This is a genomic window from uncultured Bradyrhizobium sp. (assembly GCF_947648125.1).
Lineage (GTDB): Bacteria > Pseudomonadota > Alphaproteobacteria > Rhizobiales > Xanthobacteraceae > Bradyrhizobium.
Map to the genome: position 1 here is coordinate 1 of NZ_CANSMR010000030.1, position 52,459 is coordinate 52,459.

General features: G+C 64.7%; 65 protein-coding genes and 1 pseudogene (1 of these 66 cut by a window edge). 39 read left to right on the forward strand and 27 right to left on the reverse strand.

Features of this window, described 5'->3' with window-relative positions; all coding sequences use genetic code 11:
- Positions 1 to 312: 312 nt before the first annotated feature.
- Together flaF and Q0030_RS33410 are read left to right on the forward strand one after the other, a co-directional pair.
- Positions 313 to 678: a flagellar biosynthesis regulator FlaF gene (gene flaF, locus Q0030_RS33405; protein WP_050403500.1), complete on the forward strand. Its 366-nt coding sequence runs from the start codon at positions 313 to 315 to the stop codon at positions 676 to 678.
- A 28-nt stretch (positions 679 to 706) separates the two neighbouring features.
- Positions 707 to 1,069 carry a hypothetical protein gene (locus Q0030_RS33410; RefSeq protein ID WP_298377117.1) on the forward strand — a complete coding sequence of 121 codons (363 nt, stop codon included), beginning with the start codon at positions 707 to 709 and terminating at the stop codon, positions 1,067 to 1,069.
- Between the two features lie 17 nt (positions 1,070 to 1,086).
- Here Q0030_RS33410 and Q0030_RS33415 read toward each other — a convergent pair whose 3' ends face one another.
- From Q0030_RS33415 to Q0030_RS33430, 4 genes are all read right to left on the reverse strand, one after another.
- Entirely contained in the window at positions 1,087 to 1,473 is a 387-nt protein-coding gene (locus Q0030_RS33415; protein ID WP_298377120.1) for a hypothetical protein, read from the reverse strand.
- A 162-nt stretch (positions 1,474 to 1,635) separates the two neighbouring features.
- The gene (locus Q0030_RS33420; RefSeq protein WP_298377123.1) at positions 1,636 to 2,130 is read right to left on the reverse strand and encodes a hypothetical protein; all 495 of its coding nucleotides are present in this window, start codon (positions 2,128 to 2,130) and stop codon (positions 1,636 to 1,638) included.
- A gap of 23 nt (positions 2,131 to 2,153) precedes the next feature.
- A complete protein-coding gene (gene flgJ / locus Q0030_RS33425; RefSeq protein WP_223970345.1) occupies positions 2,154 to 2,477 on the reverse strand; it encodes a flagellar assembly peptidoglycan hydrolase FlgJ in 324 nt (107 codons plus the stop codon).
- A 32-nt stretch (positions 2,478 to 2,509) separates the two neighbouring features.
- Complete coding sequence (locus Q0030_RS33430; protein WP_298377126.1) at positions 2,510 to 3,634, reverse strand: flagellar basal body P-ring protein FlgI; 1,125 nt, start codon at positions 3,632 to 3,634, stop codon at positions 2,510 to 2,512.
- Between the two features lie 262 nt (positions 3,635 to 3,896).
- Here Q0030_RS33430 and Q0030_RS33435 point away from each other — a divergent pair, with 262 nt between their 5' ends.
- Positions 3,897 to 4,310: a flagellar assembly protein FliX gene (locus tag Q0030_RS33435; protein ID WP_298377128.1), complete on the forward strand. Its 414-nt coding sequence runs from the start codon at positions 3,897 to 3,899 to the stop codon at positions 4,308 to 4,310.
- 41 nt (positions 4,311 to 4,351) lie between these two features.
- On the opposite strand, the gene Q0030_RS33440 is transcribed toward Q0030_RS33435, so the two are convergent.
- Entirely contained in the window at positions 4,352 to 4,738 is a 387-nt protein-coding gene (locus Q0030_RS33440) for a helix-turn-helix domain-containing protein (RefSeq protein ID WP_074131694.1), read from the reverse strand.
- Between the two features lie 102 nt (positions 4,739 to 4,840).
- Here Q0030_RS33440 and Q0030_RS33445 point away from each other — a divergent pair, with 102 nt between their 5' ends.
- The 3 genes and pseudogenes from Q0030_RS33445 to Q0030_RS33455 form a co-directional block, all read left to right on the forward strand.
- On the forward strand, positions 4,841 to 5,452 hold the full coding sequence (locus Q0030_RS33445; RefSeq protein ID WP_298377133.1) for an NAD(P)-dependent oxidoreductase: 612 nt from the start codon (positions 4,841 to 4,843) through the stop codon (positions 5,450 to 5,452).
- A gap of 222 nt (positions 5,453 to 5,674) precedes the next feature.
- Entirely contained in the window at positions 5,675 to 6,040 is a 366-nt protein-coding gene (dksA, locus tag Q0030_RS33450) for an RNA polymerase-binding protein DksA (protein WP_021077973.1), read from the forward strand.
- A gap of 255 nt (positions 6,041 to 6,295) precedes the next feature.
- Positions 6,296 to 6,436: pseudogene (locus Q0030_RS33455) on the forward strand (phytanoyl-CoA dioxygenase); the annotation flags it as partial.
- A 101-nt stretch (positions 6,437 to 6,537) separates the two neighbouring features.
- Here the strand turns inward: Q0030_RS33455 and Q0030_RS33460 are convergent.
- Positions 6,538 to 6,948 carry a helix-turn-helix domain-containing protein gene (locus Q0030_RS33460; RefSeq protein WP_298377137.1) on the reverse strand — a complete coding sequence of 137 codons (411 nt, stop codon included), beginning with the start codon at positions 6,946 to 6,948 and terminating at the stop codon, positions 6,538 to 6,540.
- A 115-nt stretch (positions 6,949 to 7,063) separates the two neighbouring features.
- Between Q0030_RS33460 and Q0030_RS33465 the strand changes: the two genes are divergently transcribed.
- Complete coding sequence (locus Q0030_RS33465; RefSeq protein ID WP_298377139.1) at positions 7,064 to 8,092, forward strand: aldehyde reductase; 1,029 nt, start codon at positions 7,064 to 7,066, stop codon at positions 8,090 to 8,092.
- 108 nt (positions 8,093 to 8,200) lie between these two features.
- Positions 8,201 to 8,986: a fumarylacetoacetate hydrolase family protein gene (locus Q0030_RS33470; RefSeq protein WP_298377142.1), complete on the forward strand. Its 786-nt coding sequence runs from the start codon at positions 8,201 to 8,203 to the stop codon at positions 8,984 to 8,986.
- A 215-nt stretch (positions 8,987 to 9,201) separates the two neighbouring features.
- Here the strand turns inward: Q0030_RS33470 and Q0030_RS33475 are convergent, their stop codons facing one another.
- Positions 9,202 to 9,954, reverse strand: coding sequence for a carbonic anhydrase (locus tag Q0030_RS33475; RefSeq protein ID WP_298377145.1), 753 nt, complete (start codon positions 9,952 to 9,954; stop codon positions 9,202 to 9,204).
- A 639-nt stretch (positions 9,955 to 10,593) separates the two neighbouring features.
- Between Q0030_RS33475 and Q0030_RS33480 the strand changes: the two genes are divergently transcribed.
- The 6 genes from Q0030_RS33480 (at position 10,594) to Q0030_RS33505 (ending at position 13,920) form a co-directional block, all read left to right on the forward strand.
- On the forward strand, positions 10,594 to 10,917 hold the full coding sequence (locus Q0030_RS33480) for a metalloregulator ArsR/SmtB family transcription factor (RefSeq protein WP_050403489.1): 324 nt from the start codon (positions 10,594 to 10,596) through the stop codon (positions 10,915 to 10,917).
- Positions 10,914 to 11,345, forward strand: coding sequence for an SRPBCC domain-containing protein (locus Q0030_RS33485; RefSeq protein ID WP_298377149.1), 432 nt, complete (start codon positions 10,914 to 10,916; stop codon positions 11,343 to 11,345). Before Q0030_RS33480 ends, Q0030_RS33485 begins: the two co-directional genes overlap by 4 nt.
- Before the next feature lie 170 nt (positions 11,346 to 11,515).
- Positions 11,516 to 11,749, forward strand: coding sequence for a hypothetical protein (locus Q0030_RS33490; protein ID WP_298377152.1), 234 nt, complete (start codon positions 11,516 to 11,518; stop codon positions 11,747 to 11,749).
- A gap of 68 nt (positions 11,750 to 11,817) precedes the next feature.
- Complete coding sequence (locus tag Q0030_RS33495; RefSeq protein WP_298377155.1) at positions 11,818 to 12,264, forward strand: DUF1801 domain-containing protein; 447 nt, start codon at positions 11,818 to 11,820, stop codon at positions 12,262 to 12,264.
- Positions 12,265 to 12,298: 34 nt separating this feature from the next.
- Complete coding sequence (locus Q0030_RS33500) at positions 12,299 to 12,802, forward strand: N-acetyltransferase (protein WP_298377158.1); 504 nt, start codon at positions 12,299 to 12,301, stop codon at positions 12,800 to 12,802.
- Between the two features lie 206 nt (positions 12,803 to 13,008).
- Positions 13,009 to 13,920, forward strand: coding sequence for a dienelactone hydrolase family protein (locus Q0030_RS33505; RefSeq protein WP_298377163.1), 912 nt, complete (start codon positions 13,009 to 13,011; stop codon positions 13,918 to 13,920).
- A gap of 76 nt (positions 13,921 to 13,996) precedes the next feature.
- Here the strand turns inward: Q0030_RS33505 and Q0030_RS33510 are convergent, their stop codons facing one another.
- The 6 genes from Q0030_RS33510 to flgF form a co-directional block, all read right to left on the reverse strand.
- Positions 13,997 to 14,290: an antibiotic biosynthesis monooxygenase gene (locus Q0030_RS33510; protein WP_163154635.1), complete on the reverse strand. Its 294-nt coding sequence runs from the start codon at positions 14,288 to 14,290 to the stop codon at positions 13,997 to 13,999.
- 96 nt (positions 14,291 to 14,386) lie between these two features.
- Positions 14,387 to 14,821 (reverse strand): hypothetical protein, encoded by a 435-nt coding sequence (locus Q0030_RS33515; RefSeq protein WP_298377168.1) that lies wholly within the window; start codon positions 14,819 to 14,821, stop codon positions 14,387 to 14,389.
- A gap of 366 nt (positions 14,822 to 15,187) precedes the next feature.
- A complete protein-coding gene (gene flgH / locus Q0030_RS33520) occupies positions 15,188 to 15,940 on the reverse strand; it encodes a flagellar basal body L-ring protein FlgH (RefSeq protein ID WP_298377172.1) in 753 nt (250 codons plus the stop codon).
- Between the two features lie 5 nt (positions 15,941 to 15,945).
- On the reverse strand, positions 15,946 to 17,001 hold the full coding sequence (flgA, locus tag Q0030_RS33525) for a flagellar basal body P-ring formation chaperone FlgA (protein ID WP_298377174.1): 1,056 nt from the start codon (positions 16,999 to 17,001) through the stop codon (positions 15,946 to 15,948).
- Between the two features lie 2 nt (positions 17,002 to 17,003).
- Positions 17,004 to 17,792: a flagellar basal-body rod protein FlgG gene (gene flgG / locus Q0030_RS33530; RefSeq protein ID WP_298377176.1), complete on the reverse strand. Its 789-nt coding sequence runs from the start codon at positions 17,790 to 17,792 to the stop codon at positions 17,004 to 17,006.
- A 16-nt stretch (positions 17,793 to 17,808) separates the two neighbouring features.
- Positions 17,809 to 18,573 (reverse strand): flagellar basal-body rod protein FlgF, encoded by a 765-nt coding sequence (gene flgF / locus Q0030_RS33535; protein ID WP_298377179.1) that lies wholly within the window; start codon positions 18,571 to 18,573, stop codon positions 17,809 to 17,811.
- A 382-nt stretch (positions 18,574 to 18,955) separates the two neighbouring features.
- On the opposite strand from flgF, the gene fliL reads away from it, so the two are divergent.
- From fliL to Q0030_RS33555, 4 genes are read left to right on the forward strand one after another with little or no spacing between them, the layout of a single operon-like run.
- Positions 18,956 to 19,444, forward strand: a complete 489-nt coding sequence (fliL, locus tag Q0030_RS33540; protein WP_050403480.1) for a flagellar basal body-associated protein FliL — start codon at positions 18,956 to 18,958, stop codon at positions 19,442 to 19,444.
- An 18-nt stretch (positions 19,445 to 19,462) separates the two neighbouring features.
- Positions 19,463 to 20,665: a flagellar motor switch protein FliM gene (gene fliM, locus Q0030_RS33545; RefSeq protein ID WP_092115408.1), complete on the forward strand. Its 1,203-nt coding sequence runs from the start codon at positions 19,463 to 19,465 to the stop codon at positions 20,663 to 20,665.
- A complete protein-coding gene (locus Q0030_RS33550; protein WP_298377187.1) occupies positions 20,662 to 21,132 on the forward strand; it encodes a DUF6468 domain-containing protein in 471 nt (156 codons plus the stop codon). The genes fliM and Q0030_RS33550 overlap by 4 nt, the downstream gene beginning before the upstream one ends.
- Entirely contained in the window at positions 21,129 to 21,941 is an 813-nt protein-coding gene (locus Q0030_RS33555; RefSeq protein WP_298377190.1) for a flagellar protein FlbB, read from the forward strand. Before Q0030_RS33550 ends, Q0030_RS33555 begins: the two co-directional genes overlap by 4 nt.
- Positions 21,942 to 21,963: 22 nt before the next feature.
- Here Q0030_RS33555 and Q0030_RS33560 read toward each other — a convergent pair whose 3' ends face one another.
- Complete coding sequence (locus Q0030_RS33560; RefSeq protein ID WP_298377193.1) at positions 21,964 to 22,167, reverse strand: hypothetical protein; 204 nt, start codon at positions 22,165 to 22,167, stop codon at positions 21,964 to 21,966.
- A gap of 213 nt (positions 22,168 to 22,380) precedes the next feature.
- Here Q0030_RS33560 and Q0030_RS33565 point away from each other — a divergent pair, with 213 nt between their 5' ends.
- A complete protein-coding gene (locus tag Q0030_RS33565; protein WP_298377195.1) occupies positions 22,381 to 26,199 on the forward strand; it encodes a tetratricopeptide repeat protein in 3,819 nt (1,272 codons plus the stop codon).
- Positions 26,200 to 26,313: 114 nt separating this feature from the next.
- On the opposite strand, the gene Q0030_RS33570 is transcribed toward Q0030_RS33565, so the two are convergent.
- Positions 26,314 to 27,150: a glyoxalase superfamily protein gene (locus Q0030_RS33570; RefSeq protein ID WP_298377198.1), complete on the reverse strand. Its 837-nt coding sequence runs from the start codon at positions 27,148 to 27,150 to the stop codon at positions 26,314 to 26,316.
- Positions 27,151 to 27,420: 270 nt separating this feature from the next.
- Here Q0030_RS33570 and Q0030_RS33575 point away from each other — a divergent pair, with 270 nt between their 5' ends.
- From Q0030_RS33575 to Q0030_RS33600, 6 genes are all read left to right on the forward strand, one after another.
- A complete protein-coding gene (locus Q0030_RS33575; RefSeq protein ID WP_298377201.1) occupies positions 27,421 to 27,660 on the forward strand; it encodes a hypothetical protein in 240 nt (79 codons plus the stop codon).
- Between the two features lie 190 nt (positions 27,661 to 27,850).
- Entirely contained in the window at positions 27,851 to 28,414 is a 564-nt protein-coding gene (locus Q0030_RS33580) for a histidine phosphatase family protein (protein WP_298377204.1), read from the forward strand.
- Between the two features lie 48 nt (positions 28,415 to 28,462).
- Entirely contained in the window at positions 28,463 to 29,422 is a 960-nt protein-coding gene (locus Q0030_RS33585; protein ID WP_298377207.1) for a LysR family transcriptional regulator, read from the forward strand.
- 88 nt (positions 29,423 to 29,510) lie between these two features.
- Positions 29,511 to 30,221, forward strand: coding sequence for an SDR family oxidoreductase (locus Q0030_RS33590; RefSeq protein ID WP_298377210.1), 711 nt, complete (start codon positions 29,511 to 29,513; stop codon positions 30,219 to 30,221).
- 22 nt (positions 30,222 to 30,243) lie between these two features.
- Positions 30,244 to 30,483, forward strand: coding sequence for a 4-oxalocrotonate tautomerase family protein (locus Q0030_RS33595; RefSeq protein WP_298377212.1), 240 nt, complete (start codon positions 30,244 to 30,246; stop codon positions 30,481 to 30,483).
- Between the two features lie 214 nt (positions 30,484 to 30,697).
- A complete protein-coding gene (locus Q0030_RS33600) occupies positions 30,698 to 31,933 on the forward strand; it encodes a YbfB/YjiJ family MFS transporter (protein ID WP_298377214.1) in 1,236 nt (411 codons plus the stop codon).
- Here Q0030_RS33600 and Q0030_RS33605 read toward each other — a convergent pair.
- From Q0030_RS33605 to Q0030_RS33620, 4 genes are all read right to left on the reverse strand, one after another.
- A complete protein-coding gene (locus tag Q0030_RS33605) occupies positions 31,930 to 33,081 on the reverse strand; it encodes an aminotransferase class V-fold PLP-dependent enzyme (RefSeq protein ID WP_298377215.1) in 1,152 nt (383 codons plus the stop codon). The two genes, Q0030_RS33600 and Q0030_RS33605, sit on opposite strands and share 4 nt — an antisense overlap.
- A 53-nt stretch (positions 33,082 to 33,134) precedes the next feature.
- Entirely contained in the window at positions 33,135 to 34,022 is an 888-nt protein-coding gene (locus tag Q0030_RS33610) for a hypothetical protein (protein ID WP_298377217.1), read from the reverse strand.
- 88 nt (positions 34,023 to 34,110) lie between these two features.
- Positions 34,111 to 34,863, reverse strand: coding sequence for a flagellar type III secretion system pore protein FliP (gene fliP, locus Q0030_RS33615; protein WP_050403467.1), 753 nt, complete (start codon positions 34,861 to 34,863; stop codon positions 34,111 to 34,113).
- Positions 34,860 to 35,795, reverse strand: a complete 936-nt coding sequence (locus Q0030_RS33620) for a flagellar biosynthetic protein FliO (RefSeq protein ID WP_298377223.1) — start codon at positions 35,793 to 35,795, stop codon at positions 34,860 to 34,862. Before Q0030_RS33620 ends, fliP begins: the two co-directional genes overlap by 4 nt.
- A gap of 370 nt (positions 35,796 to 36,165) precedes the next feature.
- Here Q0030_RS33620 and flgB point away from each other — a divergent pair, with 370 nt between their 5' ends.
- The 9 genes from flgB to Q0030_RS33665 all read left to right on the forward strand — a co-directional run bounded on the left by flgB (position 36,166) and on the right by Q0030_RS33665 (position 44,418).
- Complete coding sequence (flgB, locus tag Q0030_RS33625; protein WP_298377225.1) at positions 36,166 to 36,576, forward strand: flagellar basal body rod protein FlgB; 411 nt, start codon at positions 36,166 to 36,168, stop codon at positions 36,574 to 36,576.
- Positions 36,577 to 36,603: 27 nt separating this feature from the next.
- A complete protein-coding gene (flgC, locus tag Q0030_RS33630) occupies positions 36,604 to 37,029 on the forward strand; it encodes a flagellar basal body rod protein FlgC (protein WP_223970258.1) in 426 nt (141 codons plus the stop codon).
- A gap of 26 nt (positions 37,030 to 37,055) precedes the next feature.
- On the forward strand, positions 37,056 to 37,367 hold the full coding sequence (fliE, locus tag Q0030_RS33635; protein ID WP_024580946.1) for a flagellar hook-basal body complex protein FliE: 312 nt from the start codon (positions 37,056 to 37,058) through the stop codon (positions 37,365 to 37,367).
- A 61-nt stretch (positions 37,368 to 37,428) separates the two neighbouring features.
- The gene (fliQ, locus tag Q0030_RS33640; protein WP_050401183.1) at positions 37,429 to 37,692 is read left to right on the forward strand and encodes a flagellar biosynthesis protein FliQ; all 264 of its coding nucleotides are present in this window, start codon (positions 37,429 to 37,431) and stop codon (positions 37,690 to 37,692) included.
- Between the two features lie 18 nt (positions 37,693 to 37,710).
- A complete protein-coding gene (gene fliR, locus Q0030_RS33645; protein ID WP_298377230.1) occupies positions 37,711 to 38,481 on the forward strand; it encodes a flagellar biosynthetic protein FliR in 771 nt (256 codons plus the stop codon).
- Positions 38,482 to 38,593: 112 nt separating this feature from the next.
- Positions 38,594 to 39,667 carry a flagellar biosynthesis protein FlhB gene (flhB, locus tag Q0030_RS33650; protein WP_298377232.1) on the forward strand — a complete coding sequence of 358 codons (1,074 nt, stop codon included), beginning with the start codon at positions 38,594 to 38,596 and terminating at the stop codon, positions 39,665 to 39,667.
- Positions 39,668 to 39,808: 141 nt separating this feature from the next.
- A complete protein-coding gene (gene cckA, locus Q0030_RS33655) occupies positions 39,809 to 42,388 on the forward strand; it encodes a cell cycle histidine kinase CckA (protein WP_298377354.1) in 2,580 nt (859 codons plus the stop codon).
- Between the two features lie 245 nt (positions 42,389 to 42,633).
- Positions 42,634 to 43,593, forward strand: coding sequence for a Tim44-like domain-containing protein (locus Q0030_RS33660; RefSeq protein ID WP_298377234.1), 960 nt, complete (start codon positions 42,634 to 42,636; stop codon positions 43,591 to 43,593).
- A 198-nt stretch (positions 43,594 to 43,791) separates the two neighbouring features.
- Positions 43,792 to 44,418, forward strand: a complete 627-nt coding sequence (locus tag Q0030_RS33665) for a lectin (protein ID WP_298377356.1) — start codon at positions 43,792 to 43,794, stop codon at positions 44,416 to 44,418.
- 218 nt (positions 44,419 to 44,636) lie between these two features.
- Here the strand turns inward: Q0030_RS33665 and Q0030_RS33670 are convergent, their stop codons facing one another.
- Positions 44,637 to 45,041 (reverse strand): DUF3606 domain-containing protein, encoded by a 405-nt coding sequence (locus tag Q0030_RS33670; protein ID WP_298377359.1) that lies wholly within the window; start codon positions 45,039 to 45,041, stop codon positions 44,637 to 44,639.
- A 153-nt stretch (positions 45,042 to 45,194) separates the two neighbouring features.
- Between Q0030_RS33670 and Q0030_RS33675 the strand changes: the two genes are divergently transcribed.
- Positions 45,195 to 45,902 carry a glutathione S-transferase gene (locus Q0030_RS33675; RefSeq protein WP_298377238.1) on the forward strand — a complete coding sequence of 236 codons (708 nt, stop codon included), beginning with the start codon at positions 45,195 to 45,197 and terminating at the stop codon, positions 45,900 to 45,902.
- A 55-nt stretch (positions 45,903 to 45,957) separates the two neighbouring features.
- On the opposite strand, the gene Q0030_RS33680 is transcribed toward Q0030_RS33675, so the two are convergent.
- Both Q0030_RS33680 and Q0030_RS33685 read right to left on the reverse strand, forming a co-directional pair.
- On the reverse strand, positions 45,958 to 46,317 hold the full coding sequence (locus tag Q0030_RS33680; protein WP_298377242.1) for a GFA family protein: 360 nt from the start codon (positions 46,315 to 46,317) through the stop codon (positions 45,958 to 45,960).
- Positions 46,318 to 46,326: 9 nt separating this feature from the next.
- Positions 46,327 to 47,001, reverse strand: a complete 675-nt coding sequence (locus tag Q0030_RS33685; protein ID WP_298377244.1) for an isoprenylcysteine carboxylmethyltransferase family protein — start codon at positions 46,999 to 47,001, stop codon at positions 46,327 to 46,329.
- A 156-nt stretch (positions 47,002 to 47,157) separates the two neighbouring features.
- On the opposite strand from Q0030_RS33685, the gene Q0030_RS33690 reads away from it, so the two are divergent.
- Together Q0030_RS33690 and Q0030_RS33695 are read left to right on the forward strand one after the other, a co-directional pair.
- The gene (locus Q0030_RS33690) at positions 47,158 to 47,484 is read left to right on the forward strand and encodes a metalloregulator ArsR/SmtB family transcription factor (RefSeq protein ID WP_074130929.1); all 327 of its coding nucleotides are present in this window, start codon (positions 47,158 to 47,160) and stop codon (positions 47,482 to 47,484) included.
- Positions 47,484 to 47,924: an SRPBCC domain-containing protein gene (locus tag Q0030_RS33695; RefSeq protein ID WP_298377248.1), complete on the forward strand. Its 441-nt coding sequence runs from the start codon at positions 47,484 to 47,486 to the stop codon at positions 47,922 to 47,924. Before Q0030_RS33690 ends, Q0030_RS33695 begins: the two co-directional genes overlap by 1 nt.
- 4 nt (positions 47,925 to 47,928) lie before the next feature.
- Here the strand turns inward: Q0030_RS33695 and Q0030_RS33700 are convergent, their stop codons facing one another.
- Both Q0030_RS33700 and Q0030_RS33705 read right to left on the reverse strand, forming a co-directional pair.
- Positions 47,929 to 48,357, reverse strand: coding sequence for a hypothetical protein (locus tag Q0030_RS33700; protein WP_298377361.1), 429 nt, complete (start codon positions 48,355 to 48,357; stop codon positions 47,929 to 47,931).
- A gap of 138 nt (positions 48,358 to 48,495) precedes the next feature.
- Positions 48,496 to 48,813, reverse strand: a complete 318-nt coding sequence (locus Q0030_RS33705) for a Kazal-type serine protease inhibitor family protein (RefSeq protein WP_298377250.1) — start codon at positions 48,811 to 48,813, stop codon at positions 48,496 to 48,498.
- A 233-nt stretch (positions 48,814 to 49,046) separates the two neighbouring features.
- Here Q0030_RS33705 and Q0030_RS33710 point away from each other — a divergent pair, with 233 nt between their 5' ends.
- Entirely contained in the window at positions 49,047 to 50,699 is a 1,653-nt protein-coding gene (locus tag Q0030_RS33710; protein ID WP_298377254.1) for a fumarate hydratase, read from the forward strand.
- The gene (locus Q0030_RS33715; protein ID WP_298377256.1) at positions 50,696 to 51,370 is read left to right on the forward strand and encodes a DUF429 domain-containing protein; all 675 of its coding nucleotides are present in this window, start codon (positions 50,696 to 50,698) and stop codon (positions 51,368 to 51,370) included. The genes Q0030_RS33710 and Q0030_RS33715 overlap by 4 nt, the downstream gene beginning before the upstream one ends.
- 67 nt (positions 51,371 to 51,437) lie before the next feature.
- On the opposite strand, the gene Q0030_RS33720 is transcribed toward Q0030_RS33715, so the two are convergent.
- The 3 genes from Q0030_RS33720 to Q0030_RS33730 all read right to left on the reverse strand — a co-directional run.
- Positions 51,438 to 51,734 carry a hypothetical protein gene (locus Q0030_RS33720; protein ID WP_092115378.1) on the reverse strand — a complete coding sequence of 99 codons (297 nt, stop codon included), beginning with the start codon at positions 51,732 to 51,734 and terminating at the stop codon, positions 51,438 to 51,440.
- 79 nt (positions 51,735 to 51,813) lie between these two features.
- Complete coding sequence (locus Q0030_RS33725) at positions 51,814 to 52,368, reverse strand: septation protein IspZ (protein ID WP_298377260.1); 555 nt, start codon at positions 52,366 to 52,368, stop codon at positions 51,814 to 51,816.
- 58 nt (positions 52,369 to 52,426) lie between these two features.
- On the reverse strand, positions 52,427 to 52,459 hold the final stretch of the coding sequence (locus Q0030_RS33730) for a hypothetical protein (RefSeq protein ID WP_298377261.1). Its footprint extends 543 nt past the window's final position; the window shows 33 of its 576 coding nt (coding positions 544–576); the start codon falls outside the window, past its right edge — the gene reads right to left on this strand; it ends in the stop codon at positions 52,427 to 52,429.

Sequence of the window (52,459 nt, forward strand, 5' to 3'; positions counted from 1 at the left end):
GGAAGCGGCCAACAGCCAGGCGCTGTCGACCCGCCAGTCGATCGCGGTGTCCGCGTTGGCTCTGGCCAACCAGTCGCAGCAGAGCGTACTGCAGTTGCTCCGCTAAACGAGCCGATAAGCACTTCGACAACGGCGGGGGAAACCCCGCCGTTTTTCTTTGTCTCCGGGATATTACGGTATCTTTCCATGCCGTCAGAACGGCGCATTTCGTAACGTCTGCTAACCATATTTAAAGGCGCCGGATGCATAAATATCGAGCGCTAGAATTGCGTCTCCGCGGCCCCAGAAATCCGCATCCCATCGAGGTCATTAATGTCGAATGCAGCCCAGGCCTACGCCCGTACGTCAACGACGACGGCCTCCCCACGTGAAATCGAAGCGCAGGCGCTGTTGAAGGCCGCGCGGCAGCTGCAGGAAGTCCAAGCGAACTGGAACGGCCTCGACAAAGCGCTCGATCACGCATTGCTGTTCAATCGCCGCCTTTGGTCGATCTTCCTCAGCGCGGCAGAGGGCGCCGACAATCCGCAGCCGCTCGAGGTGCGTCAGAACATCGCGAACATCAGCGTGTTCGTGATGAAGCAGACCATCGACATCCAGATGAATCCGGACCCGGCGAAGCTGAAGTCGTTGATCGACATCAACTGCAACATCGCCGCCGGCCTCTCGGGCCGCGGTTGATCGACCGGTTCACGGCGGAGCCCTCGGCATGGCCGACGTATTGAGCATCTTGTCGGCCAACTACAAGGCCGCCGGCCTGACGGTTCCGTCGAAGACGCCCTATGTGGCGGTCGATCCGAAGCTCTATGAGGGCAGTTGGAGCGGCAAGTACGCCAACAACAAGTCGTTCAACATCTCCGTGTCGAACGTCGATGGCTTCCGCGCCAAGGTGCATTATCAGAGCGACGCCACCAGCAAGTATCAGGACGTCCTGATCAAGGACGGCTCGTTCCGGGTCGGAGATACCAAGTTTTCGCTGGTGCAGCAGGGGACGGCATTGATCGCCAATGTCGTCACCGATCCGGCCACAGGATCGACCTATCTCGACAAGGCCTACGCCACACAGAAGTGAGGGGCCGCTCGCGCGCGTTATGCGCGGCGGTCGGTTGCGCGCGCCCGCGTCGGCGCGTCCTTGCTGAGATCAAGCGCGTGGAAATAGGCGCGACGGCGCAATACGGCTTCTTCCGGAAACTGCCTCACCACCAGGTTGGTGCGATTGTCGACCACCTGGTAGACCACGGCACGCGCATCGCGGTCGATGATGACCTGGTCGGTGACCGACGGCGCCTGATTTGAAATCGATGCGTTGACGGCGTTGGGATCGATCGTGACGCGCACGCTCGGCTCCGGAGCGGTGACGCTCTGGCTCGCGGGCAATTCGGTCTTCACCGCCTTCTGCGTCGTATCACTCGCGGGAGTGATCATCGGCGCTGCGACCGGTGCCCCCACCGGCTTGATGTTGAAATCTGTACTCATGGCAGCCTCGTAGTGCACAGGCACTAGTTTGCTTGAGTCAAATCCCAACCCCTCACGATCCGCAACTCTACGGGGAACCTCTCAACAGGCTGTTAGGGAACACGCTGAATGCCGCGCTGCCGCGGGCGCGCCGAATTGAGCTAAATTGTCGGCGTGTGCGCGTCAGAGCGTGCGGCTGACCGCGATCGGCGTCATGTTGCGCGGGCCCGGCGTGGCGCGCTGTCCGTTCGCGGTATAGGTGTTCGGGATGTTGCGGCGCTGCACCTCGGCATTGACGCCGCGCACGATGCCTTCGGAGACGGCGTGTGCGGTCGCGAGCACCGTCAGGTTGACCTGCAGCATCGCGCGGAACGTCTCATGGTGACGCCGCAGCGTGGCGAGCAGTTCGGGTTCGGTCTGCGACAGCATCTTCTGCATCGATTTCAGGTGCTCGACCGCGAGCATGTAGCGCCGCGACAGCTCCGACTTCTGCGCTTCAAGCCGCATACCCTCGCGGATCTTGCCGGCGCGGACGAACTCGGTCTCCTGCTCGACGACGGCGAGCAGCGCGCTCATCACCTCGGTCAGCTCGTTGGCGAGACGTGCGATGTCGGGCGGCGTCGACGTCGCGGGCCGCGCGGCGGGGGCCGGCCGATGCTGCTGTGGACGCTGATTCATCGCGCTGCTCCTTGAAAACCGAATTAGCTCTTGTTGGCCTGCTGCAGGATCAGCGAGCGGAACACTTCGTTGGAAATGCCGACGCCGCCAGCCTTGGCGAAGTTCTTCGAATATTCGTCGGTCAGCATCGAGCGCCACGCGCCGGTGCCGACCGTGTCGCCGTAGGGGCCTTCACCCTTCAGGCCGGTGGTCATCTGCGAGAACATCGTATTGAGGAACATCGATTCGAAGTCGGTCGCGGTCGCCTTCGCCTTGGTGATTTGCTGCGGCGAGACCTTCTTCATCGCATCCTGCAGCACGGGATCGGGGCGGCCATTGAACATCGGCATCAGCGCCTTGTTCGGCATGCTGCCGGTGGTGCTGTTGATCAGGCTTCCCATCACATCACCTCGATGTCGGCTTCGATCGCGCCGGCGGCCTTGATCGCCTGCAGGATGCTGATGAGATCGCGCGGTCCAATGCCGAGGCCGTTGAGGCCGTCGACGAGCTGCTGCAGCGAGACGCCGTCCTTGACGACGGCGAACTTCTTGCCGTCCTCGCTGACGCCGACGCTGGTGCGCGGTGTCACGACCGTTCGGCCGCGCGACAGCGGATTGGGCTGGCTGACCTGCGGGCTCTCGGAGATCGAGACGGTGAGATTGCCCTGCGCGACGGCGACGGTCGCGACACGCACGTCGCGGCCCATCACGATGACGCCGGAGCGTTCGTCGATCACGATCTTCGCCACCAGATCGGGATCGACCTGCAACTGCTCGATTTCGGTCAGGAAGGCGACGACGTTGCCCTTGAACTCCGGCGGGATCGCAAGCTGCACCGTGGAAGGATCGATCGGCTCGGCGGTCTTGACGCCGAGATAGTCGTTGACCGCGGCGGCGATGCGCTTGGCGGTGGTGAAGTCGGCGTTGCGCAGCGCCAAGCGTACATTGGGCAGGCGGTTGAGCGCGAATTCGATTTCGCGCTCGATGATGGCGCCGTTGGCGATACGGCCGACGGTCGGCACGCCGCGCACGACGCTGGCGGCGGCGCCTTCGGCCGCGAAGCCGGCGACCGCGACCGATCCCTGTGCCACCGCATAGACATTGCCGTCGGCGCCGAGCAGGGGAGTGACGAGCAGGGTGCCGCCTTGCAGGTTCTTGGCATCGCCGAGCGCGGAGACGGTGACGTCCATCCGCGTGCCCTGGGTGCCGAACGCCGGCAGATTGCCGGTCACCATCACGGCGGCAACGTTGCCGGTGCGGATGGTGGCGCCGCGAATGTTGACGCCCATGCGCTCGAGCATCGCTTGCAGCGATTGCTTGGTGAAGGGGATGTTGTTCAGCGTGTCGCCGGTGCCGTTGAGGCCAACCACGAGGCCGTAGCCGATCAACTGGTTCTGGCGCACGCCCTCGATGTTGGCGAGATCCTTGATCCGTGACGTCGCGGCCGCCGGCATGGCGCAAGCCGCCAGCGCCAGCAGCGCGGCGCAGGCCAATCCGAATAGATTTGCGATGCGGATGCCGGGCATCCAATGCTCCCCTCGAACTTCACGCAGATCACGCGACACTCCCATGACGGCGATCCGCCATTAACCATGCGAGCCGCGTGCCACTTCGTTTCGTTGGGGCAATGTGTTGATATATTTATCGAAATTGTCGAATCGCCATTCGGCTCCGGTTCGCCAGGGAGCGCGAAACTGCCGTGCGGCGGCAGAAATTGCCGGGTCGTTTACGCGCCGTTAACCATAAAACGGCGATGCTCGCGGCATTCAGGCCTGCGGGATCATGACGATGCGCATCTACGGACCGAACGGCACCACGCTTGGCACGTCGACCAGCTCGACGCGGCGCACCTCGTCGGGCGGCTTCTCGCTGCCGGACGCGACCACCGCGCAGGAGGAGATCCGCTCCACCGCCGCGCCGAAGGCGGCCACCAGCCTCGATGCGCTGCTTGCACTGCAGGGCGTCGAAGACCCGACCGAACGCCGCAAGCGCTCGGTGGCCCGCGGCAAGGGCGCGCTCGACGTGCTCGACGCGCTCAAGCTCGGACTGCTGTCCGGCAATTTCGATTCCTCCACTGTGAACCGGCTGCGCGATGCCGCCGCGAGCCTGAAGGAATCCTCCGGTGACCCCGGCCTCGATGCCGTGCTGGGCGAGATCGAGCTGCGCGTCGAAGTGGAGCTCGCCAAGGCCGGGCAATACTAGGCTCCGCTCGATCAACTAACTTGTCTCACGTCGCCGGTGCCTCAGGCCGCCAGGGCCTTGCGCTGCGCGTCGTAGCGGCGTTGTGCAGCCAGCACTTCCTTCAGATTCTGCTCGGCCCAGTCACGCAGCGGATCGACCGCCTCGGCGAGCGTCGATCCGAGCGGCGTGATCGAATACTCCACGGTGACCGGAACGGTCGCGATCGCGCGGCGGCGCAGCAACCCGTCGCGCTCCAGGCTCTTCAACACCTGCGACAGCATCTTCTGCGAAATGCCTTCGATGGCGCGGCGAAGCTGGTTGAAGCGCATCGGCTCGCTGCGTAGCAGCAGCAGGATCAGCACCGCCCATTTGTCGCCGACCCGGTCGAGGATCTGGCGCGTCGGGCAATTGGCGGCATAGGCGTCCGGCTTCAGGCTGGCGGCTTTCATCGGGTTACTCCGGCGTAATCAGGTGAGACAAGAGTGCCTTCTTCACACCTACATCCATTTCGCTATCTAGTCACCATCGGAAACTATCATTCGGAGACTTTGATGAAGATCGCTATCGTCGGCGCGTCCGGCCAGGCCGGCTCGCGCCTCACTGCGGAACTCGCCCGCCGCGGCCATGCCGTCACCGCCATCGCCCGCAACCCGGAGAAGATCGCAACCCTGCCTGGTGTCACCGCCGTGAGGGGGGATGTGAACGACCAGGCCGCCCTGACCGCACTGTGGGCCGGCCACGATGCCGCGATCAGTTCCGTCCATTTCTCCGTCAGCGACCCGGTCAAGCTGATCGGGGCCGCCAAGGCGTCCGGGGTCGGGCGTTATCTCGTGGTCGGCGGCGCCGGCAGCCTCGAGGTGGCCCCGGGCGTCCGCCTGGTGACCACGCCGAACTTCCCGGCCCAGTACAAGGCCGAGGCCTCGAAGGGGGCTGAGTTCCTAGACCTGCTGCGCCAGGAAACGGACCTGAACTGGACCTTTTTGTCGCCCTCGGCGCTGTTCGTGGCGGGCGAGCGGACCGGCAAGTTCCGGCTCGGGACCGACCAGCTTCTGACCGCAGCCGACGGCAAAAGCTCGATCTCGTTCGAGGATTTCGCAGTTGCACTCGCCGACGAAATCGAGCGCCCGGCCCATATCCGCCAGCGTTTCACGGTCGGCTACTGACGGGCGAGGAGAGGGGTAAGGGCTGGCTCGAGGCAGGACAGATAAGTTTGCCTGTGCAAGGCCTTGGGGGCAGCCCGCCTTTCGCGGTGGCAGATATTGTCTGTCACATGACGTGGCTATATAAGGCGCCGCGCGGAGGGGTTTTGTTCCCTCCGCCAGACAGGGACATGGCTGCCTTTGGAAAAGCTGAAGAACTACCGGCCGACTGAAAAAGAGCCTTTCATGAATGAGCGGCAGCGTGATTATTTCCGCGCCAAGCTGCTGGCCTGGAAGGACGAGATCCTCCGCGAATCGAAGGTCACGCTGCAGACGTTGCAGGAAGAGAACGTCAATCACCCCGACCTCGCGGACCGAGCTTCCTCGGAAACCGACCGCGCGATCGAACTTCGTGCCCGCGATCGTCAGCGCAAGCTGATCTCCAAGATCGACGCGGCGCTCCAGCGCATCGAAGACAACACCTACGGCTATTGCGAAGAGACCGGTGACCCGATCTCGCTGAAGCGGCTCGAAGCCCGCCCGATCGCGACGCTGTCGGTGGAGGCGCAGGAACGCCACGAGAAGCGCGAGAAGGTCTATCGCGACGAATAGTGGCGGCGGACCGCTACAGATTGATTCCGGCGCGCACCGGTTGAACGTTCGCGCCGCCATGATGACACGCACTCTCAACATCGCATCGGTCTTCTTCCCGGGCTGATCTCGTTTCCGCCAGGGAACACGCTTCCGCACGGAAGCGCTGATCGTCCCCACGAGCTCGGGCTCGCGGGATTCCAGTGAACCGAATGAGCCGGCCAAACTCCGCGCCTCGCGGAGCATCGACGGCTGGCGACGATTTGAGAGACAATCATGACTGATCGAGACGACGCGCGTGCGCTCAGCGATGCGCAAATCGAGCAATTCATCGAACAGGGCTTTGTCCGGATCGACGACGCCTTTCCCCACGAACTCGCCGATGCGGGACGTGCCATCATGTGGCGCGACCTGCCGTGCAGCGAGCATGATGCGCCGACGCGGATCAGGGTCGGCCCCACCCCAGTTCCCCGCAAGCTGGAGAGGGGGCCTCGTGCCGATGAGGTGGCAGGTCGACATCAGCCGAGTGATGCCCCGAGTGTCGTCTCGCTCGCCTCGGCGTGACGGCGCGGGCCGTAGATCTTCGACCACGCCAGCAATTCGCGGAAAGCCGGCGTCAGGCCCCAGGCCGAATCCGTCAGCTCGTATTCGACCTGCAACGGCTTCTCGGTGAGCACCTTGCGCGACACCAGGCCATCGCGCTCGAGCTCGCGCAGTTGCGCGGTCAGCATATGCTGGGTGATCGGCACCAGCGCGCGGCGCAACGCGCCGAACCGCACCCCGCCGTTCATCAGCGTGAACAGGATCTCGAGCTTCCATTTGCCGCCGAGCGCGTGGATCGCGTGCTTGAACTCGATCAGCAGATTGGGGTCGGTCGGGCAGCTCTCGCATTCACCGCCGTCACACAGTTCGCTGGTATTGTTTTCCATACCTGTCTCGAATTTCATTCTACTTGTCTGACGTCAGATAGTGACCAGATGCGGCCTGTGCAGGGTGGGCGATGCATTGTGTGCACACCTGCCGAACCATGAAGAGGCTAGGGACATGAGCACGGTTTTGGTCACGGGCGGATCCGGTTTCATCGGCGTGCATACCATCCTGCAGCTGCTTGCCGACGGGCATGCGGTGCGAACCACGCTGCGCAATCCGGATCGGAGCAAGGACGTGATCGCGATGCTGCGCGAGGGGGGCGCGCTTGCGGCCGACCAGGTCGGCTTCGCCACCGCCGACCTGCTGCGCGACAACGGCTGGCGCGAAGCGGTCGCGGGATGCGATTACGTGCTGCATGTCGCATCGCCGCTCGGCGCGCATGTGCCGGAGGACGAGAACGAGCTGATCGTTCCGGCGCGCGAAGGTACGCTCCGGGTATTGCGCGCGGCGCGCGACGCCGGCGTGAAGCGCGTCGTCGTGACGTCGTCGTTTGCGGCGATCGGCTATGGCCATCCGCCGCAAGCCAAGCCGTTCGATGAGACCACCTGGTCCAATCTCGATGGCCCCGACGTGCAGGCCTATCCGAAATCCAAGACGCTGGCGGAGCGCGCCGCCTGGGATTTCATCGCGCGCGAAGGCAATGGCCTCGAGCTTGCCGTGGTTAACCCGACCGCGGTTTTCGGCCCGGCGCTCGGCGCCGACTTCTCCGAGTCGATCGGCATCATCAAGGCGCTGCTCGACGGCGCGATGCCGGCGGTGCCTCGGATCCATTTCGGCCTCGTCGACGTGCGCGACGTCGCCGACCTGCATCTGCGCGCCATGACCTCGCCCAAGGCCAGGGGCGAGCGGTTCCTCGCGGTCGCCGGCGAGACCATGTCGGTGCTGCAGGTGGCCCGGCTGCTGCGCGGGAAACTCGGCAGCAAGGCGCGGCGTGTGCCGCGGTTCCAGGCGCCGGACTGGATGATCCGGCTCGCCGCGCGACGCAACCCGTTGGCCCGCGCCACCCTGCCGCTGCTCGGCAAGGTGCGCCGCTCGACCAGCGCCAAGGCGCAGAACCTGCTCGGCTGGCGTCCGCGCGGCAATGAGGAGATGATCGTCGCGACCGCCGAGAGCCTGATCAGGCTCGGCCTGGTCAAGGCCTGACGGCCTCTCCCGTCCGGCGTGCTTGCCAGACGCGTCGGCGAGTGCTGAATTGCCGCGAGCAGACGGAGGCGCCACCGCGCCGCCGAGAACATCGGGGAGGCTGCGCAGATGGAACGGATCCTCGCGGCCGCAAAGGCGATTGCCAGCGCGCGCCGCAGCCGCGCGCCGCTCAAGGCGCTTCCGAAGGACGTCGCGCCGCGCGACGAGGCCGAAGGCTATCAGGTGCAGTACGCGCTGCACGATCTGCTGCAAGCCCAGGTCGGCAGCCTCGTCGGCTACAAGATCGGCTGCACCAGCGCGGTGATGCAGGAGTACATCAACATCCCGCACCCCTGCGGCGGCGGCGTGTTCGAGAAGGTCGTGCATGATAGCGGCGTGCAGTTGCCGGCGGCCGACTTCGTCCATGTCGGCGTCGAATGCGAGATCGCGGTGCGGCTGGCGCGCAATCTCGCTCCGAGCGAAGCGCCGTTCACCGCCGAATGGGTCGCGGAGGCGATCGAGGCCTATCATCCGGCGATCGAGATCGTCGACGACCGCTACGTCAAATGGGAGACGCTCGGCGCGCCGACGCTGATCGCCGACGACTTCTTCGCCGCCGGCTGCGTGCTCGGCGAGGCCGTGCCGCGCATCACCGTGCCCGATCTGCGCAAGATCACCGGACGCGCGCTCGTCAACGGCAAGGAGGAGGGGCACGGCACCGGCGCCGACGTGCTCGGCCATCCCCACAACGCGCTCGCCTGGCTCGCCAATCATCTCGCCGCCGAAGGCCGCGGCCTGCACGCCGGCCAGATCGTGCTGACCGGCAGCCTGGTCAAGACGGTGTGGCTGAAGGCGGGCGACACGGTCGTGATGGAGCTCGATGGGCTCGGCAAGGTGGAGGCGGCGTTCACCTGAGGTGACGTTGTGTTGACGAGCTTGCCTCCACATAGGGATGTCGTCCCTGCCTAGTGCGCAATTGCGCACGGAAGCAGGGATCCATACTCCGCGGCCGCTGTTGTGAACAGGGCTCGTCATTCCGCCGACGCGCAACAATCAGCATTCGTGGTTATGGGTCCCTGCTTTCGCAGGGACGACACTGAGTGTGCACGGAAGCGACGTTCACCTGACTTTCACATCGCTGGCCGTTTGCCATCCGTGACCAGCTCGACCTTGCCGTCGGTCAGCCGGTAGACCGCGCCGACAATCCTGAGCTTGCCCTGATCGACCGCGGCGCTCAGGATCGGCGTCGCCGTCTTGAGCTTCGCGACGTTGTCGATGACGTTTTGCCTGATGGCGTTGGCGAGGCGGTCGCCCGGCTTGCCCTCGGCCGCCTTCACCGCCGGCGCGATCGCAGTGACCAGCGAGGGCAGATGGCCGGGCAGGGTGGTGTTGTCCTTCAGCGACTTGATCGCGGCATCGACCGCCCCGCAGCTGTCGTGGCCGAGCACCATGAACAGCGGCACGCCGAGCACCGACGACGCATATTCGAGGCTTGCGATCATCTCGTCGCTGGCGAAATTGCCGGCGACGCGGCAGACGAACAGGTCGCCACGGCCGGTGTCGAAGGCGTATTCCGGCGCGATGCGGGAGTCCGCGCAACTCAGGATGCCAGCGAACGGGTTCTGTCCGCCGGCCAGCGCCTCGCGCTCGTGCTTGAAATCATGCCGCCGCGAAACGCCTTCGACATAACGGAGATTGCCCTTCACCAGCCGGTCGAGCGCGGCGTCCGGCGGCAGCACGTTCTGCGGCTTCGGCGGCGGTCTTGTCTCTTTGGCCGTCACAGCCGGCGCAAGCGCGAGGCTGGCCGCGGTGCACGTCGCGGCAGCGAGGAAGAAGCGCCGGGAGGTTCGGCTGGGAGGCGTGATCTCGCAGAGCTGGCACATCAAGGTTCTCCGTGAACAAGGACCGCATCCGCGCGATATGTGTAGGTCATGCGCAATGCCTTCGCAATCATTGCACTCGTGCGCTCGCGACCGCCACGTCCACAATCGTCGTCCCTGCCTAGTGCGCAATTGCGCACGGGAGCAGGGACCCATACTCTGCGGCGGATGTCGTGGAGGGACTCGTCGTTCCAGCATCGTTCAACAATGACCATCGGTGGTTATGGGTCCCTGCTTTCGCAGGGACGACACCGAGTGTGTTGAACGGCCCGTGAATCACACTCTGGCATTCTCGCGACGTGATCCGTCCGAGCTTTGCATTTCGTTTGGCCGCTCTGAAAGCAGAGCGCGCAGGGAAAGCCGGGTGCCGACGGCACCCCCATAGGTCCCGTGCAACAAAAAGCACGGGAGGTAGGACCACAGGTGTAACCGGAAACAACCCGGCTTTCTCCGACGGGCAAACCAGCGGCTGGATTATAACCCATCAGTTATGCGTCTGTGGGCTCAGCCGATTTTGCGCCAAGCAGACCGAAACGGGGGGCGGCCCGGGGGCGTCAGTCATTTTTCTCAACTTCTAGCTTGACCAATCCATAGCTGTCTGGTTATACGTTAATCCATAGCCAACGGGTTATTGATTGCAAAATGCCGGACGCTCACGACGTGTTGTTTCGAACCCTCGCAGACCCGACCCGCCGGGCGATCTTCGAGCGCCTGTGCCGCGAGGGCGAGCAGACCGTCGGTGCGCTGACGGCGCGGGCAAAGATCTCGCAGCCGGCGGTGTCAAAGCATCTCGGCGTGCTGAAGCAGGCCGGGCTGGTGCGCGATCGCCACGAAGGAAGGCAGACGCATTACAGCGCGCAACTCGGCGCGCTGGCGCCGCTGATCGACTGGACCAGCCAGATGGCGGGCTTCTGGCAGAACCGGTTCGACCACCTCGAAGATCTTCTCAAAAGGATGGACCAATGAACAAGACCACCGCTGAAACGCGCTCCGCAATCGTGGAGCGCGAATTTCCCCATCCACCGGAAAAGCTCTGGCGCGCGCTGACGCAACCGCATCTGATGGAGGAGTGGCTGATGAAGAACGACTTCAAGCCCGAGGTCGGGCACAGCTTCAATCTGCGCGGCGAGTGGGGCGGCGTGCTGGACTGCAAGGTGCTCACTGTGGAGCCGCACAGGACGCTGTCCTACACCTGGAATTTCGCGCATGAAGATGCCGCCTACAATCTCGAGAGCGTGGTCGTCTTCACGCTGACGCCGACGGCGAAGGGCACCCATCTGCGCGTCGAGCAGTCCGGCTTCCAGCCGCATCAGAAGCAGGCCTATGGCGGCGCCCATGCCGGGTGGAAGCAGTTCCTGGAGAATCTCGATCAGCTGCTGGTGCGGCCGGAGTGATAGGCGGACGCTTTGCCCTCATTGCGAGGAGCTCGCGACAAGATTGCAAAGAAATTTTGCGCTGAAGCGGCGAAGCAATCGATGGATCCGCGTACTCGGTGCGATGGATTGCTTCGCTTCGCTCGCAATGACGGCATTACACAGATTTTACCCCATCCAAAGGAGGTCACATGAACTGGAACAACTGGATCAGGCAATTTCACCGCTGGCTCTCGATCGTCTTCACGGCGGCCGTCATCGTCAACATCATCGCGATGGTCTTGCAGCAGCAAGCCGTCTGGATCGGCCTGCTGGCGCTGTTCCCGCTGATCTTGATGCTGCTGAGCGGCCTGTATCTGTTCGCGTTGCCCTATCTGGCGCCGCGGCGTGAACGCGGGGCATCGACCGGGGCGTCACAAGCGTGATGCCCAGGCGTCAGAAGTGTGATTGCATGGTGTGATTGTTTGAGGCAGGCGAGGACCACGAGGCAGCAATGACGGCATCGGAACGTATCGACCGGATGATCGAGGATCTCACCGACTGGCGCGGCAAGACGCTCGCAGGCCTGCGCAAGAGCATCCTCGCCGCCGACCCCGAAATCATCGAGGAATGGAAGTGGATGGGCAGCCCGGTGTGGTCGCGCGACGGCATCATCGCGGTCGGCAACGCCCACAAGGGCAAGGTGAAGCTGACCTTCATGTACGGCGCGCAGCTTCCGGACCCCGACAAGCTGTTCAACACCGGCTTCGAGGGCAATGTGCGGCGCGCGATCGATCTGTTCGAGGGCGACAAGATCAATGACCGTGCGCTGAAGGCCCTGATCCGTGCTGCGATCGAGCTCAACCAGGCCAAGTCGAAGAAGCCTGCGAAGAAATCAGCCAAGCAGCCGGCGAAGAAAGCGGCCGCGGGCGCCCGCGCGACCGCGAAGACGAAGTCGTGAGCTGCGCCGGCATGCTGATCGCGATCCATCCGAGATGATCAAGACCAGGCTCGCCACCGCTTCGGATGCCGGCTCCATCTCCGCGCTGCTCGAGGCCAACGCTGGCGAACGCGGTGGCATGCTGCTCGGGCAATGGCCACGCGAGGTGATCGAGACGCGCATTGCAAGCGGGCAATCGATCGTGATCGCGACCGGTGACGAGGGCATGCTGCTGGGTGCGCTCCTGACCTCGGAGAGGGGATTCGACGATGCCCCGCCGGTTCGGGCCATGCTGAAGGCCTGGTCTGGCGGTCCCGATGCTTATGTGTATGGTCCCGTATGCGTCTCCCAGGACGCGCGCGGTTTGGGAGTTCTGGACGCGTTATACGCCGAGCTTCAGGCGACATTTTCCGGTCGCGAAGCGATCCTCTTCATCCGGGAAGACAATCCGCGCTCGCTCAAGGCGCATCTGCGGCTCGGCATGCGCGAGGTCGCGCGATACGACTTCGAAGGCGAAGTCTTCATTGTCCTGAGCGACAGGTCTGAGCAGCAGGCGTAGCCCGGATGAGCCAACGGGCCGACTTCGCAGCAGCTATCTCGCGGGAGAAGAATGGGGCAGTTTATCACCCATTTGGGTGATGAACCCTTCGGGAGTTTTTGCAAGACTGCCGGTCGATTGCATTGCCCTGACCGGCATGGCCGCGAAATTGATTTCGATTGGAAATTGATGGAACTGCCGTGCTTCCAAAAACCATGGAGCTCGATATGGCGGCGGTCTCCGCGACATTGAACAGCATTGTTTCCCTCAATCGTATCGCGCTCGTATTCAGTGTCGTCCTGGCATTGAGCTCTGCGGCCGGGGCACAAGAGAAAGTCTCGTTTCCCTCGACCGATGGCGATCTCAAGGGTGGCACGCCAACGACGATCAGCGGCTATCTTTACAAGCCCGCCGGATCTGGCCCCTTCGCGGCAGTCGTCAGCATTCACGGCTGTGACGGCGCGACGAACGAAAAAGGTGAGGTCCGCCCGTTGTATGGAACGTGGGGCGAAATCCTTTCACAGCGTGGATATCTGTTTCTCCTGATCGATTCCTTCCAGCCGCGCGGATACGGCAGCCTTTGCGCGGTTCAGCCGGTCTTCTCCCGCCCCGTTCTGCCGAACAGGGAGACGCCGATGGACGCCTACGGCGCGATGAACTATCTGAGGTCGCGCTCCGACGTCCGGCCCGACAGCATCGCCATCCTGGGGCAGTCATACGGCGGGATGGCTATGATGTTCACGGTCGCCAATGGTGCATTGCCGAAGGGTATGGCGCCGGACAAGGATTTCCGGGCTGCGATCGCACTCTATCCCAACTGTCCGCCGGTTGCGGAAAAGGACCCGCATTGGCGGCCGCGCCAACCGATGTTGTTGTTGGTGGGCGAGGCAGACACCGCTACGCCTGCAGGGCCGTGCAGGGAGATGGTGGCGCGGGCAAAGGACGAGGGCGGCCCTCCGATCGACCCGCACTTCTACCCCAACGCCTATCACGCCTTCGACCATCCAAACCTTCCGCGGAAGGAGATGACCAGCCTGAAGCGGCCGGACGGCAGTTCGCCGATCGCGATGTCGAACCCGGAAGCCCGCGCGGATGCGATCAATCGCGTCACGCAGTTTCTGGCGAGTATGCTGAAATAGGCTTGCGAACGCGCACGCACGTACGAAGCGCAGCGGGGCAGCTTCTGCCGGGCGAGGTTTGCTGGGCGCGCGGCCGTCACGCCTTCGTGTGCACGATGACCGGACCCGCAACCGCGGTGGCTTGCCCAATCAGCAACGGGCCGAGATTGTCATCGATCCAGGCCAGTGCGCGGCGGTTGGCTTCCTCGGCGCCGGCATAGTTGTTGAAGACGCTGATCGCGGTGACGGTGTCGTCGCCGGCATAGACCACGTAATAGGCCATGAAGCCTTCGACATCGCTGATGATCGGAATTGCGCCTTCCTTGATCCGGCGCGCGAGTTCTTCGGCGCTACCAGACTTCGCCTTGGCGTGACGGATGGCGGCATACATGCGTTCCTCCTTCCGGCTGCATCGATCGGGCTGCGCTTCGCGCATGCGCGATGGTACGCCTGAAGGGGCCGAGATGCCATCGGGATTGCGGACCGATCAGCTGAAACGCCGGGTCACGACGGTCGTGCGGCGGTCGGGGAGCTTCGGCAGCCGCGTCACATCCGCGCGCGTTGTCGTGGTTTTTGGGCCGGGGGCGGGCGCCTGCTCCTGTTGCTGCAGAAACAGGGTGGCCTCGAACAGCACGCCGGGGGCCTGCTTGGCCGTACCCGAGCACACCGCGCGATTGCCGCTGAAGGTGCCGGTCAGCTGTGCCTCGACCTCGTCGCATCCGAACACGGTGGTGAACGGGCCGTCGGCATATCTGTGCGTCGTCAAGACCGCCGTGAAGCGGTCCTCGTCGAGCTGATAGGATCCGCCATAGGTGAACGTGGCGTCGCCGCCTGAGATCCTGCCGTTTGCCAGATGGACTATTCCGGTGCCTTCGCCGCGCGGCGTACGAAACCACGCCGCATATCGACCGTCTCTTTGCATGACCGTCACGAACTGCAAACCCTGCGTTGTCGTCTAGCTACGTTGCAAGCGGAGGGACTGCTACTTAACCTTCACCCAACGGTTAACGAACCGAGAAGGCGATCGCGCGACTTGCGCGAAGCGGTATTGGACTGGTGTGCGACGATCGCGCGAGAGCCCCGTTCCGATGGAATCGGAACGGGGCTCTCGACTCTTGTTTTGACGTTTGCTTCACGCGAACCGGTGTTTACTTCGCTCGCAAACGCTCTAATGCATTCGACCGGTCACAAGACGCCACGGCCCTCGCCAGGGGAGCTAGCGAGGGCCGTGTTGGTACACCGCGCCGCGCCTAGGTTCGCGACGAGATGTGGGAGCTCAAGAAGAAAGCTAGAAGGGCAAGAGCACGTCGAGAACCTGCTGGCCGTAGCGCGGCTGTTGCACGTCGGTGATCTGGCCGCGGCCGCCATAGGCGATGCGGGCCTGGGCGATCTTCGAGGAGTCGATGGTGTTGTCGCTCTGGATGTCTTCCGGGCGCACGATACCGGCCACGATCAGCTCGCGGATTTCGTAGTTGACGCGGATCTCCTGCTTGCCCTCGACCACAAGGTTTCCGTTCGGGAGAATCTGGGTGACGACGGCCGCGACGCTGGTCTGCAACGCTTCCTGGCGGTTGACCGAGCCCTTGCCGTCGCTCGAGGCCGTGGATTCGGCGGTCAGGATCTTGCCGGGCAGGATCTTGTTCGCCTGCGTGATGGTCTGCGATCCAAGGAAGTTGGTCACCCCGGAATCTTCGGAATTGGTACGGCTGCGCTGGGTTTCGTTGGCGATCGCGGCCTTGTCGGTGAAGTTCACCGTGACCGTCAGGATGTCTCCGACGCGCGCGGCGCGCTGGTCCTTGAAGAAGGCGCGCGAGCCGCTGCGCCACAGCGAGTTGGGGCTGTAGGAGGCGACCTCGGGCTTCGGCATCGGCATCTGCACCGGCTTGTAGCCGGGCTGCGCCGTCGGGTTCTCGATCTCCGTCAGCTTCGGCTTTTCACCGATCTGGGAGAGACGGTCGATCGACGAGCAACCGCTGGCGATCGTTCCGAGTGCGAGCAGCGCACCGGTCAGGATGAGGCGGTTGATGCGGTACTGGGACATGAACTTTACTCGGCGTTTGGTGCGACTGAACTCAGCTTGACGGGAGCGGAATTTGAAGAGGCGGCGTCGGCGGCCGGCGCTGCGCGCGGGGACGCGACCGAGATCGAAACCTCGCCGCGGCCGGTGACGACGCCGGCGACGGCGCGCTTGGACTGCAGATTCATCACGTTCACGACATCGCCTTCGGCGCCGCCATCCATCGCCTTGCCGCGGATCGTGAGGTAGAGACCGGAGGTGCGGTAGACCAGCGTGACGTTCTGGTCGCGGGTGACGAGATCGGGTTTTGCCATGTCGGCTGTGCGCAGCGCCTGGCCGGAGCGGATCTGGCGGCGCATCTGCATGCCGACGGCGCTGTCGCGCACCGCCGCGTCGTTGCCGATTTCGGCTTTCGGACGGCGCTCGATCACCACGTCGGAGGCTTTCAGCACGTCGCCGCGTTCGACATTGCGCGTCAGCACGGCGGCATCGATGGTTTCGATCGCGGTGCCGGTGAGGCGCAGCTTGTACGGCGCCGTGCCGGCTTCGTTGCTGACCTCGAAGGTGACGTCGAACCGCGTCGAGCGCGGGTCGTAGCGCACGGCGACAGGCTGCATCGCGCCGGTGTTGGTTGCCTCGAGGCGGAGGTCGCCGGGATCGCGGTCGAAGGTGAGTGCGATATTGCCGGCCCTGCCGAGCCCGTGGCGGCCCTCCAGTGCGCGCGACAGCTGCTGCTCGATCTCCTTGCTGTCGATGGTGCGCGCAAGGCGCGTGACGGTGATCTCCTTCAGCTCGCGGGTATCGACGCCGATCACCTGGTGGGTCCGCAGCACGTTCAGCACCTGCGCGACCGGCAGCGTGCCCGTGGTGCCGAGGTCGGGCGCGCGGTAGATCGCAGTGCTGCCGGCGCTGCCGGCGTTGTCGATGAGGTCGCCGACCCGCACGATGTCGTCCGCGACCGTGACGCTGGCGCGCAGCGTCGGCACCGCGATGGTCTCGTCGCGGCTTTGCGCTGTGGCTGGTAGCGCGGTCACCGCGAGGAGCGCGGCTGCGATCAGGAATGAGCGGGCGATCATCGACATCATCCTCAGCGGAACAGGTTGGAGGTCGACTGCATCATCTGGTCGGCCGCAGAGACCACCTTCGAGTTCATCTCATAGGCGCGCTGCGCGGCGATCAGGTCGGAGATTTCCGAGACCACCTCGACGTTGGCCTGTTCGAGGTTGCTCTGTTGCATGTCGCCATAGCCGTCGGTGTTGGCTATGCCGTCCTGCGGCTGGCCGGAGGCCGGCGTTTCCTGGAACAGGTTGTCGCCGATCGGCATCAGCCCGGCCTTGTTGATGAAGCGGGTCAGGCCGATCTGGCCGATCGTGGTCGATGCGGTCTGGCCCGGCAGCGTCACCGAGACCTGGCCCTGCGCATTGATGGTGAGGCCGGAGGCGTTCTGCGGGATCGTGATCGTCGGCTGCAGCAGGTTGCCCTGCGCGTTGACGATGCGGCCCTGATTGTCCATCTGGAACGAGCCGTCGCGGGTGTAGGTGAAGGTGCCGTCCGGCATCAGGATCTTGAAGAAGCCTTCGCCGCGGATTGCGATGTCGAGATCGTTGCCGGTCGGCGACAGCGTGCCCTGGGTCATCATCCGCGGCGTGCCGACGGTCTTGACGCCGCCGCCGAGGTCGATGCCCATCGGCATGATGGTGTTCTGGTCGGAGGCCTGCGCACCGACCCGGCGCACATGGTCGTAGATCAGGTCCTGGAACGCGGCGCGCTGCTTCTTGTAGCCGGTGGTACGCAGGTTCGCGATGTTGTTGGAGATCACCTGAACGCTGAGTTCCTGTGCCGCCATTCCGGTCGCCGCGGTATAAAGTGCGCGCATCGTTCAATCCCCCGGATCAGTTCGGCACGTCGGCGAGCTTCTCGATCGCCGATTTGTGCAGGTCGCTCTGCTGCTGCAGCAGCGAGGCGATTTGGGTGTAGGTCCGCGTGATCTCGATCATGCGGCTCATCTCGACGACGGAATTGACGTTCGACTTTTCGATGAAGCCCTGGCGGATCTGCGCCTTGGTGTCCGGCAACGGCTGCGCGCCTTCACCCGGCACATAGAGGTTGGAGCCTTCCTTGAGCAGGCGTTGGGCCTGTGCGAACGAGACCAGGCGCAGCTTGCCGCGGATCGAGTCGAGCCGGGACGTGCCCTCGAGCACGCTGACGTTGCCGTCGGGAGCGATGTTGACGTCGTGATCGGTCTGCTGGAACGTGATCGGGCCGGCGGTGCCGAGCACCTGATAGCCCGAGGCGGTGACGAGCTGGCCGCGATTGTTGATCGCCAAATTGCCGTCGCGGGTGTAGCGCTCGCCGCCCGGCGTCTGCACCACCAGGAAGGCGTTGCCGTCGATCGCGACGTCGAGCGGGTTCTTGGTCTCTTCGGTCGGGCCCTGCGAGAAGTCGTGGAAGGTCGCGCGGTCCTGCACGAACGAGACGCGGCGGTCGGAGGACGCGAAATTGTCCTCATGCGCGTTCGAGGACAGATATTCCTGGAACAGCGACCGGTCGGCCTTGTAGCCGTTGGTGTTCATGTTCGCGATGTTGTTGGAAACGACATCCATCTGCCGTTCCAGCACCATCTGCTTCGATAGTCCGACCAGAAGCGTGTTCTGCATCGGTGGTTCTCCCCTGTGAGGTGATCCGATGCAGCGGTTCTCCCAAACCCTTGCGCCGGACCGTCGGTAACCGTTGGGTTCTCCCAAACCCGCCAGTCACGTCGTCCTCTCAGCGAAACCCGTGCCAACTTGAAATAATAAGATATTTAAATGGCTTAGGTGTCTGACCGGGGGCCGCACAGGGCGGCAGAAAGGTCTTGTTGACCATGTTTGCCCGGCAGTTTTTTCCTAGTGGAAGGTAAATCCTAATCTTCCGTTAACCATTATGACCCCAGTGTTGCCGGCATTGGGGCGCGTGTGCGCCGGCGGCCTTTGTATCGCGTCTTCAAGCCAAAGCTGGGGCAAATCGCGTTCGCATCCTTCGAGTTGAAGCGAGCGGACGATGGCGGACGAGGAAAAGACGGATAGCGGCGAGGGCGCGGCCGCTCCGAAAAAGGGCAAGCTCAAGCTGATCATTGCCGTCGTCGGCTTCCTCGTCGTGCTCGGCGCGGGTGCGGGCGGATGGTTCTTCTTCATGCGCGGTCACGGCGAGGAGCAGCACGCCGAAGCGCCGCCGCCGAAGCCGCCGAGCTTCGTCGACGTGCCCGACATGCTGGTCAATCTGGTCGGCGCGCCCGGCGAGCGGGTGCAGTATCTCAAGCTGAAGCTCGTGCTCGAGATCAAGGAAGAGAAACAGGTCGAGGCGATCAAGCCGGCGCTGCCGCGCGTCACCGATCTGTTCCAGACCTATATGCGCGAGCTGCGCCCGAGCGATCTCAACGGCTCGGCCGGCCTGTTCCGTCTCAAGGAAGAGCTGACCAAGCGCGTCAACCTCGCGCTGGCGCCCAACCAGGTGAACGCGGTGCTGTTCAAGGAAGTCGTGATCCAGTGACGGGGCGGATGTAAAGCCATGGCCGGCAACGACCAGATGGACCAGGACGCCATTGCGGCCCAATGGGAAGCCTCGCTCGATTCCGAGGATCCCGCGGCGGCCGCGGCGGAAGCTGCCAAGAACGAGCTCACCGAGAACATGGCGCTGCAATGGGCCGCCATGGTCGAGGACGGCAGCCGCGACTTCGGCGGCAAGAACACCAATGGCGAGCGCGTGCTGTCGCAGGAGGAAATCGACAATCTCCTCGGCTTCACGGTCGGCGACGTCAGCCTCGACGATCATTCCGGCATCCGCGCCATCATCGATTCCGCGATGGTGTCCTACGAGCGTCTGCCGATGCTCGAAATCGTGTTCGATCGCCTCGTGCGGTTGATGACGACATCGTTGCGCAATTTCACCTCCGACAACGTCGAAGTCTCGCTCGACCGCATCACCTCGGTGCGCTTCGGCGATTACATGAACTCGATACCGCTGCCGGCGGTGCTCTCGGTGTTCAAGGCGGAGGAGTGGGAGAATTTCGGCCTCGCCATGGTCGACTCCAACCTGATCTATTCGATGATCGACGTGCTGCTCGGCGGCCGTCGCGGCCAGACCCAGCTCAAGATCGAGGGCCGGCCCTACACCACGATCGAGACCAATCTCGTGAAGCGGCTGGTCGAGGTGGTGCTGTCGGATGCCGAGCAGGCGTTCCGGCCGCTGTCGCCGGTGACCTTCACGATCGACCGGCTCGAGACCAATCCGCGCTTCGCCGCGATCAGCCGCCCGGCCAATGCCGCGATCCTGGTGCGCCTGCGCATCGACATGGAAGACCGCGGCGGCAACGTCGAATTGCTGCTGCCCTACGCCACCATCGAACCGATCCGCAACGTGCTGTTGCAGATGTTCATGGGCGAAAAGTTCGGCCGCGATCCGATCTGGGAAGGCCATTTCGCCACCGAAGTGGCGCAGGCCGAGATTGCGGTCGATGCGGTGCTGTACGAGGCCGATATCCCGCTGAAGGAGCTGATGAAGCTGAAGGTCGGCGACACGCTGCCGCTGGACATCCGCTCCGACGCGCTGGTCTCGGTCCGTTGCGGCAACGTCACCCTGACAGAGGGCCGCATGGGCCGCGTCGGCGACCGCGTCGCGATCCGCGTCACCAAGAATTTGCGTAAACCCCAAACCACCTTCGCGATGTTCGAGAAGGCGGACGAGCGGACCAAAATGATGGAGGCACCATGAGTCATGTGCTTGGACTAGCAATCGAGAGTCTGGTGACCGTGCTGCTGATGCTGACGATCGGCTATTGCTGGCTGCTCAACAAGCGCCTGCAGCGGCTGAAGGCGGACGAGCATTCGCTGAAGGCGACGATCGCCGAATTGATCACCGCGACCGAGATTGCCGAGCGGGCGATCGGCGGGTTGAAGCACGCGGTGCGCGACGTCAACGAGAACCTCGGCAACCAGCTCGATGCGGCGACGCTGATGTCGGCGCAGCTGAAGAACCAGCTGGCGGAAGGCGATGGCGTGGTGCGCCGCCTGTCCAAGATCGCGCTGGCCGCGCGGCCGGCTGAACCTGCGCATGCGCCGGCAGCAGCTGCGCCCGCCGCGCCGGTGGCGCAGGCGCCCAGGGTTTCGGCCGCGCGCGCGGTAGCCGCAGCGGCTGAAGCCTTCACGGAGCGCAGGAGGGCCGGCGGTCTCGCTGCATGAAGTTGCTTCGTGACATCAGAGTGATGCCCGTGGTGCTGGTTGCGATCTTCGGCCTGATGGTGCTGAAGGTCGCGGGCCTCGTGCTCGATGGCGGTTACGTGTTTGCCGAGGACGCGCCGCCGGCCGGCCCGGCCGGTCCATCTTGGGCGCAGCAGAATTTCAACTTCCCCGGCGCGCCCAAGGCGGTTGCCGACAGCAAGATCAAGGCCGATCCCGGCGACATCACGGGATCGGTCGAGGGCAAGGACGCGAAGAAGGACGAGGCACCAAAACCGGCCGCACCGGCCGCGGAGGCGCCCAAGCCCGACGGCGTGGTGGTCAATCTGGATGCGCCGCCGCCGGTGTCGGCCTCCGAACGCGCGATCCTGGAGCGGTTGCAGTCGCGCCGCCAGGAGCTCGAGACGCGCGCCCGCGAGGTCGAGATCCGTGAGAGCCTGTTGAAGGCCGCCGAGAAGCGCATCGAGGCCAAGGTCGAGGAGGCCAAGGCCAATGACGCCAAGGCGAATGCCGATGCGGCGGCAAAGGCGGAAACCGACGCCGCCCGCTTCAAGGGCATCGTCACCATGTATGAGAACATGAAGCCGAAGGACGCCGCTAAAGTGTTCGATCGTCTGGAGATGACCGTGCTCTACCAGATCGCCTCGCAGATCCAGCCGCGCAAGATGTCGGACATCCTCGGCCTGATGCAGCCCGAGGCTGCTGAACGGCTCACGGTCGAACTCGCCCGCCGCGCCGGCGGCGACAAGTCGGCCTCGACCGACGAGCTTCCCAAGATCGAAGGCAAGATGCTCGCCCCGAAGACGAATTGACGGGGCGCGTCAGCCTCAGAGGCTAACCTTCGGCGGGTTTGCGCCCGCGAGCCATGCGACGTGCCTTCGCAACGTCGGCGATGGCCGTTGCGACGAAAGATCGATCGTTCAGCGCCGCTGCAAGATAAGCGGTTTGCCACTCAACTGCTTTCAGATGATCCTGGATGTCGAATCTCGTCGGATTGAGCGGCAGCTTGAACTGTCCAATTTCCGCGAGCTGTTCCAACGTGATGGCAAGTATTCTTTAACCATACCACAAACACGTTCGACTGTGGTCTGAAACACCCGCTGCCGGTAGCGCAGGGGCTGGTTCCTTCGTAGCCCCTTAAACAATCCATTGACGTTAACAGCTCCTTAACGCCGCCCGATCCAAGATCGGGACGCGTGGGCGAGAGCGCTTCGCGCTGGTATGGCTGAGATCCCGAGAAGACGTTTCGAGATGGCGCGAACGGCTGCCGCTGAAACATGGTCGCTAGGCCGCGCCTGGGCGCGGACTGCCCGTCTGTGCCTGCTTGCCACCGGCCTTGCTCTCGCGACCGTCAGCTATCCGACCGCGGTGCGGGCCCAAGACCCGCCGCCGGTGCCGGGCGAGGCGACATTCTCGGCCGCGAACGGCTATGCCCGGCTGGTGCTAAAGCTGAAGGAGGATGTCGAGTCGGAGGTCACGACCGCCGGCTCGATCATCGTGATCCGCTTCAAGCGTCCGGTCGATATCCCCGTCGAGAAACTGTCGGATGCGGTGCCCGATTATGTCGGCGCCGCGCGCCGCGATCCGGACGGTTCGGCGATCCGCCTGTCGCTGGCGCGGCGCGTCACCATCAACACCATGACCGCCGGCGAGCGCATCTTCGTCGACTTCCTACCCGACAGCTGGACCGGCCCGCCGCCGTCGCTGCCGCAGGAGGTGATCCGCGAGCTGGCGGAGCGCGCCCGTGCCGCCGAGCGTCTGCTGCGCATCCAGCGCGCGGCCGATGCCGCCAAGAAGAAGCCGCCGATCCGCGTTCGCGCACTGGTGCAGCCCACCTTCGTCCGTTTCGTGTTCGAGGTTCCCGACGGGGTCAGCGTCTCCTCTGTACTGAACGAGCAGAAGCTGACGCTGTCCTTCAACTCGGTCCTGAGCTTCGACCTGGCCGATGCCAAGGTTGCCGCTCCCCCGAACGTCGCGTCGATCAGCTCGCGCGCCGACACGGATACCTCGGCGGTCGACGTGACGCTGATTGGCGATGTCGACGTGCATTCGTTTCGCGACGAGAAGAACTACATCGTCGATGTCGCCTTCCAGCAGGCCGAGCAGCAGGCGGCGAAGCCCTCGCTGAGCTCGTTGTTGCCGACGCCACATGGCAAACCGAAGGGTGCGGCTGCGATCGCGCCGGCGACATCGGAGAGCATCGCGCAGCAGGCCAAGATCGAGATCAAGTCCGAGCAACCCAAGGCAGAGCAACCCAAGGCGGAGCCGGCCAAGTCCGAACAGGTAAAGTCCGAGCCGGTAAAGTCCGAGCCGGTCAAACCCGAACAGGCCACGACCGAACAACCGGCGCCCGCGCCCGGCAAATCGGAACAGCCGAGATCCGAGTTGCCCGGTTCGGAGCTGCCGAAGATCGCCGCGGCGCCGCCGGCCGAGGTCGAGAAAGCCGCTGCACCGGCCGCGTCGGGTGAGGGCAGCGCTGCGGCGGAACAGAGCGACGCGCCTAAGCCTGCGCCTGCTGCGGCCGCGCCGGTGATGGAGGCGCCGAAGCCAGCGGCGGCGGCATCGCCGCCTGCCGAGGCCCGCGCCGGCGCCAAGTCTGCTGCCAGGTCCGCGGTCGAAGCCCAGCGCGACAGCGACGGGTTGCGGGTGATGTTCTCATTCCCCGGCGCGACGCCGGCGGCACTGTTCCGTCGCGCCGACACGGTATGGATGGTGTTCGACACGCCTGAGGCGATCGACGTCGATCCGATCCGCGCCAAGGCCGGCTCGCTGATCTCAGACGTCAGCCGGATCGCGCTAGAGAAGGGGCAGGCGGTGCGTTTCCGCCTCAACCGGCCGCAGATGCCGTCACTCGAGAGCGACGACCGGTCACGCGGCGTGAGCTGGACGCTGACCTTCGCCGACCGGGTGCAGAAGCCGCCGCTGCCGCTCAGCGTGGTGCGCAACATCAGCGAGCCCTCGCTCGCCAATGTCAGCGTGCCGCTCGCCAATCCCGGCCAGCTCCACAGACTGATCGATCCCGATGCGGGCGATACGCTCTGGGTCGTGACCGCGCCGCCGCCGACCCGCGGCATCATCAAGCGGCAGGACTTTGTCGAGCTCTCGCTGCTGGAATCGATTCACGGCGTCGTGGTCCATCCGAATGCCGACGACGTCAAGGCGGAGGTCGGCGCCGACAAGGTGACGCTGGGCCGGCCCGGCGGCCTGACGCTGTCATCTGCCGACGTCGCCGCCGAGCGCGCGACCGCGGCGGTGAAGCCGCTGTTCGATCCGGACGAGTGGCGCAAGAACCAGTCGGAGAATTTCCTCAAGCAGCTCGACGGGCTGATTGCGGCGGCCTCGACGGCCAATGCCGAGCAGCTGCCGCAGGCGCGGCTCGATCTCGCCGATTTCTACATGGCGCGCGGCATGTACCAGGAAGCCCATGGCGTCGCCAATTTGATGCTGTCCGAGAGCAAGCGCGGCAGCGAGGCGGCCTCCGTGGTGATGGTGCACGCGGTTGCCAGCATCCTGATCGGGCACCCGGCGCAGGGCCTCAAGGACCTCGCCAATCCCGTGATCGGCAATGGTTACGATTCCCAATTGTGGAAGGGGCTTGCCTTCGCGCGCGAGGGCAAATGGCCCGAGGCGCGCGAAAAGTTCAAGAACGCCGAATTCGCGGTCGCGACGCTGCCGCCCGATCTGCAGCGCATCGTCACCATGGATTCAATGAAGGCCTCGCTCGAGGTCAAGGACTATGCCGGCGCTGCGCGGCGCAAGAGCGATCTCGACGTGGTCGGCATTCCCGACGAACTCAAGCCCGCGGTTGCGGTGCTGCGGGGCCGGCTCGCCGAAGCGCTCGGCCAGGAGAAGGATGCGCTCGACGCCTACCGCTTCGCCGCCAATTCGGCCGACCGGCAGGCCGCCGCCGAAGGCAGACTGCTGGAGACGCTGCTGCGGCAGAAGCGCGGCGAGATCGGGCGCGACGATGTGCTGAAGGAGCTCGAGCTGTTGTCGATGCTGTGGCGCGGCGACAATATCGAGCTGAAGACGCTGTACGTGCTGTCGAAGATCTATGCCGAGACCGCGCGCTATGCCGATGCCTTCGCGGTGACCCGTGCGGCGACCCGGCTGCAGCCGAACGCGCCGGAATCGCGCCAGGCGCAGGATGCCGCCTCGGCGTTGTTCGTGCAGCTCTATCTCGGCCCGAAGGGCGACGAGATGGCGCCGATTGATGCGCTCGGCACCTTCTACGACTATCGCGAGCTGACGCCGATCGGCCGCCGCGGCGACGAGATGATCCGTCGTCTCGCCGACCGTCTCGTCGGCGTCGATCTGCTCGACCAGGCTGCCGACCTGCTGCAGTACCAGGTCGACAAGCGGCTCGAAGGCGCGGCGCGCGCCCAGGTCGCCGCGCGGCTTGCGATGGTCTATCTGATGAACCGCAAGCCTGACCGCGCCATCGGCGCTCTGCGCTCGACCCGGATCGCGGACCTCTCCGGCGAACTGCGCCAGCAGCGGCTGCTGCTCGAGGCTCGCGCGCAGAGCGACGTCGGCCGGCACGACCTCGCGCTCGACATCATCTCGAACATCACCGGGCGCGAGGCGATCCGGCTGCGTTCGGACATCTATTGGGCGTCGCGGCACTGGCGCGAGGCGTCCGAGCAGATCGAGCTCTACTACGGCGACCGCTGGCGCGACTTCACCCCGCTCAACCCGAGCGAGAAGGCCGACGTCATCCGCGCCGTGGTCGGCTACGCGCTCGCCGAGGATGCCATCGGGCTGTCCCGGTTCCGCGAGAAATACGCGCCGCTGATGTCCGGCGATGCCGACAAGCTTGCGTTCGACGCGGCCAGCAAGCCGGTCGCGACCTCGAGCGCCGAGTTTGCCCAGATCGCGCGGATGGCCGCGAGCGTCGACACGCTCGACGGCTTCATTCGCGAGATGAAGACCCGCTTCCCCGACGCCACCGCCCGCGCGCCGCTGCCCGATCCGGTCACGACCGGATCGCTGCCCGACGCCCCAAAGGCCGGGCCGGTCAGCACGCTGCCGGTCATCAAGGGCGAGCGCCGCGCCAGCGCGACGCCGTAGAGCATTTCGGTTCTGATTGAATCAGAACCGAAGCTCTAGATTCTTGTCTTGACGCGTTTTCTTCACGCGAACCGGTGTCCACTTCGCTTGAAAACGCTCTAGCGGCGCCAGCCCTCACGGGCCGGGAGACACCCACGCGGTCGAAATGATCCCTTTGGCGTCGAGTGCGATGCGCCAATGCGACGCGCCGTTCTCATGCCTCATGCTGTAGACGTCCTCGCCCTGGGCGCCGACGCCGAGGAAGCGGGTGGATTCGATCGCGCCGAGGTCGGCGAGGAAAGGCTGCAGGTGCGGCAATTGCTCGCGGGTCGCGGCGGCGAGCGCAGGGGCCATGTCTGCATAGTTGGGTTGTCCCGATGCGACTCCCTCGAACAGGCGGCGGAGTGCGGCTTCGGTTCCGGGAGCCGGTGACTGGCTCTTCACGCGCTCCGCGGTGCGATCCGCAATCTGCTTCGCGGTCGCGGCGTCGATGCGCGGCATCGGCTTGTCGCCGTTTTGATGCAGGATCAGTGATGTCGCTTGACCGTCAGTGGCGATCACAAAGCTGATCTGCGCGTTGACCTCCCTGGCGAAAAACTCGGTCTGGCTCTCCGCAAAAAACGGTACGGCACGCTGCCCGGTGAGCTGGATCGTCAGGTGATGATCATCGCGCGTCACGCTGAGGACGGCCTGATCGCTGAGCTGGTAGTATCCCGCATAATTATCGAGCACCGCTGTCGCGACTGCGATCTCATGCCGCACGGCGTCCGGCGGCGATTGCGGGGCGAGAGGTGGCACGTCGTCAGGTCCACCGGCGGCCTGTATCCGCGCCGCCAGCGTGTTCCAGTCGCGCTGACCGAACAATCTGGCGATCAGCTCCAGGCTGTCGCTGTGGGTGATAGGGATCGATTTGGCGGCGAGGGCTTCGCGCAGCGTCTGCGCCATGGCCTTGGCATCACGAAAGTCGCGCATGGGATCAACCTTTGCATCGACGAACGGAAAGCGTCAGGGGCTTGCGTTGCTGACCCGTTCGTGCGGGCAAAGGAAGCCTGAAACCTGGCTTGATACGTTTACCATCCCCGGGCGGGGTGCAAGCGGCGGGTGGTATCGACCCGGCCCAATGTTCGCCGGGGACCTGCAATTTGTCAATTGCAACAGCCCGTGATCGCGTGCGTCCTCTCGACATTTCGCTGCCAAATCGGCAACCATGGCTGATGTCGCCAGCCGGGAGGACGTCGTCACATGAGCAAGCCGATCAAGACCGAAGCCGAACTCATCGCGATGGCGCGGGCCGAGTTGAAAGTCCATGCCGACTGCCCCGATGGCATCGACATCTCCGTGCTGCGCGACGGCGACAGCTGGGAATTCCGCGCCAGCGCCAACGAGGCCACGGTGGCGCGGCCCGGCTACCCCGAATGCGTCGCGATGCTGGTGCAGATCGGCGATCACCTCAGCAAGCAGTATGACGTGAGGGCCGACTAGCGCATGAATGCCCGTGGCCGCTTGCCCCAGGGGCGGCACGCAGGCGGACAGACATGCCAATGTTAACGCGATGGGCCACAGGCGACATTCCCGACCTCGATTGTTCAACTGAATTCGTGCTATCGCTTAGAGCTCTATTGAACCTAAGCATTCCCGACCCATGCTTGCAGTCTTACGCAGCCGGAAAGCAATGCTCCTCCTCGCTTTGGCGGGTTCGCTGGCGATCTCGGTCGGACAAGCCTTTGGCGATGACGAACAGGTCTGGGCGGCATTGAAGCGAGGCGGCATGGTTGTCCTGCTGCGCCATACCCACGTCGATATGCGAGAAGGAATAGGGCACCTCGCGCCCGGAAACTGCGCCGAGGAAGTAAACCTTTCTTCGCGCGGCGTTGAGCAGGCCAAGCGGATTGGCGAGGCGTTCCGTGCGCACGGCATTGCCGTCGGAGAGGTCCGGACCAGCCCGTATTGCCGTTGCATCGACACCGGCAAGCTTGCGTTCGGTCGCGCCATGCCTGTCCAATATCTGATGCCGCCAGGCGTCTTATCCGAGAGTCAGGCAACGTCGAATGAGGAGCGGGTCTTGCAAGACATCCATGCGTACCGGTCTTCCGCGAACTTGGTGATGATCACCCACGATCTCAACATCTCAAACATCGTTCTTGAACCATCGATCGCCATGGGGGATTTCTTTGTTCTTCAGCCCAATGGGACGAGTTTCGATGTCATCGGCAGCATTCAAATGGGCGGCAAGTAAGAGGTCGATCTCAGAGTTGATCAGGTTGCCTCCAGCGAAAGACTCGTAATGGACCGCATCGACGCCATGAAGGTCTTCGTCGCGGCGGTCGACGAGGGCAGCCTTGCCGGCGCGGGACGGAAACTGCGGCGCTCGCCGGCGGCGGTCAGCCGGGCGATCGCGTTCCTCGAGCATCATGTCGGCGCCGAGCTGCTTCACCGCACCACGCGGTCGCTGAAGCTGAGCGAGGCCGGCCAGCGCTATGCAGCGGCGTGCCGGCGCATCCTCAGCGAGCTCGAGGAGGCCGACATCTCGGCCGGCGGCGAGCGGTCGGCGCCGCGCGGCACGCTGACCATCACCGCACCCGTCGTCGTCGGCGAGGACGTGCTGCGGCCGCTGCTCGATGCCTTCCTGACGGAACATCCGGCGGTGTCAGTGCGGCTCGCGATGCTCGATCGCACCGTCAATCTGATCGACGAGGGCATCGACGTTGCGCTGCGCATCGCCAATCTCGCCGATTCCAACTTCATCGCGATCAAGCTCGGTGAGGTGCGCCGTGTGGTCGCGGCGTCGCCGGGCTATCTCGCGCAGCATCCCGTGATCGGCGAGCCGGCTGATCTCGCAAAGCACCAGATCATCGCGATGACGCATTTCGGGCTCGACTCCTGGAGCTTCCCGCCGGCCGCGAAATCGAAGGTCGCGCGTGCGGTCCAGTTTGCGCCGCGGCTGGTCGTCAACACGGTGCGGGCGGCGGTCGCCTCGGCCAGCGAAGGGCACGGAGTGACCCGGCTGTTCTCGTATCATATCGCCGAGGAAATCCGTGATGGACGGCTGCAGATCCTGCTCGCGAGCGATGAGCCTCCGCCGTTGCCGGTGCATCTGCTGGCGCCGCAGGGGCGCATCGACGTGCCCAAGGTGCGTGCCTTCGTCGATTTCGCGACGCCGCGGCTGAAACGCTATTTCGAGCGGCTGTCGCGCGAGGCCAGCCGGGCCAGTCGTTCGCGCCGCGGAAGAGTGTCTGCCGAATAGCGGGCATTCGCACGAAATGCGGATGTATCTAGCTTGTTCTCCATCGAGGCGGCGCTGTCGCAGCCTCAGCAACAGATGGAGAGAAATCATGGGTGCAGAGCAGAAGGTTGCCATCATCACCGGTGCGTCGCAGGGGATCGGCGAGGCGCTCGTCAAGGGCTATCGCGATCGCAACTATCGCGTCGTCGCCAATTCCCGCAGCATCAAGCCGTCGACCGATGCCGATGTGCTGGCGGTCCCGGGCGATATCGGCGATCCCGAGGTCGCCGATCGCATCGTCAAGCAGGCGCTCGCCCGCTTCGGCCGGGTCGACACGCTGGTCAACAATGCCGGCATCTTCGTCGCCAAGCCGTTCACCGATCATACCGATCAGGACTACGCGGCGGTGCTCGCGACCAACCTCAACGGCTTCTTCTACATCACCCGCCGCGTGGCGAAGGAGATGGTGAAGCAAGGATCGGGGCATATCGTTCAGATCACGACGAGCCTGGTCGACCACGCCAACAGCAACGTCCCCTCGGTGCTGGCGTCCCTGACCAAGGGCGGCCTGAATGCGGCGACCAAGTCGCTTGCGATCGAGTACGCGGCCAAGGGCATCCGCGTGAACGCAGTCGCGCCCGGCGTGATCAAGACGCCGATGCACACACCCGAGACCCACGACTTCCTCGCCAAGCTGCATCCGGTCGGTCGCATGGGCGAGATGAAGGACATCGTCGACGCCGTGCTGTTCCTGGAGGGCGCGGGCTTCGTCACCGGCGAGATCCTGCACGTCGACGGTGGCCAGAGCGCCGGTCACTGACGAGCACGATCGGGAGCCTGTGATGCCTGTTGTCACCATTCAGGTCACGCGTGAGGGGACGACGCCGGGTGCGTCGTCCACCACGCCGGAGCAGAAGGCCGCGCTGATCAAGGGCGCCAGCGAGCTGCTGCGCGACGTGCTCGGCAAGCCCATGGAATCGACCTTCGTCATCGTCGAGGAAGTCGACACCGACAATTGGGGCTGGGGCGGGCTGCCCGCGCTGGACTATCGCAAGAAGCTCGCGGCGGAACGAAGCCGCTGAGTCCCGGGAGAGAGTTCACCCCTCACCCGGATCGCATCTGGCGATGCGACATAGCCGAAGCTTTGCTTCGGCGTCGCTACGCACGGCCGCCGCAGGCGGCCTATGCCTCTCCCACAGGGGGAGGGGTGAAGAGACGGCGCGATCGCTGCGAGCGATTGCTGCGATCGCAACTAATCATTTTTAATGAACGGACAGAGGGCCTACTGCGATGTCCATGTCAGCCAATATCGAACATCACGGGCGTCCCCACGCTGAGCCGCATCGCGATGCAGGCGGGCCGTTGTGGCTGTCCGCAGCCGCGGGACTGTGCGCCTCGCTGGTCGGGCTCGGGCTGGCGCGCTTTGCCTACACGCCGCTGATCCCGGCGCTGATCGCGGCCAAATGGTTCACGCCGGCGGAAGCGGTCTATCTCGGTGCCGCCAACCTTGCCGGCTATCTCGCCGGCGCGCTGATCGCCCGCGATCTCGGCGCACGCGTCGGCTCGGTGTGGGCGCTGCGCGGCATGATGGTGCTGGCCGCCATCACCTGCTTTGCCTGCGCGGTGCCGATCTCCTTCATCTGGTTCTTCGGCTTCCGCTTTCTCGCCGGCATCAGTGGCGGCGTGATTATGGTGCTGGCGGCGACCGCGATCCTGCCGCACACCGCGCCAAGCAAGCGCGGCCTGATCGGCGGCGTGATCTTCGCCGGTGTCGGACTGGGTGTCGCTGCGTCGGGCACGCTGGTGCCGTTGTTGCTGCAGCAGGGCGTCAAGCAGGCCTGGTACGGCCTTGGCGTGCTGTCGGCGGTGCTGACATTGATCAGCTGGAAGGCGTGGCCGGCGGACGTGCCTCCCGCGCATGGTGCTGCCGAGCCGCAGGTCGCGTCGCACAGTGTGCGCTCGCCGCTGGTGATCGCGCTGTGCGTGGAATACGGCCTCAATGCGCTGGCGCTGGTGCCGCACATGGTGTTCCTGGTTGATTTCGTCGCCCGCGGCCTCGGGCAGGGGATCGCGGCGGGATCGTATTACTGGGTGCTGTACGGCATCGGCGCCGTGGTTGGCCCGCTGCTATCTGGACATCTCGCCGATCGCGCCGGCTTCGCTGCGGCGCTACGCGCGGCGTTCCTGATCGAGGCGGTTGCGGTCGCGCTGCCCGCCGTGACGAATTCACCTGCCGCGCTGATCGTGTCGAGCCTCATCGTCGGCGGCTTCACGCCCGGCATCGTGCCGCTGGTGATCGGTCGCATCCACGAGCTGATCCCGCATTCCGCCGCGAGCCAGCGCTCGGCCTGGGCGCAGGCGACCACGACCTTCGCACTGTTCCAGGCGGCGGGCGCCTACGGGCTGTCCTGGTTGTTCGCGCAGAGCGGCGGCGACTATGCGCTGCTGTTCGTGATCGGTGCGGCCGGCGTGGCTGTCGCGCTGGCGATCGAACTGGTCAGCGTCGTCGCGCTGGGGCGCAAGCGGAGTTAGCCGCGCAGCGCTTTCGTCAGGACGGCGACGAGGCGATCCACATCGGCCTCGTCGTTGAAGACATGCGGCGAGATCCGCATCCGGCCGAGCCGCAGCGCGACATGGATGTTCTCGGCGGCAAGCCGCGCGATCAGCTCCTTCGGAATGCCGCCCGCCATGCCGAGGCTCAGGATGTGCGGTGCGCGCAGGCTGCGCGCCAGCTGACTGAGCCCGAGATCGCGCACGCCGTCGGCGATCCGCTCGGTGAGCATCGCGAGCCGCGCGCTGACGGCAGCGGCGCCCCATTCCGCCATCATCTCCATTCCGATCGAGGCCATCTCCAGCGTGATGAAATGATCGCGCTCGCCCATGTCAAAGCGCCGGGCATTGTCGACATAGGCGAGGTCACCGAAATAGACCGGCTTCTCGGAATTGACGTCGCGGCGGCCGGCGGAGGTCTGCTCCAGCGGCACCCCGTTCTGGTGACGCTTTGCGACGTAGAGGAAGGCGCGGCCGTAGGGACCGATCAGCCATTTGTAGGTCGGAAAGATCACGGCATCAGGATCGAGTTTTGTCACATCCATCGCCACGACACCGGCGCTCTGGGTCGCGTCGATCACGAACATCGCGCCATGCTGCCGCAGTGCGGCTTGCACCTTGTCGACGTCGATCATGCCGCCGTCCGACCAATGCACCGACGAGATCGAGGCGAGGCCGACCGGCGGCGCACTCGGCCGCTCGATTGTTGCAAGCACCGCCGACGTCCAGTCGCCGTCGGCGGGCTGGCGCACGGTGTCCACGACAAAACCCTGCGCCTCGGCGCGGGCGTGCCATTCCAACACCGGCGAGGAGTGATCGTTCTCCAGCACGATGACGCGCGTGCCGCGCGGAATGGTCAGGGCCTTCGCTACCGTAGCTATGCCGTAGCTGATCGCCGGGATCAGTGCGACGTCATCCGGCGCGGCGTTGATCAGGCGTGCCGCCGCGGTGCGGGCGCGTTCATGCTGGCGGCCGGCGAAACCAGCGTCGATCGTCCAGGGCTGGCCCTTGCGTCCGACCGCGGCGCGTCCGGCGTCGAGCGTCTTCAAGGGTAGCGGGCTGTAGGACGCCGAGTTCAGATAGCAGACTTCGCGTGGGATCTCGAACAGATGGCGCTGGGAGGGAAGCATGTCGTCTCTTGGCTGGGATTGCTGATGATGTCGCGATGCGGACGAGCGCACGCTCATCCGTCATACTGGTCCGGCCCCATCGCCCACGGCGCCTGATCGTAGCCGTTGGCGAAGGTGCGGTTGGTCTGTGCCGGGTTGCGGTTGACCAGCGGCCGCAGATACATCGGATGGGTGGCGCTGCGCACCTCGTGCTCGACGGTGAACAAGTGCCGGCCATTGGCGGGATCGACGATGTCGCAAAAGCGGTACTGGTATTGATTGTCCTCGCGGGAGACCAGGTTGCGCTCGCGCAGCCGCTTGTAGGGGCCCGAGAAGTCCGTGATGTAGATCTGGACGTGATGGCCGTCGAACTCGCCGTGCGCCTGGTCGGTCTCGCGGAATTGCAGATACTGGTCCTTGCCGACTTTTGCGCGCGCGACGATACCGTCGCCGTTCACGACACTGGCGGGGATGCCCATGATTTCGGGATAGAACCGGCTGATCGCTTCAGCGGTGCCGCGCGGCACCTCGAACTCGACATAGGGCATGCCGAGCGCGATGCGGCCGAACCGCCCGGCGTCCGGTTCAAAGCAGCGCAGCCGGTTGCCCCACGGGCAAATGGCCTCGACGTGATCGTTGTGCTCGCGATAGCTGAACGCCGTGCCCTCGAGCTTGGGCGCGACCGCGGCAAGCCGCTGCAGCAGAGCCTGCCGTCCGGCGATCACGATCGCCGTGTGGCCACGCAGCACCTGCGGCCTGCCGCTCGGCAGATGAAACTGGCTGCGGCCGGCGTTCACCCACATGTTGCTGTCGGAGACCATCAGGTAGGGATCGCGTGTCAAGCCGATGCCGGCGACGTAGAACAGCGTGGCGAGGCGCTGGTCGGGCACCTGCACGTTGACATGCTCGAGATGGATGGCGTTGCCGAGATCTTCTGCGGTGCGGTCGAATGGCTGCTGCACGGCGCGGCTCCCTGGATGCGGTGCCGCGCATGATAGTGCAACGGCACGGCCGATCCAGCGACGAGGCCATGAATGTTTCGCGGGGCTGCTACCCCCCGTAACTCTGCACCAGGCTGCCGGCGACCAGCGCCCAGCCGTCGACCAGCACGAAGAAGATCAGCTTGAACGGCAGTGAGACCACCACCGGCGGCAGCATCATCATGCCCATCGACATCAACACCGAGGCGACCACGAGGTCGATGATCAGGAACGGCAGGAATAGGAGAAATCCGATTTCGAAGGCGCGCTTCAGCTCGGAGATCATGAAGGCCGGCACCAGGATGCGCAGCGACATCTCTTCGGGCGTCGCCGGCGGCGGCTCGCCGGAAAGGTCCATGAACAGCTTGAGGTCCTTCTCGCGGACGTTTTTCTGCATGAAGCCGCGGAGGGGGACCGAAGCGCGCTGCAGCGCTTCCTCGACGCCGATCTGGTTGGCGACCAGCGGCTTGATGCCGTCGTCATAGGATTTCTGCAGTACCGGTCCCATCACGAAGGCGGTGAGGAACATCGCAAGCGCGATCATCACCGAGTTCGGCGGCGCGGTCGCGGTGCCGAGCGCGGTGCGCAGCAACGAGAGCACGACCACGATGCGCGTGAACGAGGTCATCATGACGAGGATCGACGGCGCGATCGACAACACCGTCAGCAGCGCGATCAGCTGGATCGCGCGCTCGGTCACGCCGCCATTGCCGCCACCGAGATTGATGCTGATATCCTGCGCCATCGCCGGATCGGCGAAGGATCCGGCGGCGATCAGGACAGCGATGAAAAAAACTCTACGCGGGACCGACCCTGATCTCACGAAGGATTCTTCGGGCGGCCGAGCAGCGATGCCATCTCGTCCTCGAGATTCTCGAAGCCGCTCTTCTGTCCGCCGGCGGGCGGGGCAGGCGGCTCGCTACGCGGCGCGCGAACCGGCGGCGCCTCGGGCGCAACCGGCGGCGCGACGGTCTCGCCTGCGCCGGTCGGGCGGCGCAGGGCCGCCTCGAGCCGCTGCGCCATTTCGGCCAAATTGGCATCTGCGTTCGATGCCGGCGGCACCGGCGGAGGCGCCTGGGTTGCGACCGGTGGTGGAGCGGGGGGAGGCGGTGGTGGCGGCGTGACGGCGCGCTCGGGCGTACGCGGCGGCGCCTTCGGCGGCTCGGCAGCGCGTGGCGGCCGCGGGATAACGGGTTCGGAGCGCGGCGGCAGGCGTGGCGGCATCGGATCGGGCCGCGGTTCGCTGCGCTCGGCCGTGAAGCCCGCCAGCGGATCGTTGCGACGCTCGGCGATCGGCGGCGGGGGCCGGCGCAGCTCGTCGGCGAAGGAGGGGCGTGCCTGACGCGGCGGCAGCTCGGGCTCGGGAAGGTCGAAACTGTCGGACCGTGCGGCTTCGCTCTCGTTCCAGGCGGCATCCGGCAGCGGCGCCACGCGCGGCGGCGCGGCATCGGCTGCAACGGCAGGGCGGGTCGACATCTGATCGCGCCCCGGCATCGCGCGGACGATATTCGGCTCGACGACGATGTCGGTCGGGCCACCGATCATCAGGAGATGCTCGATGTTGTCGCGGCGGACCAGCACCAGCCGGCGGCGGCCATCGACGGCAGCCGCGTCGATCACGGCCAGTCGCGGCATGCGTCCGCGGTTGGCGTTGGCGCCGAGGCGGTTTCCGGCGAAGCGGCGGACGAGCCATGCGGTGACGCCGATCAGCGCCAGCACGACGACGAATGCCAAGACGAATGTAATGACCTGCATATTGGAGTCCCCGGCCATCGTGGCCTTCCTCAGCTTCCGCCATCAACGAGCGCGGATTGATAGGTGCGGTTTGCGCAGCGAATCGCGCCCGAGATTCGCCTTATTTCTTAATTCCCAGCGGCTTGCAGCCGACTGTTCTATTAATAAACCAAGAATCGCTTGTCCCAAAACGACTTCTCAGCGCCCCACGCTGTCTTGGTTTGTGCTGGTTAACGCAGCATTCGTGGCGAAAATGCGCTCGCCGGCCGCAGTTGAGGCGTTCTCCACGGCTCCGTCCGACATTTTAACCACCCGTTAACCATATACCGGGCAAATTCTGCCTACCTCGGAAGGCCCAAGGGGCGTCCAAGAGGTTAACGGAGCCGCGGCGATGTCCATGAACGATCTGCCGATCCTGTCGGCGTTGCGCAGCAAGATGCAGTGGCACCAGGAGCGCCAGCGGGTGCTCGCCGAGAACATTTCCAATTCCGACACGCCGAACTTCCGGCCGCGCGACCTGGTCGAGCCGAAGTTCGACCGGGCCGGCACCACGGTCGGCGGCGGCATGGGGACGCTGCCGATGATGCAGACCAGCGCCACCCACATGGCGGCGTCCGGCGCGCCGGACACATTCGACAATGATCGTGGCAAGAGCGGGTTCCAGACCCGCCCGGCCGGCAACGCGGTCAATCTCGAGGAGCAGATGCTGAAAGTGTCCGCCAACCAGATGGACTTCGCGGCCGCCACCTCGCTCTACAGCAAAAGCCTGCGTCTGCTGAAAACCGCGATCGGCAAGGGCTAGGCCGCTTAACGGCGGCGGGAGGATCCCATGGCAGATGGAACAAGCGATTTTGCCCGCTCGATGAGCATCGCGACCTCGGGCCTGCGCGCGCAGGCAGGGCGGATGCGGGTGATCTCGGAAAATATCGCTAACGCCGATTCGACGGCGCAGACTGCGGGCGGCGATCCCTACCGCCGCAAGGTGCCGACCTTCTCCTCCGCGCTGGATCGTTCGCTCGACGCCCAGGTCGTGACGCTCGGCCGGATCCGCCCCGACCAGTCGTCATTCCGCATCAAGCAGGAGCCGGGCAATCCGGCGGCGGACGCCTCCGGCAACGTCAAATATCCGAACGTCAATCCGATGGTCGAAATGACCGACATGCGCGACGCCCAGCGCTCCTATGAGGCGAACCTCAACATCATCAGCGCGACGCGGCGGATGATCCAGCGCACGCTCGATATCCTCAAGTCCTGACGCAACAAGAACAGGGAACGTAAATCATGGCTACACCGACAGTCGCCGCCAACGCCTATGCCAGCCTCGCGAAAATGATGGAGCGCGGCGGCGTCGAGAAGGCCGGGCAGGCCGTCGCCGGCCCGTCCTTCAGCGCGCTGCTGAAAGACTCCGTCGGCAGCGTGCTGGAAGCGGGCAAGAAGTCCGACGCGCAGACCATGGCGATGGCCTCCGGCAAGGCGAATGTGATGGATGTGGTGACGGCGGTCGCCGACACGGACGTCGCGGTGTCGACGCTGGTCTCGGTGCGCGACCGCGTGATCCAGGCCTATGAAGACATCATGAAGATGCCGATCTGACGTCCGTCAGGACGTTATCCCGAGGGCGATGCGAAGCAAGATTGTAAAAGCGAGAACAACAATGACCGGCCCTGAAACTCTCGACGTAGCGCGCGATGCGATCTGGACCATCGTGCTGGTGTCGTCGCCTTTGATGGTGGTCGGCCTCGTGGTCGGCGTCGTGGTGTCGTTGTTCCAGGCGTTGACCCAGATCCAGGAACAGACGCTGGTCTTCGTGCCGAAGATTCTCGCGATCTTTGTGACATTGCTGCTGGCGCTGCCCTTCATGGCGGACGCGCTCAGTAGCCACATGATGCGGATTTCGTCGCGAATCATCGGCGGTTGATGCACTAATGCCGCGGTCATGCGCATCGATGTCTCCCTGCTTCCGGCGCTGGCCGCAATCTTCGTGCTGGTGTTCGCGCGCGTGGGCGCGATGGTGATGCTGCTGCCCGGTTTCGGCGAGAGCAACATCCCGGCACGGGTCAAGCTGTCGATCGCGCTGCTGCTGACGCTGATCATCCTTCCCCTGCATCGCAACGCCTATCATGTCGACCTGTCGTCGATCTCCTCGCTCGGCGTCCTGATGGTGCATGAGCTGATCATCGGCATCGTGCTCGGCGCCACCGCGCGGGTGACGCTGTCGGCGCTCAACGTCGCGGGCTCGGTGATCGCGCAGCAGCTCGGGCTCGGCTTCGTCACCGCCGTCGACCCGACCCAGGGACAGCAGGGCCAGATCATCGGCAACTTCCTCACCATCCTCGGCCTGACGCTGCTGTTCGCCACCGACAGCCACTATCTCGTCATCGCGGCGCTGAGCGAGAGCTACCGCATCTTCTCGCCGGGCGAGATCATGCCGACCGGCGACGTCGCCGCGCTTGCGACGTCCGCGTTCTCCGCGGCCTTCAAGATCGGCCTGCAGCTGTCGGCGCCGTTCCTGGTGTTCGGCCTCGTCTTCAACATCGGGCTCGGCGTGCTGGCGCGGCTGATGCCGCAGATGCAGGTCTACTTCGTCGGCGTGCCGCTCTCGATCATGGTCGGCTTCCTGATCTTCGCGGTCGTGCTCGCCGCGATGATGAATACCTATTTCGACTACTTCAACGGCGTCATGCGCCAGCTCGCTCCAATGAACTGATGTAGAGCGTTTTCGAGCGAAGTGGGAACCGGTTCGCGTGAAGAAAACGCGTCAAAAATAGGGACCGCAGACCATGATGCGATCAAGTCGCATCATGGTCTAGGGAGCAGAGATGGCCGACGATACCGAAGACAAAACAGAAGACCCTACGCAAAAACGTCTCGATGACGCCCTTGAGAAAGGCGACGTCGTCAAGAGCCAGGAGGTCAACACCTGGTTCGTCATCGCCGGCGCCACGCTGGTGCTGTCGACCTTCTCCGGCTCGATCGGCGGCGGCATCTTGATGCCGCTGCGCAATCTGATCGCCAATTCATGGATGATCCGCACCGACGGTGCAGGCCTGCTTCAGCTGACCCAGACGCTGGGCTACGCCGTGGTCGCCGCGATCGGCGTGCCGTTCCTGATGCTGGCGCTGGCTGCGATCGCGGGCAACATGATCCAGCATCAGCTGGTGTGGTCGGGCGAACAGCTCAAGCCGAAATTCTCCAAGATCTCGCCGGCGGCCGGCTTCAAGCGGCTGTTCGGCAAGCAGGCGGTGGCGAACTTCCTGAAGGGTCTGTTCAAGCTGATCGCGCTCGGCGTCGTGATGGTCATGGTGCTGTGGCCCGACCGGATGCGGATGGAATCGTTCCTGCGGGTCGATCCGGCCGAATTGCTGCCCGCCATCACCGGCATGACGGTGCACCTGCTGGCGGCGGTGGTCGCCATCCTGGCTGCCGTCGCGATCGCCGACTACTTCTTCCAGTACCGGACCTGGTACGAGCGTCACAAGATGTCGCTGCAGGAGATGAAGGAGGAGTTCAAGCAGTCGGAAGGCGACCCGCACGTCAAGGGCAGGATCAAGCAGTTGCGGGTCCAGCGCGCCAAGAAGCGCATGATGGCCCAGGTTCCGAAGGCCTCGGTGATCATCACCAACCCGACCCACTATTCGGTGGCGCTGGCCTACGACCGCAGCATGTCGGCGCCGGTCTGCGTCGCCAAGGGCGTCGACAACCTCGCCTTCAAGATCAGGGAGATCGCCAAGGAGCACGACATTCCGATCGTGGAGAACGTGCCGCTGGCCCGGGCGCTCTATGCGACCGTCGAAATCGACAAGGAAATCCCGGTCGAGCACTACCATGCGGTTGCCGAAATCATCGGCTACGTGATGCGGCTGAGGCGCGGCCTGTCCGGCCTGCGCCAGTAAGGGGCGGAAAACCGCTTGAAATGCGCGTAACTTGCGAATTAGCCGCCTGATGGACTTGCGTTTTCGGGTCCGATTCAGGCACTCAGGGGCGAGGTGGCCGGCCGGTCGCCTTCGTGATGCAGACGAGCCATGTCTCTCCAGATGACAGCCGATAGCAACGATCCTCCCGCGACTGAGCCGTTCGTGGCCCACGGGCCGGCGCGGCGGAGCGGCAGTATCCTGCTGGTGCTCCTGATCGCCACCGGCATCGTCGCGGTGGCCGTCTGGCTCATGACCATCGGCCGTACCCAGGCGCAGCCCTATATCCTCTTTGTGCTGGCGCTGCTCGCCACCGTCGGGCTGTTCAACCTGTTCGCCCTTGCCGCCGGCATCATCCGCTTCTCCGACCGCACGAGCGACGACCCGGTGATGGGCCGGATCGCCGATCACGCCCATGAAGGGCTCGTCGTCACCGACTCCCGCGGCCACGTGGTCTATTCCAACGCCGCCTATCTCACGCTGACCGGCGCGGCCGGCCCGCAGGACGTCCGTCCCGTCGAACGCGTCTTCATCGGCAACCCCGACGTCTCCGAGGCGGTGTTCCGGCTCCTGAAGGCGGCGCGCGAGGGCAAGCGGCAGCAGGAGGAGGTCCGTGTCGCCGGGCACGAGGCCGGGCAAGGTGGTGGACAGGGCCGCTGGCTGCGGCTCAGGGTGCGCCCCCTCGGCGAGGGTAAGCGCGACGGGAAATATGCGGTGTGGTCGATCGCCGACGTCACCCGCGACCGCGAGCGCCAGGAAGACGTGTTCCAGGAGCTGCGGCACGCGATCGAATATCTCGATCATGCGCCGTGCGGCTTCTTCTCGGTCAATCCGGCCGGCGAAATCGCCTATATCAACGCCACGCTGGCCAACTGGCTGGACTACGATCTCGCCGAGATCGGCTCGGGCGGCCTGAAGCTGACCGACATCGTCTCGGGCGACGGCGCGGCGCTGCTGACCTCGATCGCGGCGGTGCCCGGCGAGGTCAAGACCGAGGTGTTCGACATCGACCTGCGGATGCGCGGCGGCAAGACCGTGCCGGTGCGGCTCTATCACAAGCTCGCTTTCGGCGCCGACGGCGCGGCAGGCGCCTCGCGCACCCTGGTGATCAGCCGTGCCCGCGACGAGCATTCCGATCCGGAGCGCGCCGCCGAGGTGCGCTTCATGCGCTTCTTCGACCATACGCCGATGGCGATCGCGACCGTCGATCGCGGCGGCAACGTGGTCGGCGCCAATGCGCGCTATGCCAAGCTGGCGCAGGGGCTGAACGGCGACGGTGGTGCGGCCAAGTCGATCTTCCGTGCGGTCAATCCGCGCGACCGCGGCCTGTTGATCGCCGCGATCAACCAGGCTGCCGAAGGCCAGGGCGATATCGCGCCGGTCGAGGTGATGCTCGACGGGCCCAAGGAGCGCTTCGCCCAGTTCTTCGTCACCACCGTGGAGAAGGACGAGCGCGACGCGGAAACCGCGATCGTCTACATGCTCGAGATCACCGAGCGGCGCGCGCTGGAAAACCAGATCAACCAATCGCAGAAGATGGAGATGGTCGGCCAGCTCGCCGGCGGCATCGCGCACGATTTCAACAACGTGCTGTCGGCCATCATGATGGCGAACGACTTCCTGCTGAACGCGCACAAGCCGACCGACCCGTCGTTCCAGGACATCATGCAGATCAAGCAGAACGCGACCCGCGCCGCGACGCTGGTGCGGCAACTGCTTGCGTTCTCGCGCCGCCAGACGCTGCGGCCGCAGGTGCTCGATCTCGGCGACGCATTGAGCGACCTCACCATGCTGCTGCGCCGGCTGATCGGCGAGAAGGTCAAGCTCGACCTCGTGCACGGCCGCGATCTGTGGCCGGTCAAGGTCGACGTCTCGCAGTTCGAGCAGGTGGTGGTCAATCTCGCGGTGAACGCGCGCGACGCGATGCCCGACGGCGGCAAGCTGATCATCCGCACCGTCAATGTGCCGACCGAGGAAGCCGCCCAGCTCGCCAACAAGGGCATGCCGGCGGCGGACTATGTGAAGATCGAGATTTCGGACACCGGCACCGGCATTCCGCACGAGATCATCGACAAGATCTTCGAGCCGTTCTTCTCGACCAAGGAAGTCGGCAAGGGCACCGGCCTCGGCCTGTCGACGGTCTACGGCATCGTCAAGCAGACCGGTGGCTTCGTCTATGTCGATTCCGTGCCCGGCGGCGGCACCACGTTCCGGATCTATTTGCCGCGGCATCGCCAGGAGCAGGAGGCTGCGCCGGAGGCGCATGCCGGCAACGGCGCGGCAAAGGAGACCGCGACCGCAGAAGCTGCCAAGCCGAAGCCGGATCTCACCGGGCAGGGCACCATCCTGCTGGTCGAGGACGAGGACGGCCTGCGCTCGCTCAATGCACGTGGGCTGCGTTCGCGCGGCTACAGCGTGATCGAGGCGGCGAACGGCGTCGAGGCGCTGGAGGCGTTCGAGGAGAACAACGGCAAGGTCGATCTCGTTGTCTCCGACGTCGTGATGCCGGAGATGGACGGGCCGACGCTGCTGAAGGAAATGCGTAGCCGCAATGCGGAGCTGAAGATCATCTTCGTCTCCGGCTATGCCGAAGACGCGTTCGAGAAGAGCCTGCCGGAGAACCAGCAATTCGCGTTCCTGCCGAAGCCGTTCACGCTGACGCAGCTGGTCGCCGCGGTGAAGGAAACCATGACGGCGAATTAGGCCGGGCGACGAGCTACGCTACCCCTTCGCTCCCGAAGGGCAGAGGCCATGTTGCAATGCGGTCGCGGTTGAACCTGAACCGCATATCGCGCTAGGACGCACTGTCGCGCCCGCAAGGCCCATGGTGTCACATCGCCGCGACCGAGGGCCGCAGCCGCGGTTCCCGTTTCCCGCTTCACTTTTAACTGGCTCTGCCCATGTTAGGGGCGTTTCCCCATGCCGGGGAATCCTTTGAGGAAACCAACATGAATTTCTCGCAACGCACGCGTGGAATTGTCCGGGCGATCGCCGTCGCGATGGCGCTGGCGCTGCCCGTGATGATGACCGTTTCGGCGGCCGACGCTCGCGTCGGTGGCGGCGGCTCGCGCGGCTCGCGGACATTCTCCGCGCCGCCCTCGACCAGCACTGCGCCGGGCTCGGTTGCTCCGATGAACCGTACCTTCAGCCAGCCTGGTAGCCCGAGCATGGGCTCGCCGGCGGCGGCGAATTCCGGCGGCCTGTTCGGCCGCGGCGGAATGGGTCGCGGCCTGCTCGGCGGCCTGGCCGCGGGCTTCCTTGGCGCCGGCCTGTTCGGCATGCTGTTCGGCGGCGGCCTGTTCTCCGGCCTCGGCGGCCTGTCGTCGATGCTCGGCCTGCTGCTGCAGGTCGGTCTGATCGTGCTGGTGGTCCGGCTCGCGATGTCATGGTGGCAGCGGCGCAATACGCAGGCCGCCGCCTACGCGGGTGGTCCCGACGTCGGGCCCGGTCCGCAGGCGAACGCCCGTTCGGGCTTCGGCTTTGGCCTCGGCGGCGGCTCGAACGCGCCGGTCGAGATCGCACCCGGTGACTACGAGACGTTCGAGCGACTGCTCGGCGACATCCAGGCCGCATGGTCGAACGAGGACATCGCCAAGCTGCACACGCTCGCGACGCCGGAAATGGTGTCGTACTTCTCGAAGGATCTCGAGGAGAACAAGGCGCGCAACGTCACCAACAAGACGTCCAATGTGAAGCTCTTGCAAGGCGATCTGGCGGAAGCTTGGCGTGAAGGCGACAGCGAATATGCGACGGTCGCAATGCGCTACTCGCTGGTCGACACCATGCTGGAGCGCGGCACCGGCCGTCAGGTCAGCGGCGGGCAGCCGGAGGAGGTCACCGAGGTCTGGACCTTCGTGCGCCAGCGCGGCGGCAATTGGGAGCTCTCGGCGATCCAGCAGACCAACTGACCGATTACCGGTCACGACAAGTACAAGGCGCCGCGGCATCAACCGCGGCGCTTTTTTGTGGGCTTCATTCTCGTGTCGCCGCGCCGGAATATCCGGACAGGCCGCGGGTTGATGTCAGCGGACCATAACAACCATCGGGAGGATGAAATGAAGTTCACTGCGCGTATCGCGGTTCCAGCCTGCCTTGCGTTCGTCGTCATGGCCGCGCCGCCGGCAGCGGCGCAGACCGCCGACACCAGCTTCTTCGTCACCAGCAACGGCATCGGCAATGGCGGCAATCTTGGCGGCCTCGCCGGCGCTGACAATCATTGCCAGACCCTGGCACAGGCCGCGGGTTTCGGTGCGCCGAAGACATGGCGCGCCTATCTCTCGACCCAGGCGGCCGACGGCAAGCCAGCCGTGAATGCGCGCGATCGCATCGGCAAGGGCCCGTGGAAGAATGTGAAGGGCGTCGTGGTCGCCAAGGACGTCGCCGATCTGCACAGCGCCGGCAACAATCTCACCAAGCAGACCGCGCTGTCCGAGAAGGGCGACGTCATCAACGGTGCCGGCGACACGCCGAACCGCCACGACGTGCTGACGGGATCGCAGGCCGATGGTACGGCGTTTGCGGCCGGTGAGGACCGCACCTGCAGGAACTGGACAAGCAGCACGCAAGGCGCCGCGATGGTCGGGCATTTCGACCGCAAGGGCCTGCGCGATGACGAGCCGTCAAAATCCTGGAATACGTCGCATCCCTCGCGCGGCCCGGATGGCGGTTGCTCGCAGGCCGATCTAAAGAGCACCGGCGGCGACGGCCTGTTGTACTGCTTCGCGGCGAATTGAGGGGAGCGGCGAATGGGGCGGAGCCCGTGAGTTCATGTTCCCGTCATTGCGAGGAGCGATAGCGACGAAGCAATCCATCTTTCCGCGTATGCCGCGCGATGGATTGCTTCGCGGAGCCTGTCATCGGGCGGCGCTTCGCGCCGACCCGTTGGCTCGCAATGACGCGGGATAGTACGGCGGGACACCAATAACCGCCGCTCATTGCGCTGCGGCCGCGCTCAGCTCTTCTTGCGCTTGCCGGCCTTCTTGGCGGTCTTCTTCGCAGTCTTCTTTTTCTTCGCGGTCTTCTTCTTCGCGAAATGGGCCTCGACCTTCTTCGAGGAATGTCCGACCTCGGCCACCGCGGCCCTGAGGCGGGCAGGGGTCACCTTGAACTTCTTCGACCAGTAGCGGACCTCGTAGGGCTCGCTGATCGCGATTCGCGCGCGATCGGCGGCCATGTGCCGCTGTTCCTTGAAGTGAGCTTCGACCTTCTTGGCGGAATGCCCGACTTTCTTGACGGCGGCCTTGAGCTTTGCCGGCGTGACCTTGAACTTCTTGGACCAGTACGCAACTTCGTAGGACTCGCTCAACGCGATCAGAGCACGATCTTGTGCGCGCCGCTTCTTCTTGTTGTCCGCCATAAGTTGATCCTTCATCGAAGACTTGATGTTGTAACCTTAGCAGTCTCCGCACGGTTCGGACAGGCGAGCCGTGCGCGGTGGACGATCTGACCGCGGCGCGGCTACGATCGCCGTGAATCGAAGTGATGCGGTGAAGTTTTTGGAGATAAGTGCATGCACTATCAGCTTTACTACTGGCCGATGATCCAGGGCCGCGGCGAATATGTCCGCCTCGCGCTCGAGGATGCGGGCGCTGATTATACCGATGTCGCGCGCGGCAAGGGCGGCACGGGCGCCATGATGAAGATGATGGACGCGCACAAGGGCACCCCGCCCTTTGCGCCGCCGTTCCTCAAGGCGGGCCAACTCGTGATCGGGCAGACCGCCAACATCCTGCTCTATCTCGGCGCGCGCCATGGCCTAGCGCCAAAGGCGGAGGCGGGAAAGCTCTGGGTGCACCAGCTGCAGCTGACGATTGCGGACTTCGTGCTGGAGATCCACGACACCCATCATCCGCTCGGGCCGTCGCTGTATTATGAGGACCAGAAGGCGCCGGCGAAGAAGCGCACGGAAGAGTTCTGGAAATCGCGGGTGCCGAAATATCTCGGCTATTTCGAGGATCTTGTGCAGGCCAATGGCGGCGGCTTCGTCACCGGACGCCGGCTGACCTACGCCGACCTGTCGCTGTTCCAGATCGTGGAAGGCCTGCGCTATGCGTTTCCGAAACGGATGGCGGCATTCGAGAAGAAGGTCCCGCGCCTGATCGCGCTGCGCGACCGGATCGCCGAGCGGCCGAACATCAAGGCGTATCTCGCCAGCGCGCGGCGGATTCCGTTCAACGAGGAGGGGATTTTCCGGTGCTACAAGGCGCTGGATATCTAAGCACTGTCATTCCGAGTTCGATGCTGCGCATCGCCCCGGAATGATTGCTTCGCAGTCACCTGTTCCGCCCGTCCACCGGCGTCATCGCGATCTTCGACAGGTCGATGCCGTCGATGCAGTTGACATTGAGCGCCACGATGTCGGCGCCATCGGGTTTCTTGCCGCGCGCGAACACGTCGACGCCGCAATCGACGCAGAGCTGGTGACGGATCGCATGGCGGTTGAACAGATATTCCTTCAAATTCTCCGCGCCGGCGCGGAGCTGGAAGCTCGATGGCGGCATGAATACGAAGTGCAGGCCCTTCTTGGTGCAGATCGAGCAGTTGCAGGCGGTCACCATGGCCATGTCGGTGGTGCATTCGAAACGCACCTGGCCGCAGTGGCAACCGCCGGTGTAGGTCTTGCTCTCTGCCATGATGGTCCCTCACCACAGTCCGGGAACGAGGCGATAGCGCACCCGTGCCGCGTAATCGGCATAGCCTGACAATCCCGCCATCAGCGTGCGCTCCTCGATCCCGGTGCGGAACGCGAACATCGCGAAGAACACCGGCACGAAGGCAAGGCCCCACCAGGAGCCGAGCGTCAGCGGCACACCGATGAAGAACAGCATCACGCTCGCATACATCGGATGGCGCACCAGTGCGTACGGCCCGGTCGAGATCACGTGATGGTCGCGCTCGGTCTGTACCTTCACGACCGGCGCGGCGAACGAATTGGTGCGGAACACCCACAGGATCAGCACGGTCGAGATCAGATACAGCACGAGGCCGAGCACGATCAGCGACACGCCGGCATTGGCGCCGCCAAACCGGCGATCGAGGCCCATTGCGACGAACCACAGCACGGCAATGACAAGGAACACCAGCATGAAGCGCTTGTCCTCGGCGGGCTGGCCCTCGCGTGTGGTGAGCCGCATGCGCTCGGCCAGCAGGCCGGGATCGACCTTGGCCAGCCACAGCCCGCAGGCCGGGCCGATCAGCGCCGAGGCCATCAGATAGGCCCACGCGCCGGGCCAGTGCAGCGTGCCGGCGAAGGCAAACAGCAGCGCGGCCATGGCGATGACGAAGAAGGTGTTCTGCAAGAGGAGCTTTGCGATCATCGGCCGGCTCCGTGATTCCAGCCGCGATTATCGCACTCTTTTTCCGGCAAACATGCGACCGCAATCATCAACTTTCGGAGCGGGCGACGTGTTCCTGCACCGCCACCGCCTTGTCTCTGCGTTGACAATCGTATAAGCAATTGCTTATATATCGCCATGACCACCGCCATGCAGTTGACCAATGTGCTCAAGACCCTCGCGGACCCGACGCGGCGGGCGGTGTTCGAGCGGATCATTCGCGAAGGGGAGATCGCCGCGACCGGGCTGGTGCAGGGCTCCAAGGTGTCGCAGCCGGCGGTGTCGCAGCATCTGCGCGCGCTGCGCGATGCTGGGCTCGTCGCGGAGCGGCGCGAGGGCCGGCATATCCATTATCGCGTCGCGCCGAAGGGACTCAGCCCGCTGATCGACTGGCTCGGCCATTACGAGACATTCTGGGCCGAGCGCTTCGCAAATCTGGAACGGCTGTTGAAGGAGAGTGAGTGATGGGTGAGACGCACGCGATCACGGTCGAGAAGGTGCTGCCTTATGCCGCCGACAAGATCTGGCGGACGCTGACCACGAGCGAATTGCTGATGAAATGGCTGATGCCGAACGATTTTCAGCCGAGCGTCGGGCACCACTTCAATTTCCGCACCCGGCCGATCGGCGACTGGGACGGTGTCGTGCATTGTGAGGTGCTGGATTGCGATCCGCCGCGCCTGCTGCGCTATTCCTGGAAGGGCGGCGCCGACACCAATCCGAAATTCGGCTCGAAGCTCGACTCGGTCGTCACCTGGACGCTGACGCCGGTCGAGGGCGGCACGCAGGTCCGCATGGTGCATGACGGCTTCGTCTTCCCCGGCAACCGCTACGCCTTCGACATGATGAGCCCGGGCTGGGGCAAGATCGTCGATGCGATCGGTCGGGTCGCCGCGGAAGCCTGACCGATCACTCGTTCTTGCCGCGCCGGACCGTGATCGAGGCGTCGGTCTTGTTGCGCGTGCACTCGAGATTGAGGCGGCGATAGCGCATCGTGATGGTGTTGCCGCGCAGGATGCCCATGCGCTTCAGGCAGCGCGAGGTGCCGGTGGTGGCGTCATCCTTCGGTACGGTGAAGACCAGCGCGGTGGCGGAGCCGACCAGGTTGAAGAACTCGGGCTTCATCTTGCGATCGGTCTTGGCAAAGAGCTCGATCGAATAATCCTTGCCGCGGCAGCCGAGCGACAATTCCTTCGCCGCCGGGTGTGTGAGGTATGTGATGTTGGCGGCGCTGAAATTGACCTTCAGCCCGTCGATCTGGCCGGCGAGCTGCTTTGCGATGTCCTCGCAGGGATCGGCATGCGCAGGCGCGGCAGTGAAGGCCGTGGCCAACGCCATCAGCGCGGCCGGCAGGATAGAGCGGATGCTCAAGGGAGAGCGTCGGCGCAACGGTGCTGTCACGAAATACCCCCGCGGTATGAAAATACGCGAAGCTACATGCAGGCTCCCGCGCAGCGCGTCAATATGGCCGGTCCGTCAGGATGCGCACTTGCCGTCCTGCGCCTTGGAGGCTCCGGCGGCGCGGCGTTCGCAATCATTGCCATAGGTCTTGCCGTCGCAGCCGCAGACGGGCTTGAAGATCTTGTTGCAGATCGTCGGCCGGAACGCGCAGGTGCCGGTCTGGTCTGCACGGCCGCATTGTCCCGGCTTGAACTGGCAGAACTGGCCGCCACGGCTGCATTGAACGCCGGCAAGGCCGCCGCACGACTTGCCGAGGCGAGCCGCATCGGCGCCGGTCGGGACCGCGATCAACAAGGCCAGCGCCGCGAACCAGACGAAAAGCGCTGTCTTCATGATGGTCTCCTGATGGCTTCCTTGGTGGTTTCGCGGATCGCTGAAGCGTTGTGGCAACCAGAGATTACGGAGGGATAAAAGATAGCACATGGATTGCCGGTCCCGCGCATGGCTGGAAGGCGGCCGGCTTCCCTTTCCTTTGTCCGAAAAAGGCTTAGAACGGCTCTACATTCCGGCGGCCGCACGGCCGGACCGGCCTTACGAACCCGACCTGCAAGCCCAAAGAGCAGCTCATGAACGCCCCCTCTGCCTTCCCCGACCAGAAGCCGGTTCCGCCCTACAAGCACACCCCGCTCTTCCCGCTGGGTGCCGACACCACGCCCTACAAGAAGGTGACGAGCGAGGGCGTCCGGGTCGAGAAGGTGCTGGGCAAGGACATGCTGGTGGTGTCGCGTGAGGCGCTGCGGGCGCTGTCCGAGGCCGCCTTCGGCGACATCAACCACTATCTGCGGCCGGGCCATTTGAAGCAGCTGCGCTCGATCCTCGAGGACAAGGAAGCCAGCGACAACGACAAGTTCGTCGCCTTCGACTTCCTGAAGAACGCCAACATCGCCGCCGGCGGCGTGCTGCCGATGTGCCAGGACACCGGCACCGCGATCATCATGGGCAAGAAGGGCTGCAACGTCATCACCGATGGCGACGACGAGGCCGCGCTGTCCGAAGGCGCGCGCGATGCCTATCTGCGCCGCAATCTGCGCTACTCGCAGGTCGCGCCGCTGTCGATGTATGAGGAGAAGAACACCGCCAACAACATGCCGGCGCAGTGCGAGATCTACGCCGAGGGCGACGATGCCTACAAGTTCATGTTCATGGCCAAGGGCGGCGGCTCGGCCAACAAGAGTTTCCTCTTCCAGGCGACGCCCTCGGTGCTGACCAGGGACCGGCTGCTTGCGTTCCTGAAGGAGAAGGTGCTGACGCTCGGCACCGCGGCCTGTCCGCCGTATCACCTCGCTATCGTGATCGGCGGCACCTCGGCCGAGCTCTGCATGAAGACCGTGAAGCTTGCTTCCGCGCGCTATCTCGACGCGCTGCCGACCCACGGCTCGGCCGACGGCAACGCATTCCGCGATCTCGAGATGGAGCAGGAAATCCTCAAGATGACGCAAAGCTTGGGTGTAGGCGCGCAGTTCGGCGGCAAGTATTTCTGCCACGACGTGCGCGTGATCCGGATGCCGCGCCACGGCGCCTCGCTGCCGATCGGCCTCGGCGTGTCATGCTCGGCGGACCGCCAGGTGCTCGGCAAGATCACCAAGGACGGTGTCTATCTCGAGGAGCTCGAGCATAATCCGGCGCAGTATCTGCCCGCGGTCGAGCAGTCGCTCGGCGGCGATGTCGTCAAGATCGACCTCAACCAGCCGATGAAGGATATCCTCGCGACGTTGTCGCAATATCCGATCAAGACCCGCGTCTCGATGACCGGCACCATGATCGTGGCGCGCGACTCCGCCCACGCCAAGCTGCGCGAGCGGCTGGAGAAGGGCGAGCCGCTGCCGGATTATTTCAAGAACCATCCGGTGTACTACGCGGGTCCCGCCAAGACGCCCGACGGTTACGCCTCCGGCGCGTTCGGCCCGACCACCGCGGGCCGCATGGATTCCTTCGTCGACCAGTTCCAGGCCGCGGGCGGATCGATGGTGATGGTCGCCAAGGGCAACCGCGCGGTCGCGGTACGCGAGGCCTGCAAGAAGCACGGCGGCTTCTATCTCGGCTCGATCGGCGGCGCGGCGGCGAACCTCGCCGAGCACTGCATCAAGAAGGTCGAGGTGGTCGAGTATCCCGAACTCGGCATGGAAGCGATCTGGCGCATCGAGGTGGTCGACTTCCCGGCCTTCATCATCATCGATGACAAGGGCAACGACTTCTTCAAGGAATTGAATCTGGGTTGAGGGCGACAGGCCTCGACGGATTCTCCAAAGGCTGGGTCGCCGTCACCATCGACGGCGACCAGCGGACGCTTTCCATTCATAGAAACATTGCGGACGCGCTGGCGGGGCCGTTCGATCGCGCCGGGGTCGATATCCCGATCGGAATGACCGATGACGGCGAGCGCGATTGCGATCGTCTGGCCCGCGAGCGGCTGCGCCCGCACACCTCGCGCGTCTTCACCGGGGCGCGGCGCTGGCTGTGGCAGGAATTTGACGATCCGGATGCGGCGAACCGTGAAGCCCTGCGGCGCGGTCAGACCCGCGTCTCGCGCCAGCTCTGGCATCTCGGCAACAAGATCATGGAGGTCGACGCGTTCGTCTGTGCGAATGCCGCGCGCGACATCCGCGAGGTGCATCCCGAGCTGGTGTTCCTGCGGCTGAACGGCGGCGAGCCGTTGCCGCGCAAGAAGTCGGAAGAGGGCGATACGCTCCGCCGCAGGCTGCTGAAGCGATCAGGCTTTCGCGAGATCGATCGCTGGCTCACCGAGACGCGGATCGGCACCGGCGCGAAGCGTGACGATGTGCTGGATGCCTGCGCGGTGGCGCTCGCCGCCCATGAACCAAGCGGCTGCGTTCCCGGGGGACCGCAGCCGCTGGATGGACACGATCTGCCGATGCAGATCTGGTTCTAGAGCGTTTTCGAGCGAAGTGGACACCGGTTCGCGTGAAGAAAACGCGTCAAAACAAAAGCTGGAGCGGTTACGCCCGCGTGCCGGTGAAGGGGAAGCTGCCCATCGGGCCGATGCCCATCTCGCCGGAGATGCCGTCGCCTGCGACCGTGCCGGAGAATTCGAGCGTCAGCGGCATCGGATTGGTGATGGAGACCTTCCAGGCGACGCTGTCGCCGTTCACGGTGCCGTCGAAGATTTCGGTGGAGTTGCCCTCGGCGCCCTGCGTGCCGGTGAGCGTGCCGCCCGAACTCGCCAGCGACAAGGTCGCCTTGCGCTCGCCCATCGGCGTCGTCATGGTCAAATTCCAGTTTCCGTCCACCGCCATTGATGTCTCCCCTCCGGTAAAAAAGCGTGCGCGGGTATAGCCTATCTTGGCGCGCGCGCCTAGTTCGCGGCTGCGGCGATCAGGCGCGGGCGGCGGCGCGCAGCCGGTTGCTGACCAGGAAGCGGAAAGCGACGTACTGGATCGCGAACGCGGCGATCTTGGCGCCGACCAGCACCACCGACACGTAGAGCGCCCACAGCTTCATGTCGCCGGTCGCCGCGATCGCGATGGTGCCGGCGGCGAGGATGAACATCAGCCCGGCCCAGGCGTAGCCGGCGAGGGTGGCGTATTCCGGAATGGTCTCGGTCACGATCGGCGGCAGATAGCGCAGCATCCAGCCGCGCTTGAGCATGATCGTGCCGATCGCGATGTGGCCGATCGCGGGCTTCGCCAGCACGAAGCGCGGATCGTTGGTGAGCAGCGTCGCGCCGCCAAGCACGATCACCAGTCCAAGGCTCGCCCAGGTCATGTAGCCGAGCGTCTGTCCCTTCATACGCGCATAGACCACTTGCGCAATCGCACCCACGATCGCGACAGCGGTGGCGATCAGGACATTGTCGGTGGCGAGATAGACCACCAGGAACACGATGGTGGAGAGGAAGTCGCTCGCGAGCCTGGCAAATACGCTCTTCATCGTCGTGGCTTCCGTTTCCTCGGGCAGGATGATCGCTGTGATGTTGTTGTTGCAGCGTCTAGCGTGACGGCAGCGCGCCAGCCGGCGGCGT

Excerpts from the sequence above, each read along its gene's own strand:
- flaF (WP_050403500.1), top strand. The coding sequence starts at position 313 with ATGTCGAATGCAGCCCAGGCCTACGCCCGTACGTCAACGACGACGGCC.
- Q0030_RS33410 (WP_298377117.1), top strand. The coding sequence starts at position 707 with ATGGCCGACGTATTGAGCATCTTGTCGGCCAACTACAAGGCCGCCGGC.
- Q0030_RS33415 (WP_298377120.1), bottom strand. The coding sequence starts at position 1,473 with ATGAGTACAGATTTCAACATCAAGCCGGTGGGGGCACCGGTCGCAGCG.
- Q0030_RS33420 (WP_298377123.1), bottom strand. The coding sequence starts at position 2,130 with ATGAATCAGCGTCCACAGCAGCATCGGCCGGCCCCCGCCGCGCGGCCC.
- flgJ (WP_223970345.1), bottom strand. The coding sequence starts at position 2,477 with ATGCCGAACAAGGCGCTGATGCCGATGTTCAATGGCCGCCCCGATCCC.
- Q0030_RS33430 (WP_298377126.1), bottom strand. The coding sequence starts at position 3,634 with ATGCCCGGCATCCGCATCGCAAATCTATTCGGATTGGCCTGCGCCGCG.
- Q0030_RS33435 (WP_298377128.1), top strand. The coding sequence starts at position 3,897 with ATGCGCATCTACGGACCGAACGGCACCACGCTTGGCACGTCGACCAGC.
- Q0030_RS33440 (WP_074131694.1), bottom strand. The coding sequence starts at position 4,738 with ATGAAAGCCGCCAGCCTGAAGCCGGACGCCTATGCCGCCAATTGCCCG.
- Q0030_RS33445 (WP_298377133.1), top strand. The coding sequence starts at position 4,841 with ATGAAGATCGCTATCGTCGGCGCGTCCGGCCAGGCCGGCTCGCGCCTC.
- dksA (WP_021077973.1), top strand. The coding sequence starts at position 5,675 with ATGAATGAGCGGCAGCGTGATTATTTCCGCGCCAAGCTGCTGGCCTGG.
- Q0030_RS33460 (WP_298377137.1), bottom strand. The coding sequence starts at position 6,948 with ATGGAAAACAATACCAGCGAACTGTGTGACGGCGGTGAATGCGAGAGC.
- Q0030_RS33465 (WP_298377139.1), top strand. The coding sequence starts at position 7,064 with ATGAGCACGGTTTTGGTCACGGGCGGATCCGGTTTCATCGGCGTGCAT.
- Q0030_RS33470 (WP_298377142.1), top strand. The coding sequence starts at position 8,201 with ATGGAACGGATCCTCGCGGCCGCAAAGGCGATTGCCAGCGCGCGCCGC.
- Q0030_RS33475 (WP_298377145.1), bottom strand. The coding sequence starts at position 9,954 with ATGTGCCAGCTCTGCGAGATCACGCCTCCCAGCCGAACCTCCCGGCGC.
- Q0030_RS33480 (WP_050403489.1), top strand. The coding sequence starts at position 10,594 with ATGCCGGACGCTCACGACGTGTTGTTTCGAACCCTCGCAGACCCGACC.
- Q0030_RS33485 (WP_298377149.1), top strand. The coding sequence starts at position 10,914 with ATGAACAAGACCACCGCTGAAACGCGCTCCGCAATCGTGGAGCGCGAA.
- Q0030_RS33490 (WP_298377152.1), top strand. The coding sequence starts at position 11,516 with ATGAACTGGAACAACTGGATCAGGCAATTTCACCGCTGGCTCTCGATC.
- Q0030_RS33495 (WP_298377155.1), top strand. The coding sequence starts at position 11,818 with ATGACGGCATCGGAACGTATCGACCGGATGATCGAGGATCTCACCGAC.
- Q0030_RS33500 (WP_298377158.1), top strand. The coding sequence starts at position 12,299 with ATGATCAAGACCAGGCTCGCCACCGCTTCGGATGCCGGCTCCATCTCC.
- Q0030_RS33505 (WP_298377163.1), top strand. The coding sequence starts at position 13,009 with ATGGCGGCGGTCTCCGCGACATTGAACAGCATTGTTTCCCTCAATCGT.
- Q0030_RS33510 (WP_163154635.1), bottom strand. The coding sequence starts at position 14,290 with ATGTATGCCGCCATCCGTCACGCCAAGGCGAAGTCTGGTAGCGCCGAA.
- Q0030_RS33515 (WP_298377168.1), bottom strand. The coding sequence starts at position 14,821 with ATGCAAAGAGACGGTCGATATGCGGCGTGGTTTCGTACGCCGCGCGGC.
- flgH (WP_298377172.1), bottom strand. The coding sequence starts at position 15,940 with ATGTCCCAGTACCGCATCAACCGCCTCATCCTGACCGGTGCGCTGCTC.
- flgA (WP_298377174.1), bottom strand. The coding sequence starts at position 17,001 with ATGATGTCGATGATCGCCCGCTCATTCCTGATCGCAGCCGCGCTCCTC.
- flgG (WP_298377176.1), bottom strand. The coding sequence starts at position 17,792 with ATGCGCGCACTTTATACCGCGGCGACCGGAATGGCGGCACAGGAACTC.
- flgF (WP_298377179.1), bottom strand. The coding sequence starts at position 18,573 with ATGCAGAACACGCTTCTGGTCGGACTATCGAAGCAGATGGTGCTGGAA.
- fliL (WP_050403480.1), top strand. The coding sequence starts at position 18,956 with ATGGCGGACGAGGAAAAGACGGATAGCGGCGAGGGCGCGGCCGCTCCG.
- fliM (WP_092115408.1), top strand. The coding sequence starts at position 19,463 with ATGGCCGGCAACGACCAGATGGACCAGGACGCCATTGCGGCCCAATGG.
- Q0030_RS33550 (WP_298377187.1), top strand. The coding sequence starts at position 20,662 with ATGAGTCATGTGCTTGGACTAGCAATCGAGAGTCTGGTGACCGTGCTG.
- Q0030_RS33555 (WP_298377190.1), top strand. The coding sequence starts at position 21,129 with ATGAAGTTGCTTCGTGACATCAGAGTGATGCCCGTGGTGCTGGTTGCG.
- Q0030_RS33565 (WP_298377195.1), top strand. The coding sequence starts at position 22,381 with ATGGCGCGAACGGCTGCCGCTGAAACATGGTCGCTAGGCCGCGCCTGG.
- Q0030_RS33570 (WP_298377198.1), bottom strand. The coding sequence starts at position 27,150 with ATGCGCGACTTTCGTGATGCCAAGGCCATGGCGCAGACGCTGCGCGAA.
- Q0030_RS33575 (WP_298377201.1), top strand. The coding sequence starts at position 27,421 with ATGAGCAAGCCGATCAAGACCGAAGCCGAACTCATCGCGATGGCGCGG.
- Q0030_RS33580 (WP_298377204.1), top strand. The coding sequence starts at position 27,851 with ATGCTCCTCCTCGCTTTGGCGGGTTCGCTGGCGATCTCGGTCGGACAA.
- Q0030_RS33585 (WP_298377207.1), top strand. The coding sequence starts at position 28,463 with ATGGACCGCATCGACGCCATGAAGGTCTTCGTCGCGGCGGTCGACGAG.
- Q0030_RS33590 (WP_298377210.1), top strand. The coding sequence starts at position 29,511 with ATGGGTGCAGAGCAGAAGGTTGCCATCATCACCGGTGCGTCGCAGGGG.
- Q0030_RS33595 (WP_298377212.1), top strand. The coding sequence starts at position 30,244 with ATGCCTGTTGTCACCATTCAGGTCACGCGTGAGGGGACGACGCCGGGT.
- Q0030_RS33600 (WP_298377214.1), top strand. The coding sequence starts at position 30,698 with ATGTCAGCCAATATCGAACATCACGGGCGTCCCCACGCTGAGCCGCAT.
- Q0030_RS33605 (WP_298377215.1), bottom strand. The coding sequence starts at position 33,081 with ATGCTTCCCTCCCAGCGCCATCTGTTCGAGATCCCACGCGAAGTCTGC.
- Q0030_RS33620 (WP_298377223.1), bottom strand. The coding sequence starts at position 35,795 with ATGCAGGTCATTACATTCGTCTTGGCATTCGTCGTCGTGCTGGCGCTG.
- flgB (WP_298377225.1), top strand. The coding sequence starts at position 36,166 with ATGTCCATGAACGATCTGCCGATCCTGTCGGCGTTGCGCAGCAAGATG.
- flgC (WP_223970258.1), top strand. The coding sequence starts at position 36,604 with ATGGCAGATGGAACAAGCGATTTTGCCCGCTCGATGAGCATCGCGACC.
- fliE (WP_024580946.1), top strand. The coding sequence starts at position 37,056 with ATGGCTACACCGACAGTCGCCGCCAACGCCTATGCCAGCCTCGCGAAA.
- fliQ (WP_050401183.1), top strand. The coding sequence starts at position 37,429 with ATGACCGGCCCTGAAACTCTCGACGTAGCGCGCGATGCGATCTGGACC.
- fliR (WP_298377230.1), top strand. The coding sequence starts at position 37,711 with ATGCGCATCGATGTCTCCCTGCTTCCGGCGCTGGCCGCAATCTTCGTG.
- flhB (WP_298377232.1), top strand. The coding sequence starts at position 38,594 with ATGGCCGACGATACCGAAGACAAAACAGAAGACCCTACGCAAAAACGT.
- cckA (WP_298377354.1), top strand. The coding sequence starts at position 39,809 with ATGACAGCCGATAGCAACGATCCTCCCGCGACTGAGCCGTTCGTGGCC.
- Q0030_RS33660 (WP_298377234.1), top strand. The coding sequence starts at position 42,634 with ATGAATTTCTCGCAACGCACGCGTGGAATTGTCCGGGCGATCGCCGTC.
- Q0030_RS33665 (WP_298377356.1), top strand. The coding sequence starts at position 43,792 with ATGGCCGCGCCGCCGGCAGCGGCGCAGACCGCCGACACCAGCTTCTTC.
- Q0030_RS33670 (WP_298377359.1), bottom strand. The coding sequence starts at position 45,041 with ATGGCGGACAACAAGAAGAAGCGGCGCGCACAAGATCGTGCTCTGATC.
- Q0030_RS33675 (WP_298377238.1), top strand. The coding sequence starts at position 45,195 with ATGCACTATCAGCTTTACTACTGGCCGATGATCCAGGGCCGCGGCGAA.
- Q0030_RS33680 (WP_298377242.1), bottom strand. The coding sequence starts at position 46,317 with ATGGCAGAGAGCAAGACCTACACCGGCGGTTGCCACTGCGGCCAGGTG.
- Q0030_RS33685 (WP_298377244.1), bottom strand. The coding sequence starts at position 47,001 with ATGATCGCAAAGCTCCTCTTGCAGAACACCTTCTTCGTCATCGCCATG.
- Q0030_RS33690 (WP_074130929.1), top strand. The coding sequence starts at position 47,158 with ATGACCACCGCCATGCAGTTGACCAATGTGCTCAAGACCCTCGCGGAC.
- Q0030_RS33695 (WP_298377248.1), top strand. The coding sequence starts at position 47,484 with ATGGGTGAGACGCACGCGATCACGGTCGAGAAGGTGCTGCCTTATGCC.
- Q0030_RS33700 (WP_298377361.1), bottom strand. The coding sequence starts at position 48,357 with ATGGCGTTGGCCACGGCCTTCACTGCCGCGCCTGCGCATGCCGATCCC.
- Q0030_RS33705 (WP_298377250.1), bottom strand. The coding sequence starts at position 48,813 with ATGAAGACAGCGCTTTTCGTCTGGTTCGCGGCGCTGGCCTTGTTGATC.
- Q0030_RS33710 (WP_298377254.1), top strand. The coding sequence starts at position 49,047 with ATGAACGCCCCCTCTGCCTTCCCCGACCAGAAGCCGGTTCCGCCCTAC.
- Q0030_RS33720 (WP_092115378.1), bottom strand. The coding sequence starts at position 51,734 with ATGGCGGTGGACGGAAACTGGAATTTGACCATGACGACGCCGATGGGC.
- Q0030_RS33725 (WP_298377260.1), bottom strand. The coding sequence starts at position 52,368 with ATGAAGAGCGTATTTGCCAGGCTCGCGAGCGACTTCCTCTCCACCATC.